The organism is Hanamia caeni (assembly GCF_003721595.1).
GTDB lineage: Bacteria > Bacteroidota > Bacteroidia > Chitinophagales > Chitinophagaceae > Ginsengibacter > Ginsengibacter caeni.
This window is the reverse complement of the sequence record NZ_RJJR01000022.1, coordinates 1-53,411: the sequence shown is the minus strand read 5'-3', so window position 1 is coordinate 53,411 and position 53,411 is coordinate 1. Positions and strand designations below refer to the sequence as shown.

37 protein-coding genes are annotated in these 53,411 nt (G+C 39.2%); 19 read left to right on the top strand and 18 right to left on the bottom strand.

Features of this window, described 5'->3' with window-relative positions:
- Positions 1-458: 458 nt before the first annotated feature.
- On the bottom strand, positions 459-4,247 hold the full coding sequence (locus tag EFY79_RS19610) for a PKD domain-containing protein (protein ID WP_123122451.1): 3,789 nt from the start codon (positions 4,245-4,247) through the stop codon (positions 459-461).
- 659 nt (positions 4,248-4,906) lie between these two features.
- On the opposite strand from EFY79_RS19610, the gene dxs reads away from it, so the two are divergent.
- A complete protein-coding gene (dxs, locus tag EFY79_RS19605) occupies positions 4,907-6,835 on the top strand; it encodes a 1-deoxy-D-xylulose-5-phosphate synthase (protein WP_123122450.1) in 1,929 nt (642 codons plus the stop codon).
- 121 nt (positions 6,836-6,956) lie between these two features.
- On the opposite strand, the gene EFY79_RS19600 is transcribed toward dxs, so the two are convergent.
- Positions 6,957-8,216 carry a 3-deoxy-D-manno-octulosonic acid transferase gene (locus EFY79_RS19600; RefSeq protein WP_123122449.1) on the bottom strand — a complete coding sequence of 420 codons (1,260 nt, stop codon included), beginning with the start codon at positions 8,214-8,216 and terminating at the stop codon, positions 6,957-6,959.
- Between the two features lie 155 nt (positions 8,217-8,371).
- Here EFY79_RS19600 and EFY79_RS19595 point away from each other — a divergent pair, with 155 nt between their 5' ends.
- The 8 genes from EFY79_RS19595 to bshC all read left to right on the top strand — a co-directional run bounded on the left by EFY79_RS19595 (position 8,372) and on the right by bshC (position 17,519).
- Entirely contained in the window at positions 8,372-9,517 is a 1,146-nt protein-coding gene (locus EFY79_RS19595) for a DegT/DnrJ/EryC1/StrS family aminotransferase (RefSeq protein ID WP_123122448.1), read from the top strand.
- A gap of 2 nt (positions 9,518-9,519) precedes the next feature.
- Positions 9,520-10,869, top strand: coding sequence for a UDP-glucose dehydrogenase family protein (locus EFY79_RS19590; RefSeq protein ID WP_123122447.1), 1,350 nt, complete (start codon positions 9,520-9,522; stop codon positions 10,867-10,869).
- Positions 10,870-10,960: 91 nt separating this feature from the next.
- On the top strand, positions 10,961-11,965 hold the full coding sequence (locus EFY79_RS19585) for a UDP-glucuronic acid decarboxylase family protein (protein WP_123122446.1): 1,005 nt from the start codon (positions 10,961-10,963) through the stop codon (positions 11,963-11,965).
- A gap of 80 nt (positions 11,966-12,045) precedes the next feature.
- A complete protein-coding gene (locus tag EFY79_RS19580; RefSeq protein ID WP_123122445.1) occupies positions 12,046-13,335 on the top strand; it encodes a nucleotide sugar dehydrogenase in 1,290 nt (429 codons plus the stop codon).
- Between the two features lie 11 nt (positions 13,336-13,346).
- Positions 13,347-14,339 (top strand): SDR family oxidoreductase, encoded by a 993-nt coding sequence (locus tag EFY79_RS19575; RefSeq protein WP_123122444.1) that lies wholly within the window; start codon positions 13,347-13,349, stop codon positions 14,337-14,339.
- A 24-nt stretch (positions 14,340-14,363) separates the two neighbouring features.
- Positions 14,364-14,933 carry a dTDP-4-dehydrorhamnose 3,5-epimerase gene (gene rfbC, locus EFY79_RS19570; protein WP_123122443.1) on the top strand — a complete coding sequence of 190 codons (570 nt, stop codon included), beginning with the start codon at positions 14,364-14,366 and terminating at the stop codon, positions 14,931-14,933.
- Complete coding sequence (gene rfbD, locus EFY79_RS19565) at positions 14,933-15,820, top strand: dTDP-4-dehydrorhamnose reductase (protein WP_199727596.1); 888 nt, start codon at positions 14,933-14,935, stop codon at positions 15,818-15,820. The genes rfbC and rfbD overlap by 1 nt, the downstream gene beginning before the upstream one ends.
- Positions 15,821-15,893: 73 nt before the next feature.
- The gene (gene bshC / locus EFY79_RS19560) at positions 15,894-17,519 is read left to right on the top strand and encodes a bacillithiol biosynthesis cysteine-adding enzyme BshC (protein WP_123122442.1); all 1,626 of its coding nucleotides are present in this window, start codon (positions 15,894-15,896) and stop codon (positions 17,517-17,519) included.
- Positions 17,520-17,684: 165 nt separating this feature from the next.
- Here the strand turns inward: bshC and EFY79_RS21510 are convergent, their stop codons facing one another.
- From EFY79_RS21510 to EFY79_RS19525, 7 genes are all read right to left on the bottom strand, one after another.
- Positions 17,685-17,945: a hypothetical protein gene (locus EFY79_RS21510; protein ID WP_123122441.1), complete on the bottom strand. Its 261-nt coding sequence runs from the start codon at positions 17,943-17,945 to the stop codon at positions 17,685-17,687.
- Positions 17,938-18,120: a hypothetical protein gene (locus EFY79_RS19550; RefSeq protein ID WP_123122440.1), complete on the bottom strand. Its 183-nt coding sequence runs from the start codon at positions 18,118-18,120 to the stop codon at positions 17,938-17,940. The genes EFY79_RS21510 and EFY79_RS19550 overlap by 8 nt, the downstream gene beginning before the upstream one ends.
- Before the next feature lie 124 nt (positions 18,121-18,244).
- Positions 18,245-18,745, bottom strand: a complete 501-nt coding sequence (gene purE, locus EFY79_RS19545; protein WP_123122439.1) for a 5-(carboxyamino)imidazole ribonucleotide mutase — start codon at positions 18,743-18,745, stop codon at positions 18,245-18,247.
- 63 nt (positions 18,746-18,808) lie between these two features.
- A complete protein-coding gene (locus EFY79_RS19540; RefSeq protein WP_123122438.1) occupies positions 18,809-20,131 on the bottom strand; it encodes a TolC family protein in 1,323 nt (440 codons plus the stop codon).
- Complete coding sequence (locus EFY79_RS19535) at positions 20,115-23,180, bottom strand: efflux RND transporter permease subunit (protein ID WP_123122437.1); 3,066 nt, start codon at positions 23,178-23,180, stop codon at positions 20,115-20,117. Before EFY79_RS19535 ends, EFY79_RS19540 begins: the two co-directional genes overlap by 17 nt.
- A 12-nt stretch (positions 23,181-23,192) precedes the next feature.
- Positions 23,193-24,251, bottom strand: coding sequence for an efflux RND transporter periplasmic adaptor subunit (locus EFY79_RS19530; RefSeq protein ID WP_123122436.1), 1,059 nt, complete (start codon positions 24,249-24,251; stop codon positions 23,193-23,195).
- 61 nt (positions 24,252-24,312) lie between these two features.
- Complete coding sequence (locus EFY79_RS19525; protein ID WP_123122435.1) at positions 24,313-25,437, bottom strand: 5-(carboxyamino)imidazole ribonucleotide synthase; 1,125 nt, start codon at positions 25,435-25,437, stop codon at positions 24,313-24,315.
- Positions 25,438-25,613: 176 nt separating this feature from the next.
- On the opposite strand from EFY79_RS19525, the gene EFY79_RS19520 reads away from it, so the two are divergent.
- The gene (locus tag EFY79_RS19520; protein WP_158605260.1) at positions 25,614-26,453 is read left to right on the top strand and encodes a DUF2911 domain-containing protein; all 840 of its coding nucleotides are present in this window, start codon (positions 25,614-25,616) and stop codon (positions 26,451-26,453) included.
- Positions 26,454-26,571: 118 nt separating this feature from the next.
- On the opposite strand, the gene EFY79_RS19515 is transcribed toward EFY79_RS19520, so the two are convergent.
- From EFY79_RS19515 to EFY79_RS19490, 6 genes are all read right to left on the bottom strand, one after another.
- Positions 26,572-27,069, bottom strand: a complete 498-nt coding sequence (locus EFY79_RS19515) for a DinB family protein (protein WP_123122433.1) — start codon at positions 27,067-27,069, stop codon at positions 26,572-26,574.
- Positions 27,070-27,155: 86 nt separating this feature from the next.
- Entirely contained in the window at positions 27,156-28,919 is a 1,764-nt protein-coding gene (locus EFY79_RS19510; protein ID WP_123122432.1) for a vWA domain-containing protein, read from the bottom strand.
- A 65-nt stretch (positions 28,920-28,984) separates the two neighbouring features.
- Positions 28,985-29,518 carry a hypoxanthine phosphoribosyltransferase gene (gene hpt, locus EFY79_RS19505; RefSeq protein WP_123122431.1) on the bottom strand — a complete coding sequence of 178 codons (534 nt, stop codon included), beginning with the start codon at positions 29,516-29,518 and terminating at the stop codon, positions 28,985-28,987.
- Positions 29,519-29,521: 3 nt separating this feature from the next.
- Entirely contained in the window at positions 29,522-30,688 is a 1,167-nt protein-coding gene (locus EFY79_RS19500; protein WP_123122430.1) for a glucosaminidase domain-containing protein, read from the bottom strand.
- Between the two features lie 32 nt (positions 30,689-30,720).
- Positions 30,721-31,365 carry an O-methyltransferase gene (locus tag EFY79_RS19495; RefSeq protein ID WP_123122429.1) on the bottom strand — a complete coding sequence of 215 codons (645 nt, stop codon included), beginning with the start codon at positions 31,363-31,365 and terminating at the stop codon, positions 30,721-30,723.
- Positions 31,358-32,878 carry a sodium:solute symporter gene (locus tag EFY79_RS19490; protein WP_123122428.1) on the bottom strand — a complete coding sequence of 507 codons (1,521 nt, stop codon included), beginning with the start codon at positions 32,876-32,878 and terminating at the stop codon, positions 31,358-31,360. Before EFY79_RS19490 ends, EFY79_RS19495 begins: the two co-directional genes overlap by 8 nt.
- A 289-nt stretch (positions 32,879-33,167) precedes the next feature.
- Between EFY79_RS19490 and EFY79_RS19485 the strand changes: the two genes are divergently transcribed.
- Both EFY79_RS19485 and EFY79_RS19480 read left to right on the top strand, forming a co-directional pair.
- The gene (locus EFY79_RS19485) at positions 33,168-33,929 is read left to right on the top strand and encodes an SDR family NAD(P)-dependent oxidoreductase (protein ID WP_123122427.1); all 762 of its coding nucleotides are present in this window, start codon (positions 33,168-33,170) and stop codon (positions 33,927-33,929) included.
- A 29-nt stretch (positions 33,930-33,958) separates the two neighbouring features.
- Positions 33,959-34,972, top strand: coding sequence for a family 43 glycosylhydrolase (locus tag EFY79_RS19480; RefSeq protein WP_123122426.1), 1,014 nt, complete (start codon positions 33,959-33,961; stop codon positions 34,970-34,972).
- Between the two features lie 44 nt (positions 34,973-35,016).
- On the opposite strand, the gene EFY79_RS19475 is transcribed toward EFY79_RS19480, so the two are convergent.
- The 3 genes from EFY79_RS19475 to EFY79_RS19465 all read right to left on the bottom strand — a co-directional run bounded on the left by EFY79_RS19475 (position 35,017) and on the right by EFY79_RS19465 (position 38,012).
- On the bottom strand, positions 35,017-35,214 hold the full coding sequence (locus EFY79_RS19475; RefSeq protein WP_123122425.1) for a hypothetical protein: 198 nt from the start codon (positions 35,212-35,214) through the stop codon (positions 35,017-35,019).
- 12 nt (positions 35,215-35,226) lie between these two features.
- Entirely contained in the window at positions 35,227-36,888 is a 1,662-nt protein-coding gene (locus EFY79_RS19470; protein ID WP_123122424.1) for a sodium:solute symporter family protein, read from the bottom strand.
- Between the two features lie 104 nt (positions 36,889-36,992).
- Positions 36,993-38,012 (bottom strand): LacI family DNA-binding transcriptional regulator, encoded by a 1,020-nt coding sequence (locus EFY79_RS19465; protein WP_199727595.1) that lies wholly within the window; start codon positions 38,010-38,012, stop codon positions 36,993-36,995.
- 722 nt (positions 38,013-38,734) lie between these two features.
- Between EFY79_RS19465 and EFY79_RS19460 the strand changes: the two genes are divergently transcribed.
- From EFY79_RS19460 to EFY79_RS19430, 7 genes are all read left to right on the top strand, one after another.
- On the top strand, positions 38,735-42,097 hold the full coding sequence (locus EFY79_RS19460) for a SusC/RagA family TonB-linked outer membrane protein (RefSeq protein ID WP_199727594.1): 3,363 nt from the start codon (positions 38,735-38,737) through the stop codon (positions 42,095-42,097).
- A 19-nt stretch (positions 42,098-42,116) separates the two neighbouring features.
- A complete protein-coding gene (locus EFY79_RS19455; RefSeq protein WP_199727593.1) occupies positions 42,117-43,904 on the top strand; it encodes a RagB/SusD family nutrient uptake outer membrane protein in 1,788 nt (595 codons plus the stop codon).
- Positions 43,905-43,955: 51 nt separating this feature from the next.
- Entirely contained in the window at positions 43,956-44,804 is an 849-nt protein-coding gene (locus tag EFY79_RS19450) for an endonuclease/exonuclease/phosphatase family protein (protein WP_123122423.1), read from the top strand.
- A gap of 37 nt (positions 44,805-44,841) precedes the next feature.
- Complete coding sequence (locus EFY79_RS19445) at positions 44,842-47,403, top strand: phosphocholine-specific phospholipase C (protein WP_123122422.1); 2,562 nt, start codon at positions 44,842-44,844, stop codon at positions 47,401-47,403.
- A gap of 31 nt (positions 47,404-47,434) precedes the next feature.
- Positions 47,435-48,196 carry a phosphatidylinositol-specific phospholipase C/glycerophosphodiester phosphodiesterase family protein gene (locus EFY79_RS19440; RefSeq protein ID WP_123122421.1) on the top strand — a complete coding sequence of 254 codons (762 nt, stop codon included), beginning with the start codon at positions 47,435-47,437 and terminating at the stop codon, positions 48,194-48,196.
- Between the two features lie 390 nt (positions 48,197-48,586).
- The gene (locus EFY79_RS19435) at positions 48,587-51,625 is read left to right on the top strand and encodes a SusC/RagA family TonB-linked outer membrane protein (protein ID WP_199727592.1); all 3,039 of its coding nucleotides are present in this window, start codon (positions 48,587-48,589) and stop codon (positions 51,623-51,625) included.
- Between the two features lie 10 nt (positions 51,626-51,635).
- Positions 51,636-53,321 carry a RagB/SusD family nutrient uptake outer membrane protein gene (locus EFY79_RS19430; RefSeq protein WP_123122419.1) on the top strand — a complete coding sequence of 562 codons (1,686 nt, stop codon included), beginning with the start codon at positions 51,636-51,638 and terminating at the stop codon, positions 53,319-53,321.
- Positions 53,322-53,411 lie beyond the last annotated feature (90 nt).

Here is a 53,411-nt window from a genome sequence, read left to right as displayed (position 1 = left end):
TACAAATTTCATTTCTTCTGCAAAATTTATCTGGCCTTTTTATCCCCAAACCTTTCCTATTTGTGGATTACTTGGGTTATTAAGGATTAACTAAGTAAATAAAAGTAAATGCCACTAAAAAAACCACGTAATAACAGAAATATTTTGTTGAAGAAGAAAAATTAAAATGCAAAAAAGGCCGACGATAAAGAACCTGATGCAATTGAAAGGTAAAAAGAAAAAGTGAGCAGTTCAAAAGGGAAATAAACTATACATTCAAATACTGTATTCGAGTACAATGAAGGTCGAGCCTTGGTTTTTGTTGGACACTGTTATCTGCATCAAAATCAGTCTTCGTTGAATGCAAAAAACTGTTTCCAAAAATTGGCTTTTGAAGGAAGCCAAATAAAAAAGCCGCCTCAATTTTACTTTGAGACGGCCTCTTTAAAAAGATTATTAATTTAGAGAAAAACCAGAAACTACATTTTAATAAATTTAGTAGATTTTATTTCTGTTCCGTTAAACGCTACAGTAACTATGTACGTCCCGGCTTTTAATTGACTCACGTTAATTTGCTTTACAGAAGATGTTGTAGTACCCAAGGCACTTTTATAAACGGTTTTGCCATTTATGTCTGTAATCACAACTTCTGCATCCGGAGAAATATTAGATGCAGTGAACTGCAGATTAATAAAATCATGAGCGGGGTTTGGAAAGATGCTTAATGCTGCAGCTTGGTCTGTAATTCCCGATGTAGGCGATTTTACTAGATCTGTACTATTTCCTATTGTAGCAAGGGTTGAATTAGAAAGCACGCTTGCAGTATCACCGGTATTAGTTGATGTTGCATCTTGTACATTCATCATTCGGGCTTGATTGCCTCCTGTCACAGTTACATTCACTACTGCACTAGCCGTAGCTCCCTGATCATCAACAGCTGTCAACTTGAACTGATAAACTCCTGCTATTAAATCTCCTGCTCCTCCTTGTGCCGAAGTAGGATTGACTAAAGTTGCTGTAGATGGTCCTGATATCTGAGTCCATTGATAGGAGATTATTGTTCCATCAGGATCTGTAGCGCTTCCAGGAAGTACAATACTATTTTTCGGAAGTTGAATATTTCTGTCAGAGCCTCCATTCACTTTCAGATTGCCGCTGCCAGGAGTGTTCACATTAATATTTAAGGTAGCAGTTCCTGTTGCTCCCTCGTTATCCGTAACTGTTAATTGAAATTGATAAGGTCCAACTACCAAATCACCTGCACCGCCCTGTGCCGAAGTGGGATTAACCATAGTGGCTGAAGAAGGACCTGATATTTGAGTCCATGCATAAGAGACTATTGACCCATCCGGATCAGTACCACTGCCAGGAAGTATTACACTATTCTTTGGCAAATAAATGTTACGATCTTTGTCCACATTTGCGACAGGAGGGATATTTGGAGCACCTGAAGTGACCAATACATTCAATATTGCACTACCTGAAGCGCCTTGATCATCAGTAACCGTCAACTTAAACTGATAACTACCTTCTACTAAATCGCCTGCTCCTCCCTGTGCGGAAGTAGGATTTACTAAGGTGGCGGTAGAGGGTCCTGAAACCTGAGACCAAGAATATGACACAACGGTTCCATCCTGGTCTTTAGCACTTCCGGGTAACACAACGCTGTTTTTCGGTAGTTGAATCACCCGATCAGAACCCACATTTGCAACCGGTGCAATATTTGCATCTCCATTAGTTACTTCAACATTTACTGTTGCGGTTCCTGTGGCACCTTGATTATCCGTAACGGTTAATTTGAATTGATAAGTGCCAACTATTAAATCTCCTGCACCGGCTTGTGCAGAGGTGGAATTTACTAAAGTCGCTGTAGAGGGGCCTGAAACCTGCGTCCACGAATATGAAGCAATCGTTCCATCAGAATCAGTACCACTTCCAGGAAGAACAATACTGTTCTTCGGTAGCTGAACAACACGATCTGAGCCTACAGTTGGTACTGGCGGGATATTAGGAATAGCAACTGCAGTTTCTAATGATTGAACTGTTACATTCAAATCAGCAGAACCAGTGGCACCGGCATTATCGGTAACAGTTAACCTGAAGACATATCTTCCTTGAACCAACTCACTTGCACCAGCCTCGGCAGAAGTGGCATCCGACAAAGATGCAGTAGAAGGTCCGTCAACCTGCGTCCATGAATAAGAAACTACCGTTCCGTCCGAATCGTCACCACTTCCGGGAAGTACAATACTATTTTGCGGAAGTTGGATGTTTCGATCTGCGCCCACACTCGCCACAGGATTTTTGTTCGCTGTGCTTGCACCGTTCCTAATGAGTACTGCGGAGGACCAAGGTTTTAGGGTTATTGACCCATTATACGAAACATTCTTCATATCTATGTAATTTGCGTCCAAGCTGATGGTTTTAGGAGATGAAGAAGCGTTATATTCAAATCTTAAATCATTCAAATCGGTTATGTTTTTAGGAGTTGCATAGGAATTCGCATCGCTTCCGGAAAAAGATTGCCATCCTGCGAAAGTATAAGTATCATGATTAATCAAAATCGGACTACTTGGATCAATAGGTTTACCGTAATAATTATTGTTAAATGTCCCAAAAGACAAAGCATCGTTTGGATCGCCTCCTGCTGGATATCCAAAAAAAGCCCATTGTTCCGGAGTCCTTGCCACAAAAATATTTCCTTGAACGGTGATATCCCGAATTAAATAATCTGGCTGTGAAATTAATTCTAATCCACCTTTCGTCCAGCTGCTACCGCCGTTGTTATAGGTCGTATTATTGGTAACTATAATATTATTTGCACCGTGCAACTTGATACCAGCGGCCGCGCAATTCGCTACAGTATTATTACTAATCGTAATGCCGGTCCCATATGCATCAATAAAGATACCACCAAAATCAGTAAGAGTTGTATCGGAAGTACCATATTTAGATCCTATACCGTTTATAACAATATTTCCATCAATTACACTTCCTGCCGCTCTATCGCGGGAGCTCATGTCAATACCGCCTCCGTCTTCTTTTATCAAACAAAACCGATTTACAAAGTTATTCGTAACCTTTGTATTCAATCCACTAAATTTAATTCCTGCATATCCGCAATTATTTATTTGATTATATTTGGTAACCGAGTTTGCTCCGACTGTGGCAATCGCTCCAGCAGAAATTAATCCCTGATCCATTCCTTCAAACAAATTTATGTTAGTTATATTATTAGATTGAATGGTAGCATTTATTTCGGATGTGTATATTCCCGCATAATTAGCATCTGTTATATTGTTGTTTTGGATTAATGCATTTGCCATAATGCACCAGATAGCTGACATACCAGCAAATGAAATATCGCAATTTTGCACTGTAAGATTAGTTCCATAATTTCCACAAGAAAGAGCATCGGAATTGGAACCAGTAAAAGCAAGATTGTCAAAGACAATATAGTTATTACGATTCATTAAAACTAAATTTTCAACAGTTGCAATTTTTACATTTTGTGGAGTTGATGTGCTATATATTCTTAATTTATGATCAGAAGGATTGTAATACCACTCGCCGTTCACGTCAAGTGTTTTGGGATCATCCTGTATAAAGAATCCAAATCCGTCCTGTGGAGTATCTATTCCCGGATCGGTATAATTAAGTGTATTTCCAGACTGGCTGACAATAGTGCCCCTTTCCAAAGCGTACCTTTGCTTGCGAATTAGAATTCCAGCGCCTGACCAGTTGTTTGATCCTAAACCACCAACTGCGGTAATGGCGTTATCGCCGGAGTGAGACTGTATCGTCAAATATCCTGTATTTGGCCCGGTGCTGTTTGGGTATCTTCCCATCGCAGTATTCACCCCATTAACGGACACCATGTTTGTATATGGTAAACTCGATACTCCATTACTGCTTTCCCAAATATTTCCTCCAAGATTTGTCCAGGAAGTAACATTTGTAAAACCAGTAATTATTGGCTTATTTCCAGAACCATAAGCTCCGAATGTAATTGGATTTCCAGAACTTCCGGAATTATTTACCCTTATGCCACCGTAAAAAGTATCGCCTCGTTTAAATAAAACATAATCTCCTGGCCGAAGGTTGTTAAAACTGTTTAATTTATCAATAGACCGCCACGGTGATGCGGCGTCTGTTCCTGAATTATTGTCATTGCCTGATGAACTTGATAAATAATACGTGGTTGCAAAGGCGCTAAATGAAAAAATTGTAAAAAAGACCGTTAGGGAAATTGTGAAAAGATTTTTCATTAAGTGAGGTTTTAAGATTATTGATTTAAGGTTAAATGGTTGGTTTGATTCATAAATAAAATTCAGGGTATGGCTTAAACGTATTCGTTAAACCATAATATAAAAATGCTTAAAAGGGGTTAACTAGTTTTGAATAAGGATTTGGATTTTTTGGCACGTATATTGAGTGCAGGTTTTTATTGAATTTTTTTAGTTTTATTTTAGCAGTATTTGGGCAATATTTATGCCAGTATGGGTATTTTTTACCCTTATTTTTCAAATTTAATTTCTAATAATTTTTTAAATGTTCACTTGGCGTTTAATCAGTTGCGAACATATATAAAATTTAAATAATTAAACAATATTATATATGTGACCATTTTTGCAGGATTTAAAATTTTTATAAAAAATCATAAAAATCTTTAAGAAGTCTTTAAAATTCGTGAAAAGAGTTCATAATTTCTCTTTTTAATCCATTTTATTTAAATAAAAAGCATGAGGTTTGTTGTGCGCGATAGCTCTTATTTAAACTCAGCAAATTATAATTTTATGTTAAAACAAAAATTAGATATATCAAGTTATTCTTTATTAAACATTAAATAATTTTGATGTAAACTAATTACTGTCCGCGGCCGTTAATTATTTTCTTAAAAATGTACTTAACTTATTAAATTTACCAAATGGAAATTTTGCCCGGCCCACTTTTAAGTCTTATCAACTCCCCCTCGGATCTTAAGAATTTAGATAGATCAAAGCTTCACCAGCTTTGTGATGAGCTACGCCAATATATCGTGGATGTCGTAAGTGTGCATGGCGGTCATTTTGCTGCAAGCCTGGGTGTAGTAGAATTAACTGTGGCATTGCATTATGTTTTTAATACCCCTTACGATCAACTTGTCTGGGATGTAGGCCACCAAGCCTATGGCCACAAAATACTTACAGGCCGAAGAGATGAATTTAATACAATCAGAAAGTATAATGGATTAAGTGGTTTCCCGAAAAGAAGCGAAAGCGAATATGACACATTTGGGGTCGGGCATTCCTCAACTTCTATTTCTGCGGCCTTGGGGATGGCAATGGCTTCGCACTATAAAGGCGAAAAAAAACGGCAGCATATAGCAATTATCGGAGATGGCGCTATGACGGCAGGCGAGGCTTTTGAAGCTATGAACCATGCGGGCATAGAGAAAAGTAATTTGCTAATTATTCTTAACGACAATTGCATGAGTATTGATCCTAATGTGGGCGCTTTAAAAGAATACCTTACCGATATTACTACTTCTATTACTTACAATAAATTAAGAGATGATTTTTGGAAAGCGCTTGGCAAATTACCCGGAAAGACCTTTTCAAGAAAGATGGTGGGAAAGATTGAAACATCCCTCAAGGGAATGGTGAGCAAGAGCAGTAATCTTTTCGAATCCTTAAATATCCGCTATTTTGGCCCGCTTGACGGGCATAATATTTCCAAACTTGTGGATACTTTACAGGATATGAAGGAGATTTCGGGGCCTAAATTATTGCACATTAAAACCATAAAAGGAAAAGGCTTTGAACTGGCGGAAAAAGATCAAACTAAATGGCATGCTCCTGGCCTTTTTGATAAAATAACCGGCGAAATCTATAAGAAAAAATTTGATCTTCCACAGGCTCCAAAATATCAGGATGTTTTTGGGCAGACCATTATTGAGCTTGCTGAAAAAAATGATAAAATAATGGGCGTGACGCCTGCAATGCCCAGCGGCTGTTCTTTAAAATATATGATGGATAAAATGCCAAACCGGGCCTTTGATGTGGGCATTTGTGAACAGCATTCTGTTACGGTAAGCGCCGGCATGGCTACGCAGGGATTACGTGTGTTTTGTAATGTGTATTCTTCGTTTATGCAGCGCGCCTATGACCAGGTAATTCATGATGTAGCATTACAAAATCTTCCAGTGGTTTTTTGCCTCGACAGGGCTGGGCTCGTTGGTGAAGACGGCTCTACACACCAGGGAGCGTACGACATTGCGTACATGCGCTGTATTCCCAATATGATAGTGAGTGCCCCGATGAATGAAAGTGAATTAAGGGATCTGATGTACACCGCACAGTTGGAATCAACAAAAAATCCATTCGTAATCCGTTATCCGCGCGGGCAGGGCGTAAAATCTGATTGGAAAACGCCTATGAAAGAAATTAAAATCGGAACGGGCAGGAAACTTAAAGATGGCGATGATATTGCTATCCTTTCCTTTGGGCATCCGGGAAATTTTGTAGCCGCAGCTATCCGCGACGTAAAAAAGGAAGGGCTAAACCCGGCGCATTATGATCTTCGGTTTGTGAAGCCTCTTGATGAAAAATTATTGCATGAAGTATTTCAAAATTATTCTAAAGTAATCACAGTTGAAGACGGAACTGTAGTCGGCGGGTTCGGTTCTGCTATATTAGAGTTTATGAATCAATTTGGATACAAAACAGATATCAAAATTTTGGGAATCCCGGATAAGATTATTGAACACGCCTCTCAAAGCCAGCAGCAGCACGATGTCGGAATTGATGCCGCCGGAATTGCAGACGCTATCAGGGATATGAGCAAAATTGAAATCCACCATCTCTTAGGCGAGTAAACGCTACATGGATTTCCGGTCTTTATCAATTTCGATTCGGCATGATTGATTCTGTGCAGTAAATTAAAATCCGCGTTATTTACTGCTTTACTATTAAATGCCTGTTTCGTGTTAGCCAGGCTTAAAGCAGTTTATTACTTTCTATAAATGAAATAATTTTATCCGTTGCGCCTGCATTTTTATAAACATAATTTTTTGCTGCTTCGCTTCTAACTTTGAGTTCTTCATTCTCACTTAATAATTGATCTATTATTTTTTCCAGTTCGATCGCACTTTTAATACTTATTGCGCCTGAGCAATCAAGCATTTCTTCCGCCTCGAAATTTTTACCATATTCCGGCCCAAAAATTACCGGTTTGCCATACACTGCCGCTTCTAAAATATTGTGCAGTCCGTCATCTCCAAAGCCGCCACCCACATAAGTTACAGTCGCGTAATAATATAGCCGTGAAAGCATTCCAATGTTATCAATAATAAGGCAATTAATTTCCTTTTTATTAAATGTCATTCGGTTTGACATCCATTCAGAATAAAAAACCGAACCTGCAAATTGTTTTTGTACGTCATTAAGATTTTCTCTATCAATTTCATGAGGTGCGATAATAAACTTTACTTCGGGATGTGCTCTCACGTAATGCGTAAATTCAGCTTCGTCTTCCTCCCATGTGCTGCCTGCTACTACCACTTTTTTGTCGCCGCAAAAATCAGCTATGCCCGGCACATCTGTAAAACTGGTAGCAATATTAATTACGCGGTCGCATCTTGTATCTCCGGAAATAGTTATTTTTTCAGCAGGAACTAATTTTTCCAACCATTGTTTGGATCTTTCATTTTGAACAAAAAAATGGGTAAATGGTTTGAGCATATTTTTATAAAAACTACCATACCATTTAAAAAATGTCTGGCTTTCCCTGTAAATTCCTGACACCATCAATAATGGAATTTTCCTTTTCTGAATTTCTTGCAGATAATAATGCCAGTATTCATATTTCACCCACAAAACAAGGTCAGGTTTTAAAATATTCATCCATTTTTCCGCATGTAATCTGGAATCCATTGGCAGGTAAAAAATATTTGTAAACTCTTTATTGTTTTTTATAATTTCAAAACCGGAGGGAGAAAAAAAAGTGACGATAATTTTGATATTGGAATTGATTTCTTTTAGTTTTTGCAAAACCGGCCTTCCCTGTTCAAATTCACCAAGACTGGCAGCGTGCATCCAGATAATTTTTTCATTTGAAAACCCGGAAACCGTATTTCTAAGTTTTTTAAAAATTCCCTCTCTTCCTTTTATCCAAAGTTTTGCTTTTTTATTCCCTAATGAAACTATTCGAATTCCGGCTTTATAAATCAAGAGGAATAGATGATAGAATATGATCAATACTTACAGTTTTAGGTACAAATCTAAAGTCTAATTTTTTAAAACAGGAATCCTGTTAAAACTTTGTTTACTGCCCATCTATAGAACGAATTGCCATATTTGATTAAATTTTATTCTGTTCAATCCCTATCTTTGCAGCCTTTAAAAAAAGCCTTATGAAACCAATACACATGGTGGATTTAAAGCAGCAATATTTACACATAAAAGAAAAAGTAGATGCTGCTGTTTTAGAAGTTCTTGATAGTACGATTTTTATTGGTGGGCCGCAGGTAAATGATTTTGCTACAAATCTTGCAAAATATCTGGGCGTAAAACATGTAATTCCATGTGCTAACGGTACAGACGCGCTTCAAATCGCCATGATGGCGCTTGATCTTAAGCCGGGCGATGAGGTGATTACGCCTTCTTTCACTTACGTGGCCACTACGGAAGTAATCGCGTTATTAAAATTAAAACCTGTTTTTGTAGAAGTAGATCCAAAAACCTTTTGCATAGATCCTGAAGCGATTAAAAAAGCGATAACTCCAAAAACCAAAGCGATAGTTCCTGTTCATTTATATGGGCAATCCTGCGATATGGAAGAAATTATGGCCATCGCTAAAGAGCATAATTTGTTTGTAATTGAAGACAATGCGCAGGCAATTGGAAGTGAATACACTTTTAAAAACGGCACCACCAAAAAGACGGGAAACATTGGCGATATAAGTTGTACATCATTTTTCCCAAGTAAAAATTTAGGTTGTTATGGCGATGGCGGTGCAGTTTGTACCAACGACGACAATCTTGCTGTAAAAATAAAAATGATTGCCAACCATGGGCAAAGCAAAAGATATTATCATGATGTGGTAGGATGCAATTCACGCCTGGATGCTTTGCAAGCGGCAATATTAAATATCAAATTACCGTTATTGGACAGTTATATTTCTTCCCGGAGGAAAGCTGCAGATTTTTATGATAGTGCGTTTAAGGATAATAAAAAAATCACGACTCCTTTTCGCGCTGATTATAGTAAACATGTTTTTCATCAATACACGCTTATCCTGGACGACGTTGAAAATCCGGAAAGTTTTCGGGATGTTTTGGTGGCATTTTTAGCTGAAAATAATATTCCATCAATGATTTATTATCCTGTGCCGGCTCATAAACAAAAAATGTTTGCAGATTTTGGCGGTGCAGATTTTGATTTGGAAAAGACAGATTGGCTCACGCATCGTGTGGTTTCGTTGCCTATGCATACCGAACTTGATGAAGAGCAACAGGAATATATCACTAAAAAAGTGTTAGAATACGTAAATAAATAAGAATGAATATTGCAGTTATCGGAACAGGTTATGTAGGTTTAGTCACAGGCACTTGTTTTGCAGAAACAGGGAATAGTGTGATGTGTGTGGATATAGATGAAGAAAAAGTAAAAAAATTATCTTCCGGAAAAATTACCATTTTTGAACCTGGACTTGAAAAGCTTTTTGAAAGAAACAGCAAAGAAGGTCGCCTGAAGTTTACTACTTCACTTGCCGAAGGAATTAAAAATGCAAGAGTTATTTTCCTTGCATTGCCTACGCCGCCAGGTGAAGATGGCTCGGCAGATCTCAGGTATGTTTTGGATGTGGCTGGTAAGATGGGAAAGCTTTTAAAAAAAGGTTCTTATAAAATTGTGATTGATAAAAGCACGGTTCCTGTAGGAACTGCTGATAAGGTAAAAAATACCATTTTAAAAAGTGCTCAAAAATCTGGAATTGAAAATTCTGAGAAATTATTTGATGTAGTAAGCAATCCTGAATTTTTGCGCGAAGGCGTAGCTGTAGATGATTTCATGAAACCCGACCGCGTGGTTATCGGCACTTCTTCTGAAAAAGCAAAAAAAATTTTAGGTGAATTATACGGCCCATTTGTAAGGCAGGGAAATCCAATAATTTACATGGATGAAAAATCTGCAGAACTTACAAAGTATGCAGCTAATTCATTTTTAGCTACAAAAATTTCTTTCATGAATGAGATAGCCCAGCTTTGTGAAAAGCTTGGTGCTGATGTGGATATGGTGAGAAAAGGAATTGGAAGTGATGAAAGAATAGGCCGCCGCTTTTTGTTTCCCGGAATTGGATATGGAGGAAGTTGTTTTCCTAAAGATGTAAAAGCCTTAGTAAAATCTTCTCAGCAAACCGATTATCAATTTAAAATTCTGGAAGCGGTGATGGAGGTGAATGAAGACCAGAAAATTCATTTGATTCCTAAGATAGAGACCTATTTTAAAAATAATTTAAAAGGGAAAAAAATCGCTTTATGGGGTTTGGCTTTCAAGCCCAATACTGATGATATTCGTGAAGCTCCGGCTTTGTATATTATTAAGGAACTTTTAAAAATGGACGCAACCGTTGTGGCTTACGATCCGGAAGCAATGCCTAATGTGAAGAAAGAATTGGGTGATAAAATTATTTTTGCAGAAGGTCAGTATGAAGCGCTGGAACAGACAGATGCATTGATAATTGCAACAGAATGGAGCGAATTCAGGACACCTGATTTTAATAGAATAAAATCATTGATGAAGAAGCCGGTTATTTTTGATGGCCGCAATCTTTTTCAGTTGTATCAAATGGAAGAATGCGGTTTTCATTATGAAAGTGTAGGAAGAAGAGTGGTTAATTTAAAGGTTTAGTTGTTTAGAAGAATTCAGTAAACTAATAAATATTCTCAATTTTTATTTTATTGATTTAAAAGAAAAAATTAAAACATTATCGTTGAATTAAATGGAAATAAAAATACCTGCTTCTGGTAAACAAAGAATTTTAATAACCGGCGCTGCCGGATTTTTAGGATCGCATCTCTGTGATAGATTTATTAAAGAAGGAATGGATGTGGTTGGGATGGACAATTTGATTACCGGTGATTTAAAAAATATTCAACATCTTTTTAGACTGGAAAATTTTGAATTTTATCATTGTGATGTTTCAAAATTTATTCATGTTTCCGGGAGGCTGGATTATATTCTTCATTTTGCTTCGCCTGCCAGCCCGATAGATTATTTAAAAATTCCTATCCAGACATTGAAAGTTGGTTCATTGGGAACGCATAATTGTTTAGGATTGGCTTTATCAAAAAAAGCAAGAATATTAGTCGCTTCCACGAGTGAGGTTTATGGAGATCCATTGGTGCACCCGCAAACAGAAGATTATTGGGGAAACGTGAATCCCATTGGCCCGCGCGGTGTGTATGATGAAGCAAAACGCTTCCAGGAAGCCATCACAACAGCTTATCATACTTTTCATGGATTAGATACGAGAATTGTAAGAATTTTTAATACTTACGGTCCGCGAATGAGGCTGAATGATGGAAGAGCGTTACCAGCCTTTATTGGCCAGGCCTTGCGTGGCGAAGATTTGACTGTTTTTGGAGATGGCAGCCAGACAAGAAGTTTTTGTTATGTTGACGATTTGATAGATGGAATTTACAGGCTTCTTATGAGTGATTATTCAAAGCCGGTAAACATTGGAAATCCTGATCAGATTACATTAAAAGATTTTGCCGAAGAAGTAATTAAGCTGACAGGAACAAAGCAAAAAATAGTTTATAAACCACTTCCGCAAGACGATCCAAAACAAAGGCAGCCGGATATTACGAAGGCAAAACAATTATTGAATTGGGAACCGAAAATACAACGGGCAGAAGGTTTAAAAAGAACCTATAATTATTTTAAATCTTTACCTGAAGAAGATTGGTATAAGTTGCCAAAAGAATTTGAAAGCAAGCGATAGGTAAATAAGAATTCAGCAATTCGAAATAAAAAGCTGAAATTTTTTAACTAAGTAATTTTAAAAAATAATAATAAAAATAAATGTACCAGGAATTATTAGATAAGAAGAAAAAGCTGGCCGTAATTGGACTTGGCTATGTTGGGTTGCCTATTGCATTGGAATTTGCAAAGAAAATCTCCGTGATAGGATTTGATATTAATGCTGATAGAATAAAATTAATGCAGAATGCTATTGATCCAAGTAAAGAACTCGAATCATCTGCTTTTGAAAATTGCGATATAGAATTTACTGACAGCCTTGACAAGCTTCGTGAAGCAAACTTTTATATAGTTGCAGTTCCAACGCCGGTTGACAAGCATAATGTACCCAATCTTACTCCGGTGATTAGCGCAAGTAAAACTATGGGAAAAGTATTAAAGAAAGATGATTATGTGGTATTTGAAAGTACTGTCTATCCTGGTTGTACTGAGGAAGATTGTCTTCCTGTAATAGAAGAATTGTCCGGCTTGAGCGTTTGCGATGATTTTAAACTGGGCTATTCTCCGGAAAGAATAAATCCGGGAGATAAAGAACATACTTTATCGAGTATCATAAAAGTGGTGAGTGGATGCGATGAAGAAAGTCTTGAAACCATCGCAAAAGTTTATGAGTTGGTGGTTAAAGCGGGCGTTCATCGTGCATCTTCCATCAAAGTTGCAGAAGCTGCAAAAATTATTGAAAATACGCAGCGTGATTTAAACATTGCATTAATGAATGAGCTCTCTATCATTTTCGATAAGATGCAAATAAATACATTTGAAGTGCTGGCAGCGGCCGGAACAAAATGGAATTTTCTTAAATTTCAGCCGGGCCTTGTAGGCGGCCACTGTATTGGTGTTGATCCATATTATCTTACTTATAAATCGCAAAAACTCGGTTACGATTCTCAGGTAATTCTTGCCGGCCGCGTTATCAATGATGGTATGGCAGCACATGTTGCGCGCAGAGTATTACAACACATTATCCAAAATACGAGCGATGTAAAAAATGCGAAGGTGCTGGTGATGGGAGCTACGTTTAAAGAAAATGTGAGTGATATCAGGAACTCAAAAGTAGCTGACATTATTAAAGAACTAAAGTCGTATTCTTTGCAGGTACACGTTACAGATCCTTACGCCAATAGTAGTGAACTGAATCATGAGTATGGATTTGAGCTAACACCGGATTTGACAAATGATTACGCGGCTGTCATTGTTACGGTTCCGCACAATGATTATATAAAAATGGATGATAATTCCTTTTCAAATATTACAAAACCTGAAGCGATTGTAGCAGATCTGAAAGGGATTTACCGGGGCAAAATCTCAAGCCGCTCTTATTGGAGCTTATAAAATAAACAAAATTGGAAAACAGATTTCATGACCAGGATTTAAGTAATTCATCTTTTTTAGTGACAGGTGGCGCCGGTTTTATCGGTGGGCACATTGCCGAGTATTTAGTAAAAAACGGCGCTAAAAAAGTAAGAGTAATAGATAATTTTGCTAACGGGTTTCAATCTAATCTTGATGTATTGCGGCCTTACAAAGCCTTCGAGTTTTTAGAAGGCGATATAAGGAACGCAGAATTTTGTCGCAAGGCTTGCGAAGGAATTGATTATGTAAGCCACCAGGCAGCTTTAGGCTCTGTGCCCCGCTCTATCAAAAATCCATCTGATACAAATGATGTAAATGTCAGCGGATTTGTAAATATGTTGAAAGCCGCGGTGGATAATAAAGTGACGCAGTTTGTGTATGCATCATCATCTTCTGTTTATGGCGACGAGCCTACGTTGCCGAAGATTGAAGACCGAATTGGGAATTGTCTTTCTCCCTATGCAGTCAGTAAAAGGTCTGATGAACTTTATGCCGCTGTATTCGCTAATGCTTATGGGATGCCGGTTTTGGGTTTCAGGTATTTTAATATTTTTGGCCCGCGGCAGGATCCTGATGGGCCTTATGCCGCTGTAATTCCGTTATTTGTAAAAGCGATTATGAACAATACTTCTGCTTTTATAAATGGTGATGGCGAACAAACGAGGGATTTTACCTATGTTCAAAATGCAGTCCAGGTTAACGTCAAAGCAATGCTTTCAAAAAATGAAGAAGCAAAAAATAAAGTCTATAACGTGGCAGTAGGTGAAAATTTTTCAGTTAATTTTTTATACGGTTTCATTAAAGATTATTTAAAAAGCGATATTGAACCTATCCATCGCGATCCACGCGAAGGTGACATAAGAAATTCTCTTGCTGATATTTCACTTGCAAAGAATTTATTAGACTATCGACCTACTACAGACTTCAAAACCGGCCTGGTAAAAACCATAGAGTTTTTTAAAGATTTATATTCGCAGAAATAATTTTAAGACTGTTAATTTGCTTTAATGCCATTTATTAAAACTGAATTCCCAGGTCTATTGGTTTTCGAGCCAAAAGTTTTTGAAGATCACCGCGGCTATTTTTTTGAAAGCTATAATAAAAATGTTTTTTCAGTTGAGGGGCTTGATATCATCTTTGTCCAGGACAACCAGGCCCGGTCGTCGTTTGGGGTTGTAAGAGGATTGCATTATCAATTATACCCCCATGCACAAACCAAACTTCTTCGCGTATTATCCGGTGAAATTATTGATGCAGTTGTTGACATGAGAAAGAATTCGCCTACTTACGGTAAGGCATACACGATTTTACTTTCTGCAGAAAATAAAAAACAACTTTTAGTTCCAAAAGGATTTGCTCATGGTTATTCCGTCATTAGTGAAACGGCGGAAGTGTTTTATAAATGCGATGAATTTTATCATAAAGAAAGTGAAGGCGGAGTTCTTTGGAGTGATCCTTCTTTAAAAATTGACTGGAGGCTTCCGGCTGAAAAAGTGCTGGTTTCTGAAAAAGATATTCAACTTCCGTTGTTGAAAGATTGTCATCATAATTTTGTGTTTAAAGGCTTAGATAATTAATGGCTTTACAAAAATCAATTCCGACAATTTTAGTTACAGGCTCCAACGGACAATTAGGAAGTGAAATAAGAGCTGTTTCTAAAAATTTTCCATCTTATCATTTTTTATTTGTTTCAAGAGAAGATTTATTAATAGAAAATGATCAATCAGTACGAAAAATTTTTGAAAAAAATCAGATTGATTATTGCATTAATTGCGCCGCTTACACAGCAGTTGACAACGCAGAATCCGAAAAAGAAAAAGCATTTTTAATTAATGCCGAGGCGGTTGGAAACCTGGCGAAAATTTGTTCAGAGCACCAAACAAAGCTGATTCATATTTCTACAGATTACGTTTATGACGGAACAGTTAGTGTTCCTTTAAAGGAGGAAAATGCGGTAGGCCCTGTCAATGTGTATGGTTTATCAAAATTAAGAGGAGAGGAGTTTGCAATGAAAAATAATGCTTCAGCTTTGATAATCCGGACGTCATGGGTTTACTCTTCTTTCGGAAATAATTTTGTAAAAACGATGTTGCGTTTATTTCGCGAAAAAGAAGAGATAAATGTAATTGATGATCAAATTGGCTCACCAACCTATGCAGCGGATCTTGCGTTAGTGATTATGAAAATAATTGAAAAACAACAGCAAGGCCAAAAATATTCCGGTATTTTTAATTATGCCAATGAAGGTATCACCAGTTGGTATGGCTTTGCCAATGAAATTAAAATATTGGTAAAAAGCAACTGCAAGATTAATCCGATTCCAACCTCTTCTTATCCAACTGCCGCAAAGCGGCCACTATATTCCGTTTTAGATACTTCAAAAGTTAAACGGGTATTGAATATCGGAATTCCATTGTGGCAATCCTCTCTAAAAAAGTGCATTCATATTTTGATGCCGGAATAAGAGTTTCTTTTATATCAACGGAAAAAGGGGTTACTCCATTTCCATCTATATTTGCATCTAAAAATTCAGCGGCTTGGATACTCAATTTAAATCAGAATACATACCTTATTCCCACACAGGAAAGTTTTCAAAAATAGTTTTGGATTATGTCTCAGGCGCTGTTGGGCTAAAGGAATTTTATGAACATGCGGTAAGTCTGGAAGGCATAAAATCGGCAATTGCGAATAGAAAGAAATTTAAAACGAATCGTCAGTTATTAGTCGAACAATTTAGGAATCAATATAAAGACGTTGAAAATTCTGATATTGTAAAATCCAATATTGAAGCGCTTTCTGATGAAAACACTTTTACGATCTGCACAGCGCATCAGCCTAATATTTTTACCGGGCATCTTTATTTTGTTTATAAAATTCTACATATTATTCAGCTGGCGGATTCTTTAAAAAAAGAATTACCGGCGTATAATTTTGTCCCGGTTTTTTTTGTGGGAAGCGAAGATGCGGATTTGGAAGAACTAAATCATATCGTTATTGACGGTGAAAAGTATACATGGAAAACTGAGCAAAAGGGGGCAGTGGGAAGAATGAAAGTAGATGACCAACTGCTGAAATTAATTGATAAAATTTCAGGAAGATTGTCTGTCGAAAAATATGGAAATGAATTAATAGAATTATTGAAAAAATGTTATTTTAAAAATTCAACAATTGAAAATTCTACTTTTTTGTTCGTTCACCATCTTTTCAAGGAATATGGATTGTTAATTCTTTTGCCTGATAATGCATCTTACAAAAATGAAATGCTTTCTATTTTTGAGGACGATATTTTCAATCATACCTCGTCAGAAATTGTCGACAATACCACTGAAAAATTGTCTGAACATTACAAGGCACAGGCTTATCCGCGGGAGATCAATCTATTTTATTTGAAGGATAATTTGCGAAACCGGATTGTGCAGGTGAATAATCAGTTTATAATTCATGATACGAATATTGTTTTTACAGAGAATGAAATAAAAAGAGAATTGCTGGAACACCCGAAGAGGTTCAGTCCTAATGTGATATTGAGAGGATTATTCCAGGAGATGCTTCTGCCTGATGTAGCCTGGATTGGTGGTGGCGGAGAACTTGCCTATTGGCTACAATTGAAAGATGTTTTCAGTCATTATAAAGTTCCGTTCCCGGTTTTGGTACTTAGAAATTCTTTTCTAATTGTTGATCCAAAAGCAGCCAAACTGATAAAAAAATTAAAGCTGGATGTGCAGAATCTTTTTAGCGGCGAAGACGAGGTAGTCAACAGTTTGGTAAAAAGAGATTCAAATCTGGTTTTGCATTTAACAAAAGAAAAAGAACAATTCGGGAAAATTTACTCAGATATAATTTCCCGGGTGGCTTCAATTGACACCACACTCCAGGCACATGTTGAAGCTTTGAAAACAAAGCATATTAAAAAGCTTTCTGCCCTTGAAAAGAAAATGTTGAGGTCTGAAAAAAGAAAATTTTTGGCGCAGAAAAATCAACTGGACAGGCTTTTTTCTATTTTATTTCCCGAAGGAGGTTTACAGGAGCGCACAGAAAACTTTATGCTGTTCTATTCGTTATGGGGAAAGGATTTTTTTAAAATATTGTATGATGCCTCTCTAACGCTGGAGCAAAAATTTTGTATCATTGAAGCCTTGCCACAAAACCAGGAAGCGAAATAAAAATTATGGTTATTTGTTGCTTTACTGGTTTATATTAATTGGGAAATTCTTCAGAAACCATCTGAATTATGAACCGGAATTGGTTTTAAAGCAAACTGCAGCAATTTGGAATCGTCGGTGATTATAAATACACATCCATTTTGAACAGCAACGTCGAACAAATAATTATCTTTCGGATCGGGGCTTATTCCATACACAGCTTTTTCCTTTACTGAAAGATATTTTTCTAATGAAGTGTATTACATTACTTGCAGCTCTTTCTTTCATCCAATCATTTTCCAAAAGGGCGTCAAATACTTTTGATAACAGATAATTGTTTATGACCGGAAGAAAATTATAGATAACAAATCTATTTACTAAAGGAGCGATATCTTTGATGCGTGCATACTTTATCCAAACATTTGCATCAATAATTATTTTATACATGCTGATTTTTATAACGATTCTTTTGAATTGCTTTTACAATTTCAACTTCATCAGCATCTTTGAAATCAGCATCCGCGGTAATATTTTTCCATTCATTAATTAAGTCGTTAGAAAAAACCCTGAGGTAGAGCATTTTTAGCTCTTCTTCGCTTTTTTCGCGCAATTTATCCACCATTTGCGCAAAAGTAGACGGAAGTGTTTGTTGGACGATTCCATTATCGTTTGCTTTTATTACAATATAAAACTTTTTTATTACACTATTAATTTTTGAGACGGGTAGTGCGTGATTTCATGAATCTTTATTGAATCATTCTTTCTGCTTTTCTCTCCACTTCTTCTTTCATTTCTTTTTTAAATTCCATTAATTTTTTCGAAACCGATTTATCATAAATGCCTAAAATTTCTGCCGCCAGAATCCCGGCATTTTTTGCTGCATCCAGCGCGACAGTGGCTACCGGCACGCCATTGGGCATTTGCAAAATGGAAAGAATTGAATCCCAACCGTCAATAGAGTTGGAAGATTTTACCGGCACTCCGATTACGGGTAAAGTAGTAAGTGATGCAATCATTCCGGGAAGATGAGCGGCGCCTCCGGCGCCGGCAATAATTATTTTTAAACCGCGCTCAACCGCCGATGAAGCATATTCCATCATTCTTAACGGTGTGCGGTGGGCTGATACGATATTAATTTCAAATGCAACTCCGAATTGATTTAAAATGTCGGCGGCAGCCTGCATAATTTTTAGATCGCTATCGCTTCCCATAATAATTCCGACAACCGGTTGAACAGATTTAGCCATTCTTTATATTTTAAAACGATAAAGATAATACAAAAGCCAAGGCTAAGATCTCAAAGTCGTGGCTTACAGGTTGATGATATCGCCGGATAATAAAGCGACAGTTGCTTCAGCCATTTTTGCCTGAAAGAGGGCGCCGTATAAACGATTCCGCGCATCATTATAACTAATCTGGATTTGCCGGAGTTCCACTGATGTGATGTTAAGCCTTTTATATCTTTCAGTTGCTATCATGATATTTTCCCTGGCAAGCACCAGGTTGTTATGTTCAAGCTCGATAGATTTTAATGCATTGTTATAATTTATGTAAGCGTTGTTCAAATTCGTTTGCAAATTATTTCTTATTTGGTCAATTGTGATTTGCTGATTTTTAATTTGGATATCGCTTATCTGTAATTGTTTTTTTACAACGATACCATTAAAAATTGGAACAGAAATTCCAACGGATCCTGAAGGTCCATAAGTTTGATTATAAAGGTTGAAACCTGCGCTACTGCTACTTCTGGCAAAATTATAATAACCATTCAAGTCAACCGAAGGAAGCCGTGCTGAATTGATTTCTTTTTTTTCCTGTTGTAAAATATAAAGCTGGCTGTTTGCTAAAAGCACATCCGGATTTTCTTTTGAAATTTTATCCTGGACATTTGCGTAGGCTGGCAATGGCAAAAGAATGATCGTATCTACTACATTAAAAGAAGTGTCTGGTTTTTTTCCAAGCAGGTTCAACAAAGAGGCTTTTGCGGTAGCAATTGAATTTTGAAGAGACAATAAATTAGAACGTTGCTCATTCAGATCCACCTGCGCCTGCAATACTTCGTACTTAGCACCGGTTCCTATTTCAAACCTGCGTTGCGAAAGAATATAACGGTCGTCGTATAACTCGATTTGCTCAAGTGTAGCCTTTTTTTGTTCATTAAGCGTAACGATATTGTAATAGGAATTAATGACATTATAAACAGTTTCATTCAGATTTTTCCTGAAAGAATATTCGCCATTTCTTTCCAACTCCTCCAATCTTTTTTTGGTAGCGAACATTTTCAATCCATCAAATATTCTCCAGTTAACTGCAAGCCCGGCATTTAAATTTTGGGATGTGTTTCCTTTTTTGGTGGTAACTGTTCCATTGCTGAGCTTCTGATGAAGATTGTTTACACCCATTTGTTTCGTTGCTGTCGCGCTAACAGAAGGCAGGAGGTCTGTGTTTGCCCATGTATTATTTATTGAGCCTATTTCAATTTCATTTTTGCTGATAATAACCCCATAATTATTTTCAATGGCGGTTTTGATAGCTTCCTGTGCCGTCATAAGTGTGTCCTGGGCTCTTACGTCTGAAGCCCGGAAAATTAAAAACCAAAAACAAATAAATAGAAATTTACAAAAGAGCTTCATTCAGCGGTTTGTTTTTTCGTGAAAGATAGGCGTAGATTGAAGGCACAACATACAACGTCAATATCAAAGAAAAAAGGATACCTCCCACAATTACAATTCCGAGCGGAACTCTGCTGGTGGAAGCGTCTCCGATAGAAAGAGCCAACGGTAAAGCGCCTAATGACATTGCAAGGCTTGTCATTAAAATAGGGCGCAAACGCAGATAAGCCGATTCTATTACTGCATCAATTTTTCCCATGCCGGCTTCCCGTTTTTGATTGGCGAATTCCACGATAAGAATCCCGTTTTTTGTCACCAGTCCAATCAACATAATCATTCCGATTTGAGAAAAAATATTGAAGGTCTGGCCAAAAATCCATAAGCTCAGTAATGCGCCAGCCAGAGCAAGTGGCACCGTAATCATGATGATGAAAGGATCGACAAAGCTTTCAAACTGCGCAGCCAATACGAGGTAAATAAGAACTAAAGCGAGCAGAAAAGCAAAAGCTGTATTACCTGAACTTTCTGAATAATCGCGCGAGGTACCGCTTAAGGCTGTAGTAAACGTATCATCCAAAAGTTTTTTTGAAATGCGATCCATTTCTTTTATTCCATCTCCTACTGTCTTTCCCGGCGCAAGCCCCGCTGAAATGGTTGCTGATTTATACCTGTTGAAATGGTATATAGTAGGGGGTGCTGATGCTTCGGATATGGTGACCAGGTTATCAAGACTTATATTTTCTCCGCGGTCATTCCTTACATATATTTTGCTCAGATCATTCGGATCGTCGCGGTCGTTGCGTTCCACCTGTCCCAAAACTTCATATTGCTTTCCTGATCTTAAAAAATATCCGAGCCGCCTGTCGCTGTAGGCAAGTTCCAGCGCCTGGTTGATAGCATCCACGCTAACGCCTAACTCGCTTGCGCGTAGCCGGTCAATATTGATTCTGAGTTCGGGTTTATTAAACTTTAAATCGGCATCTACGCCCTGGAGTATCGGGCTTTTTTTAGCTTCATCTAAAAATTCCGGAAGGATTTTCCGTATTTTATCAAAGTCATTATTTTGGATTACGAATTCAATTGGCTGTCCGCCGTGCCTGCTGGTAGAGATTGTTTGATCCTGGCTTGCAAAGGCCCTTCCCTGGGGAAAATTTTTCAGGTTCTTGTTTACCACATTTACGATATCCTGTTGGGATCTCACGCGGTCTTTCGGATCGACTAAGGTTACATTGAAAAACCCCGAATTCACAGACCCTCCTCCAAACCCCGGCGCCGTGAGGCTAATCATCATTTTCTTTTCAGGGATTGAATCTTCTAAAAAATTATTCAGCGTGTCCATGTACGAATCCATATAATCGTAGGATGTGCCTTCAGGGGCGGTAACGCTAAGCCTGAACTGGCTCCTGTCTTCCATCGGCGCGAGTTCAGAGGGGATTGTCGTAAAAATAAAATAAATGATTGCTACACAAACAGCTATCAGGGCGAGAGCAATCCATTTCACCTTCATAAACGAAGCAAGGCTTTTTTTATAACCATTTTCCATCGCTACAAAGAATGGTTCAGTTTTTCTGTAGAACCAGGAATGACCAATTTTCTTATGGGTTAATTTTACGTTCAGCACTACTGTGAGCGTAAGCGAAACAAATGCAGAAATCAACACCGCACCGGCCACAACGATGCCGAACTCGCGAAATAGCCTGCCCACAAACCCCTGCAAAAAAACAATTGGTAAAAAAACGATGGCAAGTGTGATGGACGTTGAGATAACTGCAAAGTATATTTCCTTAGCGCCCTCTTTTGCTGCTCTGTATTTGTCCATTCCCGCTTCAATCTTTTTAAAGATATTTTCCGTGACGACAATTCCGTCATCAACCACAAGGCCTGTAGCTAATACAATTCCAAGAAGCGTGAGTACATTAATCGTAAAACCAAAAACATACATAATAAAAAATGCGCCAATCAAAGAGACAGGGATGTCGAACAACGGGCGCAAGGCGAGAATCCAATCCCGAAAGAATAAATAAATAATTATAATAACAAGCCCCAATGCAATTAATAATGTTTCCTCAACCTCAGAAATGGATTTTTTGATAAACCTGGTCTGGTCAAAGGCTACATCCATTTTGAGGTCCTGGGGAACTTCTTTTTTAATGTCATTAAGTCTTTTGTAAAATTCATTTGCTATTTCAACATAATTAACCCCTGGCTGGGGAATTATAGCCAGCATTATCATCGGTACGCCGCTTTCTTTCAAGCCGGATTCTTCATTTTCGGGGCCAAGCACTACGTTCGCTACATCTTTTAATTTAATATTTACTCCGCCGATATTTTTTACTATCAGGTTGTTAAATTGTTCTTCTGTATTTAGTTTTCCAAAAGTGCGCACAGCCAGTTCGGTTGTATTTCCGGAAATTTTTCCGGCAGGCAATTCCACACTTTGTGTCATCAGGGCGGCCTGCACATCGGTCATTGAAATGCCATAGGCCTGCATCTTGTCAGGTTGGAACCAAATCCGCATGGCGTAACGTTTTTCTCCCCAAACAGAAATGGAACTAACGCCGGGGATGGTTTGCAAACGCTCAACAATATTGTTTTCTGCGTATTCCGTAACCTCCAGTAAGTTTTTTGTATTGCTTTGAACCGTAACGGCAATTATAGGTTGCGCATTGGCATCGGCTTTGGAAACCACCGGCGGCGCATCTATGTCTTGCGGCAGGTTGCGGGTAGCCTGCGAAACTTTATCGCGCACATCGTTGGCTGCCGTTTCCAGGTCAACGCTTAACTCAAATTCTACATTAATCCTGCTTCTTCCCTGGTTACTGGATGAGCTTATGTTTTTTACGCCCGGAATTCCATTTATGGCCTTTTCCAGCGGCTCCGTTATTTGAGATTCAATAATATCAGAATTGGCGCCGGCATACGATGTGCTCACCGAAATATTTGGCGGGTCAATCGCAGGATAATCCCTTACCCCTAAATATTTGAAACCGATAATCCCAAATAACACAATAGCCAAGTTCAGTACTATGGCAAAAACCGGCCTTCGTAAACTTATTTCGGAAATATTCACTCGTTTGAACTGTTAATTTAAAGATGAAAGTTTAATCCTGCTTCCCGGTTTGATGGAAAGCAATCCGGTTGTAATTACGGTATCGCCAATGGAAAGGCCGCTCAATATTTCCACTTTTGCAGAATCCCGGGTGCCGGTTGTTACAATTTTAAAATCTGCATTGCCGCCATTGTACACAATCACTTTTTTGTCCCTCGCTTCCGGAATAATCGCCTGTGTGGGCACCATTATCGCATCGCTGTTATCACCCATATCAAAAGCCACTTTCGCAAAAGAACCAGCCGTGATATTCTTATCGGTATTTTCCACTACGGCATGCACCTTAAGGCTCCTGTTTTCCTGAGTGATGCCAGATTCCGTAGCGAATATTTTGGCTGCATATTTTTTGGGGACCGCTTCCGTAGTAAAGTAAATTACATTTCCTAACTGAACGTATGGCGTAAATTTTTCAGGAACGCTGAATTCAAGCTTTAATTTTGAATCCTGGCGGATAGTAGTGATAACAGTTGACGGCGTAATGAAAGCGCCTATGCTGATGTTTTTAAAACCAAGCTTTCCGTCAAAAGGAGCCCGGATAATGGTTTTATCAATTGCGGCTTGCATCACCTGTATGTCGGCCTTGATGCTGCTTACATCCAATGCGCTCAAATCATAATCCTGCTGGCTGATGCCTCCGATTTTCAGCAATTCAGACTGACGGTCCTCTGTTTTTTGCGCTACCTGTAATTGTACTTTCAGTTTCTGAAGTTGGGCCTGCAAATCGCCATCAAAAAGCCTGGCTAACAAAGTGCCTTTTTTTACATGAGCGCCTTCGTGGATAGATAAATAAGTTACTTTTCCTGATACTTCCGGATGGATTTCGGTTTCTTCAAAGGGCAATAATGTTCCGGCCACTTCGATACTTGAATGTAATACGGAAGGATGAATAATATAACCTTTCACTTCCAACGCGGGTGGATCGCCAGGTTTAGCGCCACTTTTTGGAGGTTGGATTTTATTGGAATTATCGCCGCATGAAAAAAGAAAAAATATAACTGTTGCTATTAAAAGGCTGCTGTATTTCAATTTCATGTATAAGCTTTATTTTTCACTGAGTTTATATGACGTTAGATTTGTTAAATCCCTTCGTTTTTTATTTTGAAATTACCTTCAAAAGATGCTTCACTTTTCCGGCTACGTGTATCAGTTGCTGCCGCTCATTGCTGAGGATAGTAACGTGCCCCATTTTCCGTCCCGGCCTTGTTTCTTTTTTGCCGTAAATGTGAACAAAGACATTTTCAATTTGTAACGTTTCATTTAAATTCTGATACACTGCCTCGCCTTTATAATTTTCTTCGCCAATTAAATTTACCATGGCAGAACTCATGATGGGCTTGGTTAATCCAAGAGGATAGCCAAGAATTATTCTCCAAAGCATATCAAACTGGGAAGAAAAAGCAGCTTCTATCGTGTGATGCCCGCTGTTGTGAACCCGTGGGGCGGTTTCGTTTACTAAAACTTTATCGTCGATATCCACAAATAATTCAACTGCAAAAATACCCGCACTTTGCAAATTTTTCACCACCGCTAATGCTATTGCTTCTGCCTTCCATAAAGTTTTTTCTCCCAGATGCGCCGGGCAAAGCTGGTATTCAAGTAAATTGAGCGTTTGGTTAAAAATCATTTCCACAGGCGGATATACGGCGGTTTTGCCTTCGTTGTCCATCGCTACGATGATGGAAATTTCTTTTTTAATATTCACCAACTTTTCCAGCACCGCTTCCTCATCAAATCCATTGTTTATATCCTGGCTGGTCTTTAAAAGCTGAACGCCTCTGCCGTCGTAGCCGCCCATAGCCACTTTATGCGCAGCCGGCAAAAAGTCTAAATGCCCTTTTAATTCTTCCTTTTTGGCCGTAACCATAAAAGGAGAGGTTGGTATTTCATTTTCTTTATAAAAATTTTTTTGCTTTATTTTATTTTTAATAATTTCCAATGCATGAGGACGCGGATATACCAAAATCCCCTCAGTTTCCAGCTTTTTTAATGCTTCTACATTTACGGATTCAATTTCGATAGTAATGGCATCCAGGTTTTTACCAAAATTGTAAACGTCATCAAAATTGGTAATATCACCTTTGTTGAAATGCGTACATAGATGAGCAGCAGGGCAGTCGGCATCTTTTTCAAGGACAGAGGTCTCGACAGGATAATTGGCTGCGGCTTGTAATAACATTCTGCCTAACTGGCCACCGCCAAGTATTCCGACTCTTTTCATAAGAAGAAATTTTCTGCAAGATAAATGTTAGAAATTTATTGATGGCGCAATGCAAAATAAATCACTCCGCAAAGGCAGTAAATAAGCAAAAAAGCCGGTTTTTTAATTTTTCATAAATGGTATGTATAAATGAGTTTTTTCATTACAGAATTGGTATGTTTGCGCAAAACGACAATATGAAAAAATCAATAATTATTGCCTTTGCTATGGCGGGATTTTGCCTGTCGGCACAAGCCCAGGTAAACATGCCTGCACCCAGCCCTACACAAACGATTATACAGGATTTTGGCCTGGGGAAAATTACCCTGGTTTATAGCCGTCCCGGCCTCAAAGGCCGCGAAGCTTTTGGCGCTAATTCTGAACTGGCTCCGTTGGAAAAACCATGGAGAACCGGCGCCAACGCCGCTACCAAAATTCATTTCAGTGATAAGGTAAATGTGGGGGGAAGAGATTTTGATTCCGGAACTTACGTTATCTATACTATTCCGCAGGAAGGACAGTGGATGATAGTATTAAGCAAAGGAAATGCTTATCCCGGCGGCGAAGGGTTTAGCGCCAATGACGATCTTATCCGTTACAAATCACCCGTGGTTAAGCATAAGGAAAAGGTAGAAAGCTTTACCATGCAATTCGCTGACTTAAAAAATGAAAGTTGTATTCTTCTGTTCAAATGGGCCAATGTGGAAGTAGGTTTGCCGATTACTACCAATATCAAAGACAGGATTCGTACCCAAATCGAAGCCGCATTGCAGGGAAGCGCGCCTCCGTATTACCAGGCCGCCAACTTTTATGCGGATTATGATCATGATTATAAAAAAGCATTGCAGTATATAAACAAGGCTACTGAGCAAAGCCCAAAGGCGTTTTTTATGTTTTTACAAAAAGCCAGGATTCAAAAAGATTTAGGGGATAAAGCCGGTGCAAAAGCAACTGCTTTAAAAACAATAGAACTGGCCAAAGAGGCCGGCAACGATGACTATGTAAATTTTGGAAACAAGCTTCTGAGCCAGTTGTAATTTTGCGAAAAATAATTGCCTTATTTCTTCATTTACTGATAAGAATCACTGATACAGAAAAAGGCTTTAAGATTGGTTATCCATCTTAAAGCCTTTTTCAATTTATAAAAACGCTGCTTTACATGCCGGGATCATCAGCGCTTGGGCCATAGCTTGCAGGAACAGGAATATCCAGCAGGCGAAGATAAACGCCAAGCTGCGCGCGATGGTGGGTAGTCTGGCTGTAGGCGTGACGTATGGACTCAAATTTAGTCATCGCCTGCAATAGCTGATCGCCATTTTTGATGGTCCATGTTTTTAAAAGATCTTCTTCTTTAATTTCAGCGAGCGCTTTCAGCGCTTTTTCAGTTGAACTGTCCAAAAGCTGAAGCAAATCATTTGTGGAGTTCACTTCTGCGGGTGTCCAGTCGGTAGTGGCAAAATCGATGCCTTCCGTGTTCACTGCCATATCTATCCATGCTGGTAATTCCGCAATGTGCGTACAAAGCTGCTTCATGGACATGCTTTTCTGATGAGGCTTGTAATTAAATTTTTCGGGCTTCACAAGGCTAAGAAATTTCTGCGTAGTCTTAGCTTCATGTTCAAGTTCTTTAATGAGGAAGGGAATTACGTTCATAAAATTGTTTTTATAGAATTATTTTAAAGAAAGAAATCATGCAAAATTTTAACCAAAAAATGAGAAACCAAAAATTAAATTTGAGCTTAATCTTTTTTCCAAAAGCCTTTCTTTTTCTTTTCTGTGTAAATACGTTGTGCCTTTTCAACAGATTCAATAAACTCAGTTTCGAAAAAGTTTTCGGGAGACTGCCCTTCGGTGGCAATTTTCTTTATAAGATTCCAGTCTACGTCGGTGGGAAAATATTTTGATTCTTTCAATTTTAAACCAAACATGGCTACCCCGGTTGCAAATTGCAAATCTTTATTCAATGAATCAAAGGCCACATAATTATCAGGGCAGGGATAGCGGATGATGTTTTCAGTGCTGTCGTCCGGCAGGCGGAAGTGAATTTGAAAATCCGCAATATTTATTGGTTTACTGTGCGTTGAATCAAGCTTTGTTGGTAAAATTTCCAAAATAACCGTGTTGCCGGAACCCGAACCTATTTCACCGCCTTCAAGCTCATAATTTTTTTCGGCGATGGTGCTTTTCTTATTATCGTAGCCGATCAGGCGATATTTGGCAACATAAGCCGGGTCGAACTTCACATTGATATGAACATTGCTGGCAACAGAATACATTGTTTGCGTAAATTCTGTTACCAAAACTTTTTCGGCTTCGCGAATATCATCTATGTAGGCAAAATTGCCATTGCCTTTTTTGGAGAGCACTTCAATTTTTGAATCTTTATAATTTCCCATGCCTACGCCAAGGCAGGTGAGATAAACGCCGGATTGTTTTTCTTTAGAAATAAGGTCTTCCAGGTCGGCCTCATTATTTTGCCCCACATTAAAATCGCCATCTGTTGCCAGAATGATTCGGTTGTTTCCATTTTTTATAAAATTATTTTCGGCCAGCTTATAAGCAAGCCTGATGGCTGCTTCGCCGGGCGTGTCACCGGATGCATTTAAGGCTTCAATGGCTTTTGTAATAATTTTTTTATGTCCGCCGCTCGTTGGCTGAAGCCATACGCCTACGGTTCCTCCATAAGTTACGATGGATACTGTATCCTGTTTCCTCAGGTTTTTTACCAGCAATTGAAATGCTTGTTTCAGTAATGGCAACCTGTTTGGCAGATCCATGCTTCCGGAAACGTCAATTAAAAACACCAGATTGGAGGGAGGAACATGATCCAGGTTCAATTTTTTAGCAGAAAGATTCAGATAGAGCAGCCGGTACTGGCTGTTCCATGGGCAATCCGAAATGTGCGTTTCAATATTAAAAATTTTATTTCCCGGTGGTTCCTGGTAATTAAAATTAAAATAATTAAGCATTTCATCAATCCTTACCGCATCTATCGGAACCTGCGTGCCCTGGTTAATAAAGCGCCTGACGTTGCTGTAAGAAGCTTTATCAATCCGCATCGAAAATTCGGTTTGCGTTTTATTGGTTGCAGTTACAAAATCATTTTCAGCAAGGCTGCTATAGCTTTCATTTTCATAATACGATATAGGAAAAATATTTCCATTACTGCCCGTAGTGAGGGATACGAGCTTATTCTTATTTAACTGCGAGCCTATCGGAATAATTTTAAGAACGATATGCTGGTATTCACTGGCATTGATTCTCATATTCTGAGTTATATAGCCATCAAGGCTAAAAATTAGTGAATCTTTTGCCTGTCTTACGGGAATACCAAAACCACCCGAAACGCCACTTGAATAAAGAGAAGAAGTTTCCGGCATAAAAATTTTTACATTTTGCAACGGATTGCCTTGTTCATCACGCACCTCGCCCCTTATATAATATTGGGCAACCGTTTGATGTACGACAAGCAGCGCAGCAAATATGGTAAACAGCTTTTTCATGAAGTCTTGAAATCAGAAAGATAAACCCTTTTCCTAATTAAAGGAATCAAATTTTGGCCTGCAAATTAAACCAATTGATAAATTTCCTTTATATTTCTTCCCAGGCCGTCGTAATCCAGGCCAAATCCCAAAACGAATTTGTCAGGAATGGTGAATCCCAGGTAATCAATTTTAATCTCGTGCACTGTTGCTGAAGGTTTGTGAAGCAACGCAGCAATTTTTAATGAGGCCGGATGCTGATGTTCCAGCGTAGGAAGAAATTGCGATAAAGTTTTACCTGTATCCACAATATCTTCAAGAATAATTACGTCGCGATTGTAAATTTCTGCATCAAGCCCAATTGCTGTGATTACTTTGCCTGTAGATTTTACGCCTTTATAAGAGGCGAGCTTTATAAAACAAATTTCTGCCTCCACATTTATTTTTTTAAAAAGATCGGCGGCAAAAATGAATGCTCCATTCAGGATAGCGATGAATAAAGGTTTTTTGGCTTGATAATCATTATTTATTTCTGAAGCAACACGTGATATTTCTTTTTCAATTTCTGAAGCGCTGATATACGGTATAAATTCCTTGTCATGAAATTTTAAATTCGGCATAAATTATTTTGAGATGATGAGCTGTTGTCCGATTTGAAGATTATCGCTGGTGAGGTTATTCCATTTTTTTATATCATCAACTGTAACGCCATATTTTTTTGAAATGCCATACAGGCTTTCCTTTGGTTGCACGGTGTAGGTAATTTTTTTTGCCGGTGAAGATAGCTGCTCTTCATTTTTCACCTGGGTTACTTTTGGCGGCACGTTCGCGGCTGCTAATTGATTTAATGCCGGCGGCCTCAAATATATTTTCGTTCCTTCTACCAGATAATCACCGGTAGAAATGGTATTGTAACTATACAAATATTGAAGCATCACTCCATACTTCTGTGAAATATCATACAAAGTTTCATTTTGCTGCGCAATGCAAAAATCCTGTCTTCCTTCCTTTTGCTTTTTTTCCAGGAAAACGTACTGATCTTTCTGTAAAAGGCCATCATTACTTAAATCATTAACAGATAAAAGTTTTTCGAGGTTGATGTTGTGTTCGGTGGCAATAGCAAGCAGCGAAGTGCCTTTAGAAGCAAGCAGCGCCTTACATCCATTGATTTTAACGCTAATTGGTTGGCCGGGCATTGCATCCGTTTTTTCAATGTCGGGCGGCATTATATTTTTTGTTTGGACTGTATAAGGCGTGTTCTCAAAACGAGGAATGCCATCAAGCCCTTCCAAAGTATATTGTTCAAGATTGTAGGTTTCAATGTTTTTGATTAAAATATCGGGGTATCGCGGGTTGGTGGCATATCCCGCCTTTCTTAATCCATAAGCCCAATCTTTATAATCAGTAGGGTCAATGTCAAATAAAAATGCATAGCGGCTGCTGTTTTTAAGGAAATCAGAATGGTCGCGGTAGGAATCTTCTGCGCAACTATATTTTCGGAAACATTCCCCTGGGGCATCGTCATCATGGCTAACGGTTTCTGCCGTCCAATTGCTTTTGCATTTGATGCCGAAATGATTATTGGATTTTAGTAAAAGTTCGCTGTTGCCATTTTCAGTTTCGAGTAATCCCTGCGCAAGCGTAATGGCGGCAGGCACACCGGATCTTTTCATTTCTTCAATCGCCAGGTCTTTATATTTCTGCACATACTCTTGTGCGCTCATATTTTGAGCCGTGGTTTTGTAAACAAATCCCAATGAAAAAATAATAATGACGAGCGTTATTTTCATCAGTAAATAAACAAATATTGAACTTTTTAATTCTATTTTTTAATTATCATCATGAGGCCGTCCCTCAGCGTGATGAGAACCTGCTGCACCCTGTCATCTTTTGCCACATGTTCATTAAAAGCATTTATTGCTATCGCATTTTTTCCTTTAATTTTTTCATTGAGCACTTCTCCATGAAATAAAACATTGTCTGCAAGAATTACTGCGCCTTTTTTTAAATGTGGCACCACTAATTCGTAATAATTGGTATAGTTTACCTTGTCAGCGTCAATAAACACCAAATCCCAGGCAACATCCAGTGTAGGAATAATTTCCAACGCATTTCCACGGTGTAAAATTATCTGATCGTTATGTAAAGATTTCCTAAAATAATTTTGAGCGATGTCTGCATCTTCGTCTCTTAATTCCAGGGTGTGCAGCTCTCCGCCGGGTTGTAATCCTTTTGCAAGGCACAAAGCGCTGTATCCCACAAAAGTTCCCACTTCAAGAATGTATTTTGGCTTTATAATTTTGCTCAGCATTTCCAATAATTTTCCCTGCAGTGGTCCGCTGAGCATATTGGAATGCGGATGATGATTTAGTGTGAAGTCTTCTATTTCTTTCAGCAAATCATCTGTGGGTTCTGAAAAAGAAGCAGCGTAATCAGTTACTTTGTTATCACTTAAAGCGTCAGGCATAAGATAAATTTAATTCGTCTGTAGTTTTTCTTTTAGAAAAAATCCATAATCCTATAAAGGTAAGAAGCCCGTTTACAATTATCAATTCTTCCGCAAATACGTAACCATTCAACAACACTTTGGAATATTTATCAATAAAGAAACATAGTATCGGCGCAATGATTACAATATATGGCGTGGCATAATCTAATACTTTTCTTTTTTTGGCAAATAATGAAAAAGCAAATAATCCAATCAACGGACCATAAGTGAAAGTGGCTACTTTAAAAATAGCCGTGACTACAGATGCATCATTTACCGCATTGAACAAAAGCACTACCAATAGAATGATAATAGAAAATGCTACGTGCACATAGGTTCTTTTTCGCACCATTTCTTTCTCAGGAATATTTTTTCTTTTATCAAAATTTAAGAAATCAATACAGAAAGAAGTGGTCAAAGCTGTGAGCCCTGAGTCAGTGGTAGCAAAGGTGGCAGCCGTTAAACCTAGCATAAACACGATGGCGGGAACGCCTTTAAAATGATTCAATGCAATTTCCGGAAAGAGGTAATCGGTTCTTGGCAAGCCGGTAGCCGCATCAACCGGAATTGCGATGCCTTCACGATTAGCATATATATACAACAACGCGCCGACACTTAAAAAGAATAAATTAATGATGACAAAAATGAAAGTGAAGCTCATCATATTTTTTTGTGCATCTTTAATGTTTTTGCAACTTAGATTTTTTTGCATCAAATCCTGGTCGAGGCCAAACATCCCAATCGTTACGAAGACTCCACCGATGAACTGCTTGCTGAAATGAAATTTATTAGCCACAAAATCATCAGTGAAAAACATCTTTGAATAATGGCTGTCTTTGATAGCGGTAAAAGCCTGGCCGATGTTCATGTCGAGGCTGCTGCAAATAAAATAAATGGATAAAAATACCGACGCAACAAGAAAAACGGTTTGCAGCGTGTCAGTAATGATGATTGTTTTTAGCCCACCCCTGAAAGTATAACCCCAGATCAGCAATAAACAAATAACAATAGTGAGCCAAAACGGAACACCCATTTCATCAAAAATAAAACGTTGCAATACTATGGCTACCAAATACAACCTGAACGCCGAACCAATCACTCTTGATATTAAAAAAATGGCCGCCGCTGTTTTATGGCTCACCTTGCCGAGCGTTCTTTCTATCACTTCATAAATAGAAATAAGATGCATCCGGTAATACAACGGCAACAAAATAAATGCGACCAGAAAATATCCCACCGCATTGCCCAGCACAAATTGAAAATACCTGAATTGTGAACCCGCCAGGTTGCCTACTTCGCCGGGCACTGAAATAAAAGTGACGCCACTCAGCGCGGTTCCTATCATCCCGAAAGCCACGAGGTACCATTTTGAAGAACGGTTTGCGATAAAAAAAGTGGCGTTGTCACTCGATTTTCTGGAAGTGAGATAGGAAATAAGTATCAGTATCAAAAAATAACCAATGATAAATGACAGCAACACGGATGGAGACATAACGGGGCGTTAGGAAGATTAAAAATGATTTTGGGATTCTATTTTTTAAATTTGAATTTTTCCGAAAATAAATAAAATTATGTCAATTAGGTAGTTACTTATTTTTGTGACTCTCCTGCAAGGTTAAATTAGTTTTTGCAAAATTGAAAAGCCATCGCGCGCTAAATGAACCTGGTTAACAGCAGGCAGGCTTTTAGACAGGATTTTTATTTTGCGGGTTAGCTAACGGTAATGGCTATACGAATTTAATAAAATGAAATTTTAAATAGATTATAAAACCCCACACATCATGAAGCGTATTATTTTTGTTACAGGAGCTACTTCAGGTATCGGAAAGGCCTGTGCAGAGCGTTTTGCAGCCAATGGAGATAAATTAATTATTAGTGGAAGAAGAAAAGAAAGGCTCGAAATGTTGAAAGAAGAATTAGAGATGAAGTATGGTTCAGAAGTATGGTGCGCGCCGTTTGACGTACAAAACAGGAAAGAAGTTTTTGAAAGTATAAATTCATTGGCAGAGGAATGGAAGGAAATAGATGTGCTTGTCAACAATGCAGGTTTGGCGCTGGGAAAAGATTATTTTGATGAGGCAGAAATTGCAGATTGGGAAACGATGGTGCACACAAATATTCTCGGTGTGCTTTATGTAAGTCGCGCTGTTCTTCCATTTATGATTAAAAGAAAAAGAGGCCACATTATTAATATAGGTTCCGTAGCAGGTAATGAAATGTATGAGAAAGGCAATGTGTATTGCGCCACCAAAAGCGCGGTGGAAGCCATTAGCCACACGATGCGTATTGACTTGTTGCGACATCACATCAAGGTTACTAATGTAAAGCCGGGAGCGGTTGAAACTGAATTTTCAGTGGTCAGATTCAAGGGCGATGAGGCAAAGGCAGCCAGCGTATATGAAGGATTTGTTCCATTGACAGGAGAAGATATTGCCAATACTGTTTTTTATTGCGCATCTCTTCCGCCCAATGTGTGCATTAATGATCTTACCGTCACGCCTCTGTTGCAGGCTGATGGCATTTATATTCATAAAGAAGAATAGACCTTGTCTTTTAAAAATTTTGAATCGGTATGAATAGAAAATATTTTCTAAATAACCAAATACGGATCGTGGCGATGCTGGTATGCACTATGCTTACGTTTAGTTTGCATTCAGTGGCACAGCAAAGCGGGCGTTATAATTCATTCAGGCCAGGCCAGGATTGGATTGCAGATGACGGAAAGCCGATTGACTGCCATGGCGGAAATATTATTTATGTCGATTCTTTGAAAACGTTTTTTTGGTATGGTGAGCATTATGGAACACCGCGTGGCGTGGCCTGTTATTCTTCAACTGACTTGTACAACTGGAAAAATGAAGGCATCGCGATGGAAAGAGGAAATATCGAGATTCTGGAAAGGCCTAAAGTGATTTACGATAAAGTAAACAAGAGGTACGTGATGTGGTTTCATTACGATGGCAACCGTTATTCAATAGCGGAACTGGGTGTTGCAGTCAGCAATAAACCCACAGGGCCATTTATTCTTCAAAAACATTTCAGGCCTCACGGGCATGAATCACGGGACATAGGCCTTTATCTCGACCCGGAAACAGACAAAGCCTATATCGGTTTTGCCGCTGACCATGTGAACCGCACTATCAGGATGGTAGAGCTCACAAGCGATTATCTTGATGTGAGCGAGAACGATGTAGACATTGAAGCGCATTGTGAGGGGCCGGGAATTTTAAAAAAAGACGGGAAGTATTATTTGCTTACCAGCGGCTGCACAGGATGGACACCGAACCCCGGACATTATTACACTTCCTCATCTATAACCGGTCCTTATCAACTTCAGGGGCCGCCGTTTATTGGAGATGCGGGAGATAATTCATTCAACTCGCAGCCATGCTATATTTTTAAAATTCCCGGATATAAAAATGCTTATTTGTATATGGGCGACAGGTGGAACGGATTCGGCGGCACTCATTCACAATATGTTTTTTTACCGATCACTATCACGGCTTCCGGAAAAATGGAATTGCATTTTTATCGTGAATGGGACCTCACCCTTTTTACTTCGGAGAAGAAACAATTGAAGAGATAAATATTATTTTGTTTTCAGAACCGATTCTAATTCAAACAAAAATTTTAATCCCGTAAAGGCACATCATTTTTCCTGTTGAAAAATGCCATCAGAAAACCAAAAACGAGGAAAGAGAATCCCGTATAATAATCCAAAGTATTATCCAAAGCATCAGATAATAAGCCACCAATAAGAAGTATCAATGAAATGATGATAAAGAAAGTTCCTATTACAAATCCAAGATTATTTAATTTTTTGTACATACATTTTTGGATTTAAAAGAAAATGATATTAAGAATAATTGTAACTGCGAGTAATATTAATCCGAGCGGCACTACTCTAAGATACCATTTATCCTGGTGATACGAGGGTTTTTCGGTTAAAGAATATACCAGCCCGACCAATTCACTGTCCGGTTTAGGTTTGGTAAATAAGCTAACCACGATGGTGGTTACAAAATTTACAATCCACGAAAACGAGGCTACGATAAAAGCCTGGCCCATGCCGCTTTGAATTTCATAAAGCGGGTAAATCCATCCACCTTTTCCTTCTGCAAGTGTAAGCCCATGCGTAACTGCCGCTGCAATTGTTCCTGCAAGCAATCCAAAAAAAGCGCCATTGGAGGTTGTTCTTTTCCAAAACATCCCCAAAAGAAAAGTAGCGAAGAGCGGCCCATTTACGAAACTAAATACCAGTTGAAGAAAATCATTGATGTTGTTAAAGCTCTTGGCGATGTAAGCGGTTACGATTGATAAAAGTATTCCTGCAACAGTTACTATTTTTCCTACAACCAGGTAATGCCTGTCTGATTTATGCTTTACAAAATACGACTGGTAAATATCGAAAGTAAATACTGAATTGAAGGCGGTAACGTTCCCCGCCATTCCACTCATGAAAGACGCTATCAGCGCCGTGATGCCAACTCCCAGAACTCCTGTAGGGTAATAGTGCGAAATCAGCGAAGGCAATGCCATCGTATAATCAATTCCTCCTTTTCCATCGGAGGGCATACTAAAACCTTTGGAAGCCAATGCGGGCTGCAGCAATGCAATTGCAATCACTCCCGGCAATACTACAATCAGCGGCATAAACATTTTTGGAATGGCGGCAATGATCGGCGTGCGCTGGGCAGAATTCATATTTTTAGCCATCATGGCTCTTTGCACCACTAAGAAATCCGTACACCAATATCCGAACGACATTACAAAGCCCAATCCGAAAATCAGCGACATAAAATTAATTCCCATAGGATTGGTATCTGCGCTACCCATATATTTCCAGGCATGGGTTAATTCAGGCTGCAACACCTCTTTTATATTGGCCCAGCCGCCGGCATCATGCAACGCCACTACTACGAGCGGCGATAATCCAAGAACGATTAAAAAAAACTGGAGCACTTCATTATAAACCGCACTGGTAAGGCCACCCAGAAAAGTATAAATCATTACAATGCCGGCGGCCAGCCAGATAGATACATCGAAATCCCAATGCAAAATCACCTCAAGCAATTTTGCCAAAGCATATAAAGAAATGCCTGAAGAAAATATGGTCATCACCGCAAAGGAAATTGCATTTAATCCCCTTGTTTTTTCGTCAAAGCGGAGCTTTAAAAATTCCGGCACACTGCGCGCGCGGCTTCCGTAATAAAATGGCATCATAAAAACACCAAGGAATACCATCGCAAAGATGGCGCCCACCCAGTAAAAATGAACCGTCATTATTCCATACTTAGCTCCTGAAGCTACCATGCCCAAAACTTCCTGTGCGCCAAGATTGGCCGAAATGAAAGCAAGGCTGGTAATCCACAATGGGATATTTCTGCCGCTCGTTAAAAAATCATTGCTGGTTTTTATTTTTTTCTTGATAATAAATCCAACGCCAATTACGAAAAGAAAATACACGATAATTATCAGGTAATCTGCAAGGTGAAGTCTCATATCAAATTGAATAAGGAAAGTCTGAAAAGGCCGCAATATATTATTTATTCAAAAACTATTAGGCTTTTTGAAAATATCTTTCTGAACTTATTTATTGCAAACCATCAGGCATGGTGCGATGAAGAGTCTCTTTCGATAAGTATAGAAGGTAATATTATAGTCTCTTCATCAACATCCGCTGACCTTTTTTTCATTTGTTTAAAAAGCAATTCAGCAGCAGCGCTTCCTATTTCAAATGCAGGTTGCGTAATGGTGGTGAGCGATGGATTCAATATGGATGCTGTTTCGATTGCGGAAAAAGCCACCACTTTTAACTGGCCTGGTATTGAAATTCCCATTTCTTTGCAAACTAAATATACGGCCATAGCGATGCGTTCAACGGAAGCAATAATGCCATCAGGCCTGTTTTTACTGCGAAGCAATTTTCTTATTTTGTTTTGCAGTTCCTGGTTGTTTTCTGCCTCCATTACCACAATGTCTGAATGAGTGCGCATCTTTAATCCTGTGGCAGCGGCTTTAAATCCTTCCGCTCTTTTTCTGCAAATACTCAGGCATGAGGAGATTGAAAGAAAAGCAATTTTTGTACAGCCATTTTTGAATAAGTGCTTTGCCGCCCGGTTTCCACTGTCAAAATCATTTGTAACCACCTTTGAGCCGGGAAAACCTTCAAACTCGCGGTCGAAAAATACGATAGGAATATTTTTCTGCTGAAGTTTCAAAAGATGATCGGCATTGGAAGTTTCGCTTGTTACGGAAATAAGCACGCCATCTACCCTGCCACTTTTGCAATCCTCAATGATGGCCATTTCATTTGAAAATTTTTCATGGGAAAGATAGATGAGAACGTGATAGCCATTTTGTTCTGCTATGGCCTGGATTCCGTTGATGGCTAATGAAAAAAAATGATCAGCTACTTCAGGAAGAATTGCCGCAATAGTTTTACTTTTCTTATTCCTTAAGCTGCTTGCGTAGGGATTGATGGTATAATTGAGGCGCGACGCACCTTCCAGCACTTTTTTTTTCGTTTGTTCACTTATTTCATGACTGTCATTCAGCGCTTTTGAAACGGTTGCAACAGAAACTTTCAATTCCTTTGCAAGCTGCCTCATATTTATTTTGTTCATTTGGATAGATTGTGTTGAACGCAACGAATAACTTTCTGATAACTCTAAGAAATATTTTAGCCGATAAACATAGCAAATCAATAAATAATAGCAATTTTTATTTTATTCAATTTACTGAATCTTGTTGGTTTCTCAAAGCGGTTTCGTGAACAAAGAAATATACCACGTGCCTTTCGCTGAAGAAGAAAGTTAGTCTTAGCATTTACAAAAAGAAGAATGTTGGGCTGGACTTATTATAGCGCACATTTCAGCACGCAAATCAAATTTTGATAGTAAAGCTACAAAAAATCCTTTTTTATTTTTCTGCGTAATATTACACTAAACAATAATTTCCGAAACCGGTTTCGTAAATAAAAGAAATATTTCGAAATTGTTTCGTGAAAAAAATAGAAATTAGCATCGTGAATGCGCAAAGAAAACGCAAGGCTTGATGGCTACCCAAACCACTATTTTATTTTGGTCTGAAAAAGAACAGAAAAAATGTGAAAAAATTTCACATCAGAGAATTATGTGTTTCGGAATTGAATGCTTTGGGATAGAGTTTGCAGTTACCGTTCTTTACAGGATTTGTTTAGATGTGATTTCATCATTTCTTAATAATGCAATAATAATTGGGTAATAATGCATTTCTAATCTTGCACCGCATCAGAATTATGGCATTGGTTTAAATGCCTGGTAATATGAATTTATAACCTTTATCTAAATATTTTAAAAACGAGAGAATGAGAAAAAATTTACAATTCCCGAAAAAACATCCGGGCGAATTGCTGCAACAGAAGATGCGTTGCGCAGCGATTACCGGTCTTCTGGCGTTTGCGGGTTCTGCATCATTGTATGCGGGTATAAAACCTGCAAATTTGTTGGTGAACCCCATAACAAAGACGGCGGTAAGCCATTCAAACTCCGATGCTCTCAAGAGCATTTCTGCTTCAGTTTTCAAATTCGATCACGAAATAAACGGTATTGTTACTGATCAAAATGGGAACCCGTTGCAAGGGGTATCGGTGCAGGTGAAAGGCACGAATAAGGGCGTAATAACCACAGCTACTGGAAGGTTTTCATTAAGTGTGCCTGAAAATGCAACGCTTACTGTTTCCTCAGTTGGGTACGAGACCAAAGAGGTGAAAGTGGGCAGCAGCACCACTATTACTATCGAACTTAAAGTAGCGGCATCAGATCTGAACGAAGTAGTGGTGGTAGGGTATGGCACACAGAAAAAAGCAAATTTAACCGGAGCGGTGAGCCAGGTAAGCAGTGAGGTGCTTGATAACCGGTCATTGCCAAACCTTACGCAAGGATTGCAGGGGCAAATTCCCAACTTAAATATTACGATGCTCGATGGAAAACCTACGCAATCACCATCATATAATGTAAGGGGCACTACTTCAATAGGGCAGGGTGGCAGTGCTTTGGTGTTGATAGATGGCGTGGAAGGCGATCCCAGCTTAATCAATCCCAACGATGTTGCAAGTGTTACTGTTTTGAAAGATGCTGCATCATCGGCAATTTACGGAGCGCGGGCCGCCTTTGGCGTTGTTCTTATTACTACTAAAAGCGCTAAAAAAGGAAAAACTGCTATTGCTTATTCATCTAATTATTCATTTAAAAGCCCGACAGCCATCCCTGATGAGGTAAACAACGGATATGAATATGCAAAAATGTTTAGCGAAGCTTATTCCGCTGGTTCAAATTATACCCAGCTTCCGAAAAATATAAATAAAACTCAAAAATTTTCACAGGAATATCTTGATGCTTTTCAAAAGCATAATGAAGATCCCAGTCTTCCAAAAACGGAAATAAACGACCAGGGCGAATATGTCTATTATGCCAATACAGACTGGTATAAGCTATTGTATAAAGACCATAATTTTGCTACTGACCAAAATCTGTCCGTATCGGGCAGTAGTGATAAAGCGAGTTTTTACATCACCGGTCGGCTTTTTAACCAATCAGGGATTTTCAGGTACAATTCAGATGATTACAATACTTATAATTTCAGGGCGAAAGGCTCTGTCCAGGTTTTTAAATGGCTTGAAATTAATAACAATACTTCCTATGCAAATGTAAAATATCACAACCCGCTCAATGTGGGCGAAGGCGGCGGCATATGGCGAAATATGTCAGATGAAGCGCACACTTCTGCGCCTTTGCTTAACCCTGATGGCACACTTACATATTCAGCCGCCTATACAGTTGGGGATATGTATTACGGTAAAAACGGAATAGACATGGTTACGAATGAAGTGCGGAATACGACAGGATTTGTGGCCAAATTGTTTCATGACAAAGTAAAAATCAATGGTGATTTCACTTATCAGAATACCAATTTTAACCGTCAGCAAAAAAGAGTGCCGGTTCCATACAGCACTAAACCTGGTATTATAAATTATGTGGGTTTAAATACAAACGATTTGCAGGAACGATACGACAAAACAAGCTATATCGCGGCAAACTTGTATGGCCAATATGAAAACACTTTCAATAATGTTCATCATTTTAAAGCCCTGTTAGGTTACAATTTTGAACAGTCTATTTTTAAAAGAATCCAGGAGCAACGGAACGGGCTCATTTTTCCTGACGCGCAGGATATCAGCCTTGCTCTCGGACAATCCATTACTACCAACGGAGGATGGGAGCAATGGGATATTTTAGGAGGATTTTTCAGATTCAACTATGATTATAAAAGCCGCTATTTGCTGGAAGTAAACGGAAGGTATGATGGATCATCCAAGTTCCCTGCTGATCAGCAATTTGGTTTTTTCCCATCTGTATCTGCCGGATGGAGGTTGTCGCAGGAACCTTTTTGGCATGTGCCGGAAAAAGCAATTTCAGATGTAAAGGTCAGGGCATCTTATGGTTCTCTTGGAAATGGAAATATTGCTTCTTATCAATTCCTGGAACAGTTGAATATTTCCCAATCTTCAAGGGTTTTAAATGGCCAAAGGCCACAAGTCACCAGCAGGCCAGGCGTAATCCCGAGTGGCCTTACCTGGGAAACTTCTACCACAAAAGATTTGGGATTAGATGCAAGTTTTCTTAATTACCGTCTTTCATTTACCGGTGATGTATACGTAAGAAAAACTACCAACATGTTTACAGTAGGGCCTACACTGCCTGATGTATTCGGAGCGGCCGTACCAAAAGGAAATTTTGCAGATTTGAAAACCACAGGCTGGGAAGTAACGGCATCATGGCAGGATCAATTCAATGCCGGTTCCAAACCGTTTCATTATGGCATTACGCTGAATGCTGCGCATTACGAAGCGATAATTACCAAATTTAATAATCCGAACAGAAATCTGACCGACTATTATGTGGGACAGAAAGTAGGTGAGCTTTGGGGATATGTGACAGACGGTTACTGGACTGCCGCAGATGTGGATCAGGCACAGGCAATGAACGCCAATGTGAGCAATAACTCTTCAGTATGGCTTCCGGGTGATATAAAATATAAAGACCTGGATAAAAATGGCGTAATCAGCAGGGGAAATGCCACAGTTGACAATCCCGGCGACCTGGTACGTATCGGAAATACCACCCCGCGTTACACTTACGGGTTTGGCCTCAACGCAGACTGGAACAATTTCTTTTTTGCTGCTTTTTTCCAGGGAACAGGCAGACAAGATTGGTATCCCAGCAGCGATGCTGATGCATTTTGGGGGCAATATAACAGGCCATATAATGCAGCTTTGAAATCCCAGTTAGGGAAAATCTGGTCAGAAGATAACCCCAATGCTTACTGGCCGCGGTACAGAGGCTATGTGGCCTTATCCGGCCAGCGCGAATTGAGCGTGCTTCAAACAAAGTATCTTCAAAATGCAGCCTATCTCAGGTTAAAAAATATACAGTTGGGTTATAATCTTCCCTTGAGCCTCGTCTCTAAACTGAAAATGACCAATGCACGGGTATATGTTTCCGGAGAAAATTTGTGGATTACATCGCCCATGTTTAAAATTACCGATCATAATATTGATCCGGAAAGCATCCACGGTTCCGATCGTGATCTCACTTCCGGAGGTAATGGAGATGGCCAAAATTACCCGATACTTAAGAGCGTTACGCTCGGCCTGAATATTACTTTTTAATTTTTTAAATTCAACAATTATGAACTCAATATATAAAAAACTCATTTACGTTTTTGGGGTAGCGGTTCTTTTTACATCGTGTAAAAAGATTTTAGACCAGGCGCCAAAAGCAACCGCCACCAGGGATGCAGTGTTCAGCAATGAAGCGGGTCTGCAACTGTATGTTAACTCTTTTTATACAATTATTCCCAGTACCGGAGACATTATGAGAGGGGATGCCATGAGCGATTATGCCGCCCGCACTGAGGTGCCTGATTACCTGCGCCCTAACGTTTATAATGCTACACAAAGTTCAGGATGGGATTGGGGCGACCTGAGAAATATTAATTATTTTCTTGCTAATAATACCAATCCGAATGTTCCGGAAGATGTGAGAAATAATTACAACGGCATTGCGCGGCTCTTTAGGGCGTGGTGGTATTTTCAGATGGTAAAAAGATTTGGCGATGTGCCCTGGTATGGCAAACCGCTTGACGTGAATGATTCAACAGAATTGTATAAAGCGCGCGATCCACGTAAGCTGGTGATGGATTCTGTATTGGCTGATCTGAATTATGCCACTGAAAATATCACCGTCACTGATGATCAAACCAGGAGCCTTATTACGAAATGGGTAGCTTATGCCATGAAGTCGAGAATATGCCTGTATGAAGGTACCTTCAGGAAATATCATACCGAATTAAACCTTCAGTCTACTGTAAATGATTGGCTTACCGCAGCGGCAGATGCTGCTCAGCAAGTAATTTCTTCCGGTAAATTTAGCCTGAACCAGGCCGGGGGACCCACTAAATCGTATCGCCAATTGTTTATTAGCACCCAGCCCATAACAAATGAAGACATTCTGATAGACGTAACAGATCCCAACCTTGCAGTCTTTAGCGATGCCAATTGGTACTGGACAAGTTCTACCTATGGCAATCGGCTGAGCTTCGACCGGACATTTGTAAACACCTACCTTAATATTGATGGTACGCCGTTCACTGATATGCCCGGACATAAAACCATGGTATTTACCGAAGAAACACAAAACCGTGACGGCCGCCTTCAGCAAACCATCCGCACCCCCGGATATACAAGAATAAACGGTGGAAGCGTAATCCCTGCGCCTCCTGATTTTTCTTATACCTATACCGGTTACCAACCCATAAAATACAGTCTTGATGATACAAAATACGACCAGGGTACAGTAAGTATTAATTCAGTTCCGGTAATTCGTTATGCAGAAATACTTTTAAACTATGCTGAAGCAAAAGAAGAATTAGGCACATTTACAGACGAAGATTGGAGCAATACAATCGGAGCGCTTCGGGCGCGGGCCGGCATTACCGGTGGTTTGACTTCAAAGCCTACAGAAGCTGATCCTTATTTACAGGAGAATTATTTTCCTGAAATTTCTGATGCTACACTTCTTGAAATCAGGAGAGAAAGAAGCATTGAATTGGCATGGGAAGGATTCCGCTTTGACGATTTAATGAGATGGAAAAAGGGAGAGTTGCTGGAACAGGAATGGAATGGGTTTTACGTGCCTTCTTTAAATACACTTATGGATCTAAACCTTGATGGCAAACCGGATGTAGCTTTTGTGCAGGAAGCGCCTTCAAGCCCCGTGCAAGGCGTGCAATATGTGAATGTAGCGCCAACGATAAGCGGTAAGGTAAATCCTGAACAATTGAGAAATGGTACTTATGGCGAATTGATATGGTTGAACAATTCTCCAAGAGAATGGTCTGATAAAAAATATTATTATCCTATACCGGAATCTGCATTATTAAAAAATCCGAAACTGGGACAAAATCCCGGATGGTAAAAAACGGCTCCTGAAAAAGGAGCCTTATTTTTGATCACAAATGAAGAAATTATGAAATTAAAAAGAATACTTTTTGTTGCTTTACTATTGTTCTCAGTGATGGTGATGCAGGCCCAAACCATAAGAGTGGCCACTTACAATATGCGCAATGATAATAACAGCGAAGATTCCACACGTGGAAACGGATGGAAGCAGAGAGCTCCCGTTATCTCAGCGCTGATACAATTTCACGACTTTGATATTTTCGGCACGCAGGAATTACTGTATCATCAAATTCAAGATCTGCATAGCCTGCTTCCGGAATATGCTTTTTATGGAATAGGAAGAGATGACGGCAAGCAGGCAGGCGAATTTTCAGAAATCTTTTATAAGAAAGACAAATTTGAAATGCTGGCTCATGGCGATTTCTGGCTTTCGGAAACTCCGGATAAACCAGGCCTTGGCTGGGACGCCACCTGCTGCAACCGCATTTGCTCATGGGTGTTATTGCGTGACAAGCAATCGAAAAAGAAATTCTATGTTTTCAATACGCACTATGATTACCAGAAAGATTTGGCAAGAAATGAAAGCAGCAAGCTGATCTTGCAAAAGATAAAAATGATCGCCGGCGATCAACCGGTTATTTTAATGGGCGATCTCAATGGCGGAAATGATTCAGAGTGGTATAAAGCAATTGCCAATTCAGGCACGCTAAAAGATACTTATAAACTGGCGAAAAATCCTTATACAAATAATGGATCATTTAATGCTTTTGGCCCTGCAGTGAAGAGTGATGAAATTATTGATCACATATTTGTCAGTAAACAATTCAAAGTGGAAAAATGGGGAATCTTAACCGATACGTATCATGGCAGATATCCTTCGGATCATTTTCCTGTTTTGACGGTCATAAAATTTTAATTTTTTTTCCGCTTTAAAATCCTAAACCAAAATTCCAGTGGACACAAGAAGAGACTTTCTTAAAAAAGCAATCCTGGTTTCAGGAGCCACGGGCCTTTCTTACATGCTTCCGGAATCCATCCAGCGCGCCATGGCCATTAATCCTGAAAAAGGCAGCACGTATCTCGATGCAGAGCATGTCGTAATCCTGATGCAGGAAAACCGTTCGTTCGATCATTGTTTCGGAACGCTCAAAGGTGTTCGCGGGTATAATGATCCACGGGCCATAAGATTACCTGATAAAAATTTAGTGTGGCTTCAAACCAATGAAGCAGGAGAAACTTTTTCTCCGTTTCGGTTCGATATAAAAAATACAAAAGCCACCTGGATGGGCTCGACGCCTCACAGTCGCGGAAGCCAGGTGGATGCCTGGAATGACGGGAAATACGATAACTGGCTTCCCTCAAAGCGAGTAAGAGATAAACGTTATGCAAATATCCCGTTGACTATGGGCTATTACACACGAGAAGACATTCCATTCTATTACGCAATGGCGGATGCATTTACGGTTTGCGATCAGAATTTTTGCTCGGCAATGACAAGTACCAACCCTAACCGCTTGTTCTTTTGGGCCGGTACTGTAAAAGAAAAACAAACAGCAGATGGCCCTGCCATCATGAGAAATCTAAGTAATGATCGATGGGGTGTTTTGCGTTTTGACACTTTTCCTGAGCGGCTCGAGGATAACGGCATTTCATGGAAATTTTATCAGAACGCGATTGATTGTGGCGGAGGTTTTACGGGTGAAGAAAGAGCATGGCTCGCAAATTTTGGATGTAATCCGTTGGAATGGTTTGCCAGTTACAATGTAAAATTTTCAAAGCGGTATATCGAAAGTTTGCAAAAGCAAATGAAATCTCTTCCCAAAGAAATAAAAGCGCTAGAAGACAAAATTCAATACGGCTCGCTTTCAGAAGACGCCTTAACAAAAGCGCAAACTGCTGTTGATAAAAAGAGAGAGGTGTTGGACAGGGCCAAAAAAGATTTGTCAGATTATACGCAGGAAGTCTTTGACCAGATAAGTCAAAAAGAAAAAAACCTGTTTGAAAGGGCATTTGCCAATAATTCAAACGATCCGGATTACGGTAGTCTAATCGAATTAAATTACAATGACAATGGAGTAGAGCGTTCATTAAATATTCCCAAAGGCGATGTGCTTTATCAATTCAGAAAAGACGTGGAATCCGGAAATTTACCAACTGTTTCGTGGCTGGCCTCCGCGCAAAATCTTTCTGATCACCCGAGCGCTCCGTGGTATGGTTCTTTGTATGTTTCAGAAATATTAAATATTCTTACAAAAAATCCGGAGGTGTGGAAAAAGACCATCTTCATTGTAAACTTTGATGAAAACGACGGCTATTTCGATCATGTGCTTCCGTTTGTAGCGCCTAACCCGCTTGATCCGGCTACCGGTAAATGTTCTGCCGGCATTGATCCTTCAATAGAATATGTCCAACTCGAAAATGAACTGAAAGAAGGCATTCCTAAAAGGGAAGCCCGCAAAGGCCCGATAGGGCTTGGGTTTCGCGTGCCTTTAATCATCGCTTCGCCATGGAGCAGGGGAGGGCAGGTGTGTTCGCAGGTGTTTGATCATACTTCTACTTTGCAGTTTCTTGAAGATTTCATACAGAAGAAATTTGGAAAAGAGGTGAGGGAAAAAAATATCAGTGACTGGCGACGCACGGTTACAGGCAACCTCACTGCCGCATTCAACTCCTTTAAAAATGAAAAAGATAGTCACATTTCTTACCTCAACAAAAAGCCCTTCATCGAAAAAATTTACAATGCTAAATTCAAAGACGAACCAATAGACTTTAAGCAATTATCCAAACAGGAAATCGAACAAATCAATCGTGATCCGTTTGCGTCGGCTGTGTTGCCTAAGCAGGAACCGGGAGTGAAAATATCCTGTGCACTTCCTTACCAATTGTATGCGGATGCAAAATTATCAGAGGATAAGAAAAACGTAGTAATCGCTTTAGAGGCAAGAAATGAAGCGTTTGGAAAAGCTTCTGCGGGCGCACCGTTTAATGTATTGATTCCGGTGAAATACGCGGATAATGATAGAAATTTTAACAATGTGGGAAGTCGCTCCTATGCAGTGTCTGCAGGAGATGTTTTGTCCGATACGTTGCCTGTTTCTTCCTTTGAAAATGGTCGATATCATGTGAGAATCTACGGCCCCAATGGGTTTTTAAGAGAGGTATCCGGAACTGCCGGAGACCCTGCTTTGAATGTTATTTGCGAATATGAAAAGAAACCACTAAAAAAGCTCAGCGGAAACATACAGTTGAATTTCCAAACAAATAATCCTGACAAATCTTTTGAAATACAAATCCAGGACAATGCCTATAAAAATAAACCGGTAACCAAAAGATTGACTAAAAATGAATTTGCTAACGGTGATGGATACACGATAATTTTGAACCTTCAAAAAAGTTACGGATGGTACGACTTTAGCATTTTTGTGAAAGGCTTTCCTGATTTTGAAAGGCGCTATGCAGGCCACGTGGAAACCGGTAAGCCAAGTTATACGGATCCCTTTATGGGAAGGGTTTAGACAAGTTTTTCAAAGAATAAAATCAATGATAATGTTAAACAAGACACTACTCCTGTTTTTTCTGGTCAGCGCTTCTGTCAGCATTTTTGCGCAGCATAAAAAATATACGGTTGCCGATGCCCATGCCCATAATGATTATATGCATCCCGTTCCATTTTATACAGCGTGGAACGCCGGGTTCGGGTCGATAGAAGCAGATGTGTTTCCTGTAAATGGCGTGTTGCTGGTAAGTCATAACAAAGAGGCGTTAAACCCGGAGAGCACTTTAGATTCGTTATATTTAAATCCGCTTTTAAAAGAATTGAAAAAACATCCACACCGCAAAGTCAACCTGTTGGTGGATATAAAAGAAGATTATAAAAATAGTTTAGCAATTCTTTTGCAGGAATTAAAACCACTAAAAAAATATCTCCTTTCTGATAAAAATTCTCAAAACCCATTGACGATTTTGATAAGCGGTGAAAGGCCGCAACCCGCAGAATATAAAAATTATCCCGGCTATATTTATTTTGATGATGATTTAAAAATCCCTCATTATCCTGCTGAATGGAAAAGAGTAGGGCTGGTAAGCCTTTCTTTTGAAAGGTATTCGCAATGGAATGGCGAAGGAGACATACCTGCTGCTGACCGGCAAATACTCATTCACGTTATTGACAGCGTACACCAGGCGGGGAAGAAAATTCGCTTTTGGGCAGCGCCAGACAATCAAAATTCGTGGCGCAGGCAAATGGATTTAGATGTGGATTTGATTGGTACTGATAAAATTCAGGAGCTTTCTGAATATATAAAATGAATATAGAAATCTTAACGCCCCTCTCCAAATAGTTGAGCTTGCTATGCTTTTAGTACCTCATTCAGAACAAAATCGCGGCAGGAATATAATTCCACACCCTGTTTTTTTCTCTGCAATTTTTACGAAACCGGTTTCGTGAATAAACCTAGATAGTTTTGTTTGGATTTGATAAATAAATACCAATTTAGCAGCCTAATATTTTTTAACGTAATTCCGTATGAGAAGTTCGTATCCCAGACTAAAAACTTCAAAAGCTGCATGCCAGGCAAAATGGCAACCTTACAAATCAAAGAAAACAGCCGTCGAAATAACCGGTAATGTAAAATTGGTTTTCTGATATTATTAATCATAGCGACAAATAAATATTCATCTATTCTAAACAAAAAGTTTATGAGATTACAACTTCTTAAATTCCTAAGATACCAAGCCGCAACACGCATGGCTTCACCCTTTTTCTTACTATTGATTACGTTTTCTATTGTCGTTTATCCCTTGAATGTTTCGGCCAAACCAGAAAAATCAGCCGGCATTTCGCTTAATGATAAACTTGTCAGTGGGAAGGTAACAGATGCAGCTTCGGGTAAACCATTGAGCGGCGCTACGGTTTCAATTAAAGGGACTAATAATAGTACGACTACCAACGTAGATGGTTTCTTTTCTATTAACGTGAAAGATAATAGCGTCACGCTTGTTTTTACCTATGTGGGGTATATTTCGAAGGAGGTGCCGGTTGGGGGTAATTCTACAATTGATGTCGCGTTAAACATTGCGTCTGCGCAACTTGCCGAAGTAGTTATCGGATATGGCACCCAATCGAAAAAAGATGTAACCGGCTCCGTAAAGTCTTTGCAGCCCGACGATTTTAATAAAGGAATAATAAACTCGCCTGAGCAGTTGCTACAAGGGAAGGTAGCCGGTGTAAACGTCACTTCCGCTAATGGTGAACCAGGAGCGGTGCAATCTATAACGGTTCGGGGACCGGGAGGTGTAAGAACGGGAAGTACGCCCCTGTTTGTTTTAGACGGCCTAGCTTTGGATAATTCCAGCACTGGCGGGGGTAATCCTCTCAATTTTTTAAATCCGCAGGACATCGCATCAATAGATGTATTGAAAGATGCATCAGCCACCGCGATATATGGAGCACGAGGCGCGAATGGGGTTATCCTTATTACTACAAAGCGAGGAAAAAGCGGCTCAAGCACACTCTCGTATGTTGGAAGTCTTGCTATTTCCCATATTGCAAGAAAACTGCCGGTGTTTTCAGCAGATAAATACAAAGAAGAAGTCGTTGCACTCGGGGGAGAATTAGACGATAAAGGAACAAGTACAGACTGGCAAGATGTAATTACCCGTATTGCGATTACTCAAAATCATAATCTTACTTTAAGCGGCGGTGCTAATAAGCTTACATATTATGCATCGTTTGGTTTACAAAACCAACAAGGGATTATTAAACACAATGATTTTAAACGTTATACCGGGCGATTCAATGCAACGCAAAGATTTTTAGAAGACAGGCTTATTATAGAAGCGAATATGACGGCTACAAGCACTTACGATTTACGACCTGATTACGGAACGGTTATAGGGTCGGCAATCTCTAATAATCCGACATATCCTGCATATGATTCTATTGGCAATCCTGCTCAGTATCAAAATATAAATAATCCTTTGCAGTCGTTTAAATTAGACGAGGAAATTACAAAAATCAACCGGGTCATAGGAAATATAACTGCCACTGTGAAGATTGTTAAGGGCTTAAGTTATAAGCTAAATTTTGGGATCGATAATTCGACAGGAACAAGAGATGTCCAGGCATTACCCAGTCTGGTTCCCCAAAGAGATGGTCGGCTAGAAACTTATTACACTACCAATACAAACACATTGTTTGAAAATTATCTGACCTACAACACGGATTGGGGCAATCATAGCCTCACAGCATTGGCAGGGCAGTCCTATCAAAAAATATTTTTGCAGGGAAGGAATTATAGTATAAATAAATTTCCAATTTCGCCTGTAGAACCCCAATACAACCCAGGAATCGGGCAGGAACTTACCTTAGCTAATAATAAACCTGGTGGTTATGCATTAATTAACGAATTACAATCTTTTTTTGGAAGGGTCAATTATCAATATCAAAATAAATACCTCATAACAGCAACTTTAAGAGCAGACGGCTCTTCAAAATTCGGCGGTAATAATAAATATGGTTATTTCCCTTCCTTTTCTCTTGGCTGGAAAATTAATGACGAATCGTTTATGGCAAATTCAGGATTTGATATTCTTAAGTTAAGAGCCGGATGGGGGCAAACAGGTAACCAGGAGATCCCGTCTAAGATTACCCAGGCTTTGTTTACCTCTTCCGTATCATCCTCATCGAGCTATCCTTTCAGTGAAAACGGGCCATATCCCAGCGGAACTATATATACAAGGCTTGCCAATCCAAATATTCAATGGGAAGTTAGCACGCAAACGAATATCGGGTTGGACTTTGGATTTCTAAACGGAAAGCTTAACGGATCCATAGATGTATTTAATAAAAACACGAATAATATTCTTTTACAGGTAATACCCGCCGATCCTATTCAGCCGGCAAATACAGTGTGGACCAATGTAAAAGATATGAATATAAATAACAAGGGAATTGAGTTGGATCTTGAATACAGGGTAAGGAATACGAATGGCTTCAGCTATGGAATTTCAGGCAATTTCACTGCTCTCAGCAATAAGGTTACCCATTCCCCCTATTCAGTAATTCCTTCGGGGTCAGCATCAGGGTCCGGCCTTACTTCGGCTACAATAAACGGCTATATTAATGACCAACCAATCGGAACTTTCTTTTTAAAGGAATTCACAGGTTTTGATCAAAATGGCTTAAGCGTTTATCGGGATGTGGACGGAGATGGCACCATTTCGGACAACGACCGAATTGCAGCAGGCACGGCGCTTCCCAACGTTTTGTATAGTTTTAATTTGAATCTGGGATACAAGGGATTTGACTTTGCCGCTAATTTTAATGGAGTATCAGGTAATAAAATATATGATAATACTGCCAATTCGAACTTTTATAAACTAAAATTGTTTAAAGGATTGAATACAACGCCAGAAGCTATTAAGTACCCGCAGGAGTCTGTAAATAACGCAGCACCTGTTAGCACACGCTTTTTAAAAGATGGGGCCTATTTAAGATTAAATAATCTTTCTCTCGGATACAATTTCGATGTTCAAAAATTGCATATCAGCCAATGGGCAAAAGTCCTGAGATTGTCAGTGACTGGCCAAAATATTTTCGTGATTACGAAATACGATGGTTATGATCCGGAGGTAAATGCCGATCGCCAGATTAATGGTGTTCTCTCATACGGGATTGACTTTCTCAGTTATCCAAAAGCACGCTCCATAATTTTTGGTTTAAATGTAACATTCTAAAAAACATCTCATGAAAAAAGCATATCAAACAATTCTGATACTCTTAGCCACAATAGGCCTATTAAGTAGCTGTACTAAATTAAATGAAAAGATATTGGATGAATCGTCTGTCACCGGCCTGAGTGATAAACAAATTGCAGATGGACTCATCGCCCCCGTATATGCACGCCTGCCCGATATTTTCAGGCACACTACTTATTTTGCGCTTCAGGAGATTTCAACCGATGAAGCCATTCTCCCCTACAGGGGTGGCACAGATTGGGGAGACAATGGTATTTACCTGTCCTTGCACAGGCATGAAACCACTTCCACTGATCCCAATGTAAACGATACATGGAACTTAATTGTGCAGGAAATTTCGAGATCGCTAACCGCTCTTAACTCATTAAAGGATAATAAAGATCCTAATGCGCCTGAATACATCGCCGAAGCAAGGGGAATGCGGGCTTTTTATAATATGCTTAGTCTTGATCTTTTTGGAATTGTGTTTGTAAAAGATGAGCCAACCGCCGTATCGAAGATCATTCGCGCCGGAGAAGCAGTTGATTACCTTAAGAATGAATTGCTGGCAGTGGAGCCCTTATTAGGGAACGACAACGGCCCCGGACGGCTTACGAAGGCCGGTGTTTGGGGTTTGCTCACAAAGCTCTATTTAAATGCCGCTGTTTATAGAGATCGATATGCAGATAATTTCAATTTTCGGGATCAGGATTTAGATTCAGTGATCATGTATTCTGATAAAATCATCAATCTAAAAAAATATGAATTATCTCCTGATTACTTTGCGATTTTTGGTAACGAAAATCACACAAATAAAGAATTAATTTTTGCAGTTGACCAAAGGCCTGACCTAAATGGCCACAACCGGCTTGCTTATTTTTCTTTATCAGGAGATCAGTATCCGCTGCCACAATATCCGGCAGCGAACGGAACTGATGGTCCGGCGATTACCTCAGATTTTTATCAGACATGGGTTCACGCAAATGAGCCCATCGATCCGGCAAAAGCTGATCCGCGGTTTTATAAGCAAAATATTTCTATTTATACTAATCCCGGCGATTCTTGCGTGAGCGACTTTAATGAAGACCGGGGAATATTAAGGGGCCAACAATATGGTCTGTTGCGCGTTAATGGTGCCTTTGTCAAATGCGACAATGGATTGTATAAGGTAGGAAAATTGTATAACGCCAGCCGAAGCAATCCTAACCTACCAGTAAACTTTACAGAAATAGTTGATTTTACTACTGAAGGAAGCAACTATTCTACCGGCTACCGCGTAGAAAAATACGAGTTTAGCCGCTCGTCCACAAGCGGAAGAAATTTTGGCGAGGCAGACATTTCTATTATTCGACTCGCTGATATTTATCTCATGCGGGCCGAGGCGAAACTTCGCAAAAATGATGTGGCTGGCGCGTTAGAAGACGTTAATACTGTTCGCCTTTCGAGGACCGCTTATGCAATTCAGCCAACTGCATTAAATTCATTAAATTTGGATTTACTTTTTCGTGAAAGAGGGTTTGAATTTTATTGGGAAATGCTTCGCAGGACAGATATGGTACGCTTTGGCAAATATGAAGGAAGCTGGACCGAAAAAACAAATACAGACAAAAACAAGCGGATATTTCCAATTCCCCAAAATGCCATCGACGGAGCATCTAATCTTCCCGACTATCTTGTGCAGAATCCTGGTTATTGAGTGTCACGAATAAATAATGAATACAAATTAGTTCTTTGATTTTATTATTTAATGCTATGTAGATGATGATGGTCGGCCCATCGGTAACGG

Coding starts and splice junctions, on each gene's coding strand:
- EFY79_RS19610 (WP_123122451.1), bottom strand. CDS start 4,247: ATGAAAAATCTTTTCACAATTTCCCTAACGGTCTTTTTTACAATTTTT.
- purE (WP_123122439.1), bottom strand. CDS start 18,745: ATGGCTAAATCTGTTCAACCGGTTGTCGGAATTATTATGGGAAGCGAT.
- EFY79_RS19510 (WP_123122432.1), bottom strand. CDS start 28,919: ATGAAAAAGCTGTTTACCATATTTGCTGCGCTGCTTGTCGTACATCAA.
- EFY79_RS19470 (WP_123122424.1), bottom strand. CDS start 36,888: ATGAGACTTCACCTTGCAGATTACCTGATAATTATCGTGTATTTTCTT.
- EFY79_RS19580 (WP_123122445.1), top strand. CDS start 12,046: ATGTACCAGGAATTATTAGATAAGAAGAAAAAGCTGGCCGTAATTGGA.
- rfbC (WP_123122443.1), top strand. CDS start 14,364: ATGCCATTTATTAAAACTGAATTCCCAGGTCTATTGGTTTTCGAGCCA.
- rfbD (WP_199727596.1), top strand. CDS start 14,933: ATGGCTTTACAAAAATCAATTCCGACAATTTTAGTTACAGGCTCCAAC.
- EFY79_RS19520 (WP_158605260.1), top strand. CDS start 25,614: ATGAAAAAATCAATAATTATTGCCTTTGCTATGGCGGGATTTTGCCTG.
- EFY79_RS19455 (WP_199727593.1), top strand. CDS start 42,117: ATGAACTCAATATATAAAAAACTCATTTACGTTTTTGGGGTAGCGGTT.
- EFY79_RS19540 (WP_123122438.1), bottom strand. CDS start 20,131: ATGAAGCTCTTTTGTAAATTTCTATTTATTTGTTTTTGGTTTTTAATT.
- EFY79_RS19525 (WP_123122435.1), bottom strand. CDS start 25,437: ATGAAAAGAGTCGGAATACTTGGCGGTGGCCAGTTAGGCAGAATGTTA.
- EFY79_RS19460 (WP_199727594.1), top strand. CDS start 38,735: ATGAGAAAAAATTTACAATTCCCGAAAAAACATCCGGGCGAATTGCTG.
- EFY79_RS19450 (WP_123122423.1), top strand. CDS start 43,956: ATGAAATTAAAAAGAATACTTTTTGTTGCTTTACTATTGTTCTCAGTG.
- EFY79_RS19595 (WP_123122448.1), top strand. CDS start 8,372: ATGAAACCAATACACATGGTGGATTTAAAGCAGCAATATTTACACATA.
- hpt (WP_123122431.1), bottom strand. CDS start 29,518: ATGCCGAATTTAAAATTTCATGACAAGGAATTTATACCGTATATCAGC.
- EFY79_RS19530 (WP_123122436.1), bottom strand. CDS start 24,251: ATGAAATTGAAATACAGCAGCCTTTTAATAGCAACAGTTATATTTTTT.
- EFY79_RS21510 (WP_123122441.1), bottom strand. CDS start 17,945: ATGTATAAAATAATTATTGATGCAAATGTTTGGATAAAGTATGCACGC.
- EFY79_RS19490 (WP_123122428.1), bottom strand. CDS start 32,878: ATGTCTCCATCCGTGTTGCTGTCATTTATCATTGGTTATTTTTTGATA.
- EFY79_RS19515 (WP_123122433.1), bottom strand. CDS start 27,069: ATGAACGTAATTCCCTTCCTCATTAAAGAACTTGAACATGAAGCTAAG.
- EFY79_RS19480 (WP_123122426.1), top strand. CDS start 33,959: ATGAATAGAAAATATTTTCTAAATAACCAAATACGGATCGTGGCGATG.
- EFY79_RS19495 (WP_123122429.1), bottom strand. CDS start 31,365: ATGCCTGACGCTTTAAGTGATAACAAAGTAACTGATTACGCTGCTTCT.
- EFY79_RS19500 (WP_123122430.1), bottom strand. CDS start 30,688: ATGAAAATAACGCTCGTCATTATTATTTTTTCATTGGGATTTGTTTAC.
- EFY79_RS19590 (WP_123122447.1), top strand. CDS start 9,520: ATGAATATTGCAGTTATCGGAACAGGTTATGTAGGTTTAGTCACAGGC.
- EFY79_RS19585 (WP_123122446.1), top strand. CDS start 10,961: ATGGAAATAAAAATACCTGCTTCTGGTAAACAAAGAATTTTAATAACC.
- EFY79_RS19550 (WP_123122440.1), bottom strand. CDS start 18,120: ATGGTGGATAAATTGCGCGAAAAAAGCGAAGAAGAGCTAAAAATGCTC.
- EFY79_RS19485 (WP_123122427.1), top strand. CDS start 33,168: ATGAAGCGTATTATTTTTGTTACAGGAGCTACTTCAGGTATCGGAAAG.
- dxs (WP_123122450.1), top strand. CDS start 4,907: ATGGAAATTTTGCCCGGCCCACTTTTAAGTCTTATCAACTCCCCCTCG.
- EFY79_RS19465 (WP_199727595.1), bottom strand. CDS start 38,012: ATGAACAAAATAAATATGAGGCAGCTTGCAAAGGAATTGAAAGTTTCT.
- EFY79_RS19435 (WP_199727592.1), top strand. CDS start 48,587: ATGAGATTACAACTTCTTAAATTCCTAAGATACCAAGCCGCAACACGC.
- EFY79_RS19440 (WP_123122421.1), top strand. CDS start 47,435: ATGTTAAACAAGACACTACTCCTGTTTTTTCTGGTCAGCGCTTCTGTC.
- EFY79_RS19475 (WP_123122425.1), bottom strand. CDS start 35,214: ATGTACAAAAAATTAAATAATCTTGGATTTGTAATAGGAACTTTCTTT.
- EFY79_RS19430 (WP_123122419.1), top strand. CDS start 51,636: ATGAAAAAAGCATATCAAACAATTCTGATACTCTTAGCCACAATAGGC.